The 57,671-nt window shown below is 67.2% G+C and carries 45 protein-coding genes and 1 other RNA gene (1 of these 46 running past the window's edge); 22 read left to right on the forward strand and 24 right to left on the reverse strand.

Going from position 1 to position 57,671, the window contains the following annotated elements; genetic code table 11:
• The first annotated feature begins 339 nt into the window (after nt 1-339).
• From SOM26_RS13170 to SOM26_RS13180, 3 genes are all read left to right on the forward strand, one after another.
• The gene (locus SOM26_RS13170) at nt 340-1,416 is read left to right on the forward strand and encodes a glycosyltransferase family 87 protein (RefSeq protein WP_320453191.1); all 1,077 of its coding nucleotides are present in this window, start codon (nt 340-342) and stop codon (nt 1,414-1,416) included.
• Between the two features lie 92 nt (nt 1,417-1,508).
• On the forward strand, nt 1,509-2,264 hold the full coding sequence (locus SOM26_RS13175; protein WP_320453192.1) for an ABC transporter ATP-binding protein: 756 nt from the start codon (nt 1,509-1,511) through the stop codon (nt 2,262-2,264).
• Nucleotides 2,261-4,801, forward strand: coding sequence for a CPBP family intramembrane glutamic endopeptidase (locus SOM26_RS13180; protein ID WP_320453193.1), 2,541 nt, complete (start codon nt 2,261-2,263; stop codon nt 4,799-4,801). Before SOM26_RS13175 ends, SOM26_RS13180 begins: the two co-directional genes overlap by 4 nt.
• Nucleotides 4,802-4,822: 21 nt before the next feature.
• Here SOM26_RS13180 and SOM26_RS13185 read toward each other — a convergent pair whose 3' ends face one another.
• The 3 genes from SOM26_RS13185 to SOM26_RS13195 form a co-directional block, all read right to left on the reverse strand.
• A complete protein-coding gene (locus SOM26_RS13185; RefSeq protein ID WP_320453194.1) occupies nt 4,823-7,294 on the reverse strand; it encodes an alpha/beta hydrolase family protein in 2,472 nt (823 codons plus the stop codon).
• Between the two features lie 109 nt (nt 7,295-7,403).
• Nucleotides 7,404-9,461: a M13 family metallopeptidase gene (locus tag SOM26_RS13190; RefSeq protein WP_320453195.1), complete on the reverse strand. Its 2,058-nt coding sequence runs from the start codon at nt 9,459-9,461 to the stop codon at nt 7,404-7,406.
• A gap of 83 nt (nt 9,462-9,544) precedes the next feature.
• On the reverse strand, nt 9,545-10,756 hold the full coding sequence (locus SOM26_RS13195) for a multidrug effflux MFS transporter (protein ID WP_320453500.1): 1,212 nt from the start codon (nt 10,754-10,756) through the stop codon (nt 9,545-9,547).
• A gap of 61 nt (nt 10,757-10,817) precedes the next feature.
• On the opposite strand from SOM26_RS13195, the gene SOM26_RS13200 reads away from it, so the two are divergent.
• Entirely contained in the window at nt 10,818-12,260 is a 1,443-nt protein-coding gene (locus SOM26_RS13200) for an MFS transporter (RefSeq protein ID WP_320453196.1), read from the forward strand.
• Between the two features lie 88 nt (nt 12,261-12,348).
• On the opposite strand, the gene SOM26_RS13205 is transcribed toward SOM26_RS13200, so the two are convergent.
• Nucleotides 12,349-14,625: a glycoside hydrolase family 3 N-terminal domain-containing protein gene (locus tag SOM26_RS13205; protein WP_320453197.1), complete on the reverse strand. Its 2,277-nt coding sequence runs from the start codon at nt 14,623-14,625 to the stop codon at nt 12,349-12,351.
• 164 nt (nt 14,626-14,789) lie between these two features.
• On the opposite strand from SOM26_RS13205, the gene SOM26_RS13210 reads away from it, so the two are divergent.
• The 7 genes from SOM26_RS13210 to SOM26_RS13240 all read left to right on the forward strand — a co-directional run bounded on the left by SOM26_RS13210 (nt 14,790) and on the right by SOM26_RS13240 (nt 25,287).
• The gene (locus tag SOM26_RS13210; RefSeq protein ID WP_320453198.1) at nt 14,790-15,791 is read left to right on the forward strand and encodes a LacI family DNA-binding transcriptional regulator; all 1,002 of its coding nucleotides are present in this window, start codon (nt 14,790-14,792) and stop codon (nt 15,789-15,791) included.
• Nucleotides 15,788-17,323, forward strand: coding sequence for a tryptophan halogenase family protein (locus SOM26_RS13215; protein WP_320453199.1), 1,536 nt, complete (start codon nt 15,788-15,790; stop codon nt 17,321-17,323). The genes SOM26_RS13210 and SOM26_RS13215 overlap by 4 nt, the downstream gene beginning before the upstream one ends.
• A 200-nt stretch (nt 17,324-17,523) precedes the next feature.
• Entirely contained in the window at nt 17,524-20,538 is a 3,015-nt protein-coding gene (locus SOM26_RS13220; protein WP_320453200.1) for a TonB-dependent receptor domain-containing protein, read from the forward strand.
• A 194-nt stretch (nt 20,539-20,732) separates the two neighbouring features.
• Nucleotides 20,733-21,413: a DUF6445 family protein gene (locus tag SOM26_RS13225; RefSeq protein ID WP_320453201.1), complete on the forward strand. Its 681-nt coding sequence runs from the start codon at nt 20,733-20,735 to the stop codon at nt 21,411-21,413.
• On the forward strand, nt 21,410-23,200 hold the full coding sequence (locus SOM26_RS13230) for a family 43 glycosylhydrolase (RefSeq protein ID WP_320453202.1): 1,791 nt from the start codon (nt 21,410-21,412) through the stop codon (nt 23,198-23,200). The genes SOM26_RS13225 and SOM26_RS13230 overlap by 4 nt, the downstream gene beginning before the upstream one ends.
• A 167-nt stretch (nt 23,201-23,367) precedes the next feature.
• A complete protein-coding gene (locus SOM26_RS13235; RefSeq protein ID WP_320453203.1) occupies nt 23,368-24,927 on the forward strand; it encodes a L,D-transpeptidase family protein in 1,560 nt (519 codons plus the stop codon).
• A gap of 12 nt (nt 24,928-24,939) precedes the next feature.
• Complete coding sequence (locus SOM26_RS13240; protein ID WP_320453204.1) at nt 24,940-25,287, forward strand: hypothetical protein; 348 nt, start codon at nt 24,940-24,942, stop codon at nt 25,285-25,287.
• Nucleotides 25,288-25,423: 136 nt separating this feature from the next.
• On the opposite strand, the gene SOM26_RS13245 is transcribed toward SOM26_RS13240, so the two are convergent.
• The 3 genes from SOM26_RS13245 to uxuA are packed head-to-tail and all read right to left on the reverse strand — an operon-like array spanning nt 25,424 to nt 29,408.
• Nucleotides 25,424-26,800 (reverse strand): mannitol dehydrogenase family protein, encoded by a 1,377-nt coding sequence (locus SOM26_RS13245; RefSeq protein ID WP_320453205.1) that lies wholly within the window; start codon nt 26,798-26,800, stop codon nt 25,424-25,426.
• Nucleotides 26,797-28,209 (reverse strand): glucuronate isomerase, encoded by a 1,413-nt coding sequence (gene uxaC / locus SOM26_RS13250; RefSeq protein WP_320453206.1) that lies wholly within the window; start codon nt 28,207-28,209, stop codon nt 26,797-26,799. Before uxaC ends, SOM26_RS13245 begins: the two co-directional genes overlap by 4 nt.
• On the reverse strand, nt 28,206-29,408 hold the full coding sequence (gene uxuA / locus SOM26_RS13255; RefSeq protein WP_320453207.1) for a mannonate dehydratase: 1,203 nt from the start codon (nt 29,406-29,408) through the stop codon (nt 28,206-28,208). The genes uxaC and uxuA overlap by 4 nt, the downstream gene beginning before the upstream one ends.
• A gap of 144 nt (nt 29,409-29,552) precedes the next feature.
• On the opposite strand from uxuA, the gene SOM26_RS13260 reads away from it, so the two are divergent.
• Together SOM26_RS13260 and SOM26_RS13265 are read left to right on the forward strand one after the other, a co-directional pair.
• Entirely contained in the window at nt 29,553-30,452 is a 900-nt protein-coding gene (locus SOM26_RS13260; protein WP_320453208.1) for a sugar kinase, read from the forward strand.
• 146 nt (nt 30,453-30,598) lie between these two features.
• Nucleotides 30,599-32,317, forward strand: coding sequence for an alpha-L-fucosidase (locus SOM26_RS13265; RefSeq protein WP_320453209.1), 1,719 nt, complete (start codon nt 30,599-30,601; stop codon nt 32,315-32,317).
• Nucleotides 32,318-32,688: 371 nt separating this feature from the next.
• Here SOM26_RS13265 and rplA read toward each other — a convergent pair whose 3' ends face one another.
• The 6 genes from rplA to SOM26_RS13295 all read right to left on the reverse strand — a co-directional run bounded on the left by rplA (nt 32,689) and on the right by SOM26_RS13295 (nt 37,460).
• Nucleotides 32,689-33,381 (reverse strand): 50S ribosomal protein L1, encoded by a 693-nt coding sequence (gene rplA / locus SOM26_RS13270; protein ID WP_320453210.1) that lies wholly within the window; start codon nt 33,379-33,381, stop codon nt 32,689-32,691.
• 4 nt (nt 33,382-33,385) lie between these two features.
• A complete protein-coding gene (gene rplK, locus SOM26_RS13275; RefSeq protein ID WP_007407063.1) occupies nt 33,386-33,817 on the reverse strand; it encodes a 50S ribosomal protein L11 in 432 nt (143 codons plus the stop codon).
• A 298-nt stretch (nt 33,818-34,115) separates the two neighbouring features.
• On the reverse strand, nt 34,116-34,652 hold the full coding sequence (nusG, locus tag SOM26_RS13280; protein WP_058715475.1) for a transcription termination/antitermination protein NusG: 537 nt from the start codon (nt 34,650-34,652) through the stop codon (nt 34,116-34,118).
• A gap of 10 nt (nt 34,653-34,662) precedes the next feature.
• Complete coding sequence (secE, locus tag SOM26_RS13285; protein WP_007407051.1) at nt 34,663-34,860, reverse strand: preprotein translocase subunit SecE; 198 nt, start codon at nt 34,858-34,860, stop codon at nt 34,663-34,665.
• 375 nt (nt 34,861-35,235) lie between these two features.
• A complete protein-coding gene (locus SOM26_RS13290) occupies nt 35,236-35,418 on the reverse strand; it encodes a YbdD/YjiX family protein (RefSeq protein WP_320453211.1) in 183 nt (60 codons plus the stop codon).
• Nucleotides 35,415-37,460: a carbon starvation CstA family protein gene (locus SOM26_RS13295; protein ID WP_320453212.1), complete on the reverse strand. Its 2,046-nt coding sequence runs from the start codon at nt 37,458-37,460 to the stop codon at nt 35,415-35,417. The genes SOM26_RS13290 and SOM26_RS13295 overlap by 4 nt, the downstream gene beginning before the upstream one ends.
• 157 nt (nt 37,461-37,617) lie before the next feature.
• Here SOM26_RS13295 and SOM26_RS13300 point away from each other — a divergent pair, with 157 nt between their 5' ends.
• Entirely contained in the window at nt 37,618-38,559 is a 942-nt protein-coding gene (locus SOM26_RS13300) for a hypothetical protein (RefSeq protein WP_320453213.1), read from the forward strand.
• Here SOM26_RS13300 and SOM26_RS13305 read toward each other — a convergent pair.
• Nucleotides 38,535-39,395, reverse strand: coding sequence for a MipA/OmpV family protein (locus SOM26_RS13305; RefSeq protein ID WP_320453214.1), 861 nt, complete (start codon nt 39,393-39,395; stop codon nt 38,535-38,537). The two genes, SOM26_RS13300 and SOM26_RS13305, sit on opposite strands and share 25 nt — an antisense overlap.
• A gap of 112 nt (nt 39,396-39,507) precedes the next feature.
• On the opposite strand from SOM26_RS13305, the gene SOM26_RS13310 reads away from it, so the two are divergent.
• On the forward strand, nt 39,508-40,098 hold the full coding sequence (locus tag SOM26_RS13310) for an NADPH-dependent FMN reductase (RefSeq protein ID WP_320453215.1): 591 nt from the start codon (nt 39,508-39,510) through the stop codon (nt 40,096-40,098).
• Between the two features lie 365 nt (nt 40,099-40,463).
• Here the strand turns inward: SOM26_RS13310 and SOM26_RS13315 are convergent, their stop codons facing one another.
• Both SOM26_RS13315 and SOM26_RS13320 read right to left on the reverse strand, forming a co-directional pair.
• Nucleotides 40,464-41,135 (reverse strand): nucleoside/nucleotide kinase family protein, encoded by a 672-nt coding sequence (locus SOM26_RS13315; protein ID WP_320453216.1) that lies wholly within the window; start codon nt 41,133-41,135, stop codon nt 40,464-40,466.
• Nucleotides 41,135-41,413, reverse strand: coding sequence for a chorismate mutase (locus SOM26_RS13320; protein ID WP_320453217.1), 279 nt, complete (start codon nt 41,411-41,413; stop codon nt 41,135-41,137). Before SOM26_RS13320 ends, SOM26_RS13315 begins: the two co-directional genes overlap by 1 nt.
• A gap of 110 nt (nt 41,414-41,523) precedes the next feature.
• Here SOM26_RS13320 and SOM26_RS13325 point away from each other — a divergent pair, with 110 nt between their 5' ends.
• The 3 genes from SOM26_RS13325 (at nt 41,524) to SOM26_RS13335 (ending at nt 45,616) form a co-directional block, all read left to right on the forward strand.
• On the forward strand, nt 41,524-42,534 hold the full coding sequence (locus SOM26_RS13325; RefSeq protein ID WP_320453218.1) for a polyprenyl synthetase family protein: 1,011 nt from the start codon (nt 41,524-41,526) through the stop codon (nt 42,532-42,534).
• 338 nt (nt 42,535-42,872) lie between these two features.
• The gene (gene hrpB / locus SOM26_RS13330; RefSeq protein WP_320453219.1) at nt 42,873-45,323 is read left to right on the forward strand and encodes an ATP-dependent helicase HrpB; all 2,451 of its coding nucleotides are present in this window, start codon (nt 42,873-42,875) and stop codon (nt 45,321-45,323) included.
• 11 nt (nt 45,324-45,334) lie between these two features.
• Nucleotides 45,335-45,616: an ETC complex I subunit gene (locus SOM26_RS13335; RefSeq protein ID WP_320453220.1), complete on the forward strand. Its 282-nt coding sequence runs from the start codon at nt 45,335-45,337 to the stop codon at nt 45,614-45,616.
• 346 nt (nt 45,617-45,962) lie between these two features.
• Here SOM26_RS13335 and SOM26_RS13340 read toward each other — a convergent pair whose 3' ends face one another.
• Genes SOM26_RS13340 through SOM26_RS13355 form a run of 4 tightly spaced genes read right to left on the reverse strand, consistent with a single transcriptional unit; the run spans nt 45,963 to nt 48,651 of the window.
• The gene (locus tag SOM26_RS13340) at nt 45,963-46,496 is read right to left on the reverse strand and encodes an NUDIX hydrolase (protein WP_320453221.1); all 534 of its coding nucleotides are present in this window, start codon (nt 46,494-46,496) and stop codon (nt 45,963-45,965) included.
• Nucleotides 46,493-47,158: a TPM domain-containing protein gene (locus SOM26_RS13345; RefSeq protein WP_320453222.1), complete on the reverse strand. Its 666-nt coding sequence runs from the start codon at nt 47,156-47,158 to the stop codon at nt 46,493-46,495. Before SOM26_RS13345 ends, SOM26_RS13340 begins: the two co-directional genes overlap by 4 nt.
• Nucleotide 47,159: 1 nt before the next feature.
• On the reverse strand, nt 47,160-48,047 hold the full coding sequence (locus SOM26_RS13350; RefSeq protein ID WP_320453223.1) for a TPM domain-containing protein: 888 nt from the start codon (nt 48,045-48,047) through the stop codon (nt 47,160-47,162).
• Nucleotides 48,048-48,057: 10 nt separating this feature from the next.
• Nucleotides 48,058-48,651, reverse strand: coding sequence for a LemA family protein (locus SOM26_RS13355; RefSeq protein WP_320453224.1), 594 nt, complete (start codon nt 48,649-48,651; stop codon nt 48,058-48,060).
• A 108-nt stretch (nt 48,652-48,759) separates the two neighbouring features.
• Between SOM26_RS13355 and mscL the strand changes: the two genes are divergently transcribed.
• A complete protein-coding gene (mscL, locus tag SOM26_RS13360; protein ID WP_320453225.1) occupies nt 48,760-49,212 on the forward strand; it encodes a large conductance mechanosensitive channel protein MscL in 453 nt (150 codons plus the stop codon).
• Nucleotides 49,213-49,256: 44 nt separating this feature from the next.
• Here the strand turns inward: mscL and SOM26_RS13365 are convergent, their stop codons facing one another.
• The gene (locus SOM26_RS13365; RefSeq protein WP_320453226.1) at nt 49,257-49,688 is read right to left on the reverse strand and encodes an RrF2 family transcriptional regulator; all 432 of its coding nucleotides are present in this window, start codon (nt 49,686-49,688) and stop codon (nt 49,257-49,259) included.
• A gap of 37 nt (nt 49,689-49,725) precedes the next feature.
• Between SOM26_RS13365 and ssrA the strand changes: the two genes are divergently transcribed.
• Nucleotides 49,726-50,075: a transfer-messenger RNA gene (ssrA, locus tag SOM26_RS13370) on the forward strand.
• 255 nt (nt 50,076-50,330) lie between these two features.
• Here ssrA and mutS read toward each other — a convergent pair.
• Genes mutS through SOM26_RS13385 form a run of 3 tightly spaced genes read right to left on the reverse strand, consistent with a single transcriptional unit; the run spans nt 50,331 to nt 53,371 of the window.
• Nucleotides 50,331-52,901, reverse strand: coding sequence for a DNA mismatch repair protein MutS (mutS, locus tag SOM26_RS13375; protein ID WP_320453501.1), 2,571 nt, complete (start codon nt 52,899-52,901; stop codon nt 50,331-50,333).
• 27 nt (nt 52,902-52,928) lie between these two features.
• Nucleotides 52,929-53,252 (reverse strand): type II toxin-antitoxin system RelE/ParE family toxin, encoded by a 324-nt coding sequence (locus tag SOM26_RS13380; protein ID WP_320453227.1) that lies wholly within the window; start codon nt 53,250-53,252, stop codon nt 52,929-52,931.
• On the reverse strand, nt 53,192-53,371 hold the full coding sequence (locus tag SOM26_RS13385; RefSeq protein ID WP_320453228.1) for an antitoxin: 180 nt from the start codon (nt 53,369-53,371) through the stop codon (nt 53,192-53,194). The genes SOM26_RS13380 and SOM26_RS13385 overlap by 61 nt, the downstream gene beginning before the upstream one ends.
• A gap of 132 nt (nt 53,372-53,503) precedes the next feature.
• On the opposite strand from SOM26_RS13385, the gene SOM26_RS13390 reads away from it, so the two are divergent.
• Together SOM26_RS13390 and SOM26_RS13395 are read left to right on the forward strand one after the other, a co-directional pair.
• Nucleotides 53,504-55,762, forward strand: a complete 2,259-nt coding sequence (locus SOM26_RS13390; protein WP_320453229.1) for an NADP-dependent malic enzyme — start codon at nt 53,504-53,506, stop codon at nt 55,760-55,762.
• A gap of 215 nt (nt 55,763-55,977) precedes the next feature.
• Nucleotides 55,978-57,671, forward strand: partial view of a TonB-dependent receptor gene (locus SOM26_RS13395; RefSeq protein WP_320453230.1) — the 5' portion only. It continues 694 nt past the right edge of the window; only the first 1,694 of its 2,388 coding nucleotides appear in the window; the start codon lies at nt 55,978-55,980; its stop codon lies beyond the right edge, outside the window.

Raw genomic sequence — 57,671 nt, forward strand, 5'->3', positions numbered from 1 at the left:
CGAATTCGATGACGGGACCGTCGGTTGAAACCGGCTGATCGAACAGTGCTCCGATCAGCGTCAGGCTTTCAACCGGATGGTCCAGGCGGAAACGGCCGTGTCACCTCTCTATCGTGGCACGGAGATAAGCCGCTGACTGGCGATGCGCCGCGCCCATTAACGGGAAAGCAAGCGCGCATCGCACAGGCAGGGTGCATGCTCGCTCGCCTGCTTCATGCCTTTAGGGACGCACCCTGGCTCGGTGCCGAAAGGGCGCGGGGGTATCGGTTGCTTTTCGTATCGACGGCATCGATTTGCGGTCTGGGGTGGATCCTGCTCGGTCGCGATGGCGTCGATCCGATGGGCAAGCCTTTCGGGACGGATTTTCTCGCCTTCTGGTCCGCTGCTCGGCTGGCGCTTGCCGGGGTGCCCGAAGCGGCGTGGGACCTTGCGAGGATCGGTGCGATGGAACGGGCCTCGGTGGTCGTCGATCCGGGGCTGTCCTCCTTTCTTTATCCTCCGCCGTTCCTGCTGGTCTGCCTTCCTTTCGGAATGCTCCCCTATTGTGGTGGGTTGGCGGCGTGGCTGGCTTTGACGGGCGGGTTGTATCTGGCGGCCATAAGGCGGTGGCTCGTGCCCCATCATGGCGTGTTGATGACCGTGACCGCCTTTCCCGCGGTGATCGTCAATATCGGTCATGGCCAGAATGGGTTTCTCACCGGTGCGCTGCTTGCGAGTGGGCTGGGGTTGGCTGGGCGGAGACCCTGGCTGGCGGGAATGCTGCTCGGCACGATGATCGTCAAACCCCAACTGGCGCTCGCCTTGCCGATCTTCGTGATCGCCGGGGGGCATTGGCGTGTGATGGGCGGTGCGCTGGCGAGCATGGGCCTGTGGTGCCTGGCGTCGATGGTCGTCCTTGGGCAGGAGAGTTGGGTCGCTTTCTTCCACGCCGCGCCGGTGGGGCAGGCCATTCTGGACCAGGGCCTTGTCGACCCCGCCAAGATGGTCAGCCTGTATGCGGCCATGCGGGTGCTTCATTCGCCCGGCTGGCTGGCTTTTGTGGTGCAACTGACGGGCGCGACCGGCGCGGCGCTGATGCTGGTCTTCGTCACGCGCGCACCCGGTGTTTCGCGCGAGGCCGCCGGTGCCTTGACCGCCGCCGTCACGCTGCTCATGAGCCCCTTCCTGCTCGACTATGACCTGACGCTCGCGGCCATTCCGATCGCGTGGCTGTTCTCGCAAGGCGTGCGGCGGGGGTTCCGGCCGTGGGACAAGCTGGTTCTGGCGGCGTGCTTTGCCCTGCCGTTGGTGGGGCGGTCGATCGCCATGGCAACGGGCGTGCCCGTCGCGCCGGTTATCCTGTGGGCGCTGGCGATCCAGGTCGCACGCGCCGCCCTGCGGACACATGGTGATGCTGGTCGCCCGAATTGTGGATGAACATCGCCTATCCCGTTTCCAATAACGGTCGGGCTCGCCTAAGATGTCGCGATACCCAGCCATGGGTAGGGGGCGGCAGGGGGGCAGTTCGCATGATGGACGACGACAATCGTGAAGCTATTGTCACGATCGAGCATGTCGGCAAGACGTTCGGCAACAAGGTCGCATTGAGCGATATCAGCTTTTCCATTCCGCAGGGACAGATTTGCGGACTGCTCGGCCCCAATGGTGCGGGCAAGACCACGCTGTTCCGGTTGTTGATGGGCATACTGAAGGCGAGTTCGGGGCAGTTGCATGTTGCCGGCCTCGATGCTTTCGAGGACCGGGTGGCGGTGAAGCGGGTGATCGGTTTTCTGCCGGACGAGCCGGTCTTCTATTCCTATCTGTCGGCACGCGAACTGCTTGAGCTGTGTGCGGGCATGCATGGTCTGGATGTCCCGGCCACGATGGCGCGCATCATGCCGCTGGTCGAGCGGATGCGGCTGGCGGACGAGCTCGATCATTATGCCGAGGATTTTTCCCGCGGGATGAAGAAGAAACTGGGCCTGCTGCTCGCCATGCTGCACGGCCCGCGCCTGCTGGTGCTGGACGAGCCGACCAACGGGCTGGACGTCGAATCGACCCATCTCTTCTACGACCTGATCGCCGAGGCTGCGGCGAACGGCACGACCATCCTGTTCTCGACCCATTTGATGGACCATGTTGCGCGGTTGTGCAGCCATGCGGTCGTCATGGCGCAGGGGACGTTGATCGCGCATGGCTCGCTCGACGCGCTGAAGGCGCGCTATGGGCAGGATGATCTGGAGGCACTGTTCCTGACGCTCACCGCGCGGCCGCACGCGCTGTGAGCGAGGCGAGCGTGCCGGGTTTCTGGCGGACGGTCTGGCTGTTGCTGCGTTCGTCGCGCAAGCGATCACGCGGGCGTCAGCGACGCCAGCAGCAACTGCTCAAGGGGCGTCGCGCCGACTGGATGGTGAAATGGACGTCGATCGGGACGATCCTGTCGCTCCTGCTGGCCTGTCTGGTTCATGGGCTGGCGGCGGTGACGGTGGTGACCGCGGTCGAGGCGGCGCAGAGCGCCCAGGCCCAGCGGCATGGGCAGATGGTGGTCGGGCCATGGTTCTACGACACGGTGGGCCGGAGCGTGCAGGGCGGTACGCCCCCCGATGCCAGCGGTTTCCGTGACGAAGCCGAACAGATTGCCGAGCATAGTGGCGCCGATCGGGACATGGTCGAGGCGCAGTTGCGCGAGACGGTCGCGACATCGGGCAATCGTCATCTGGTGCGGCAGGACGACACCGAGTCCGGACTGGCGGACCTCCCCCGGAGCGGCCCGGCCGCCGCGCTTATCGGTTCGATCATCCTGCTCTGGTGGTTCGCGATGGTCGTGTGCCAGGGCGAAGGGTCGGAACTCGACATCCAGCGCAGGCGGCATCCGATGTGGGAATGGCTGTTGAGCCACCCCGTCACGGCAGGGGCGGTGTTCTTTGCCGAGATGCTGGCGCCGCTGGCCGCCAATCCGGTCTATTGGGCGGCACCGCTGTTTCCCGGCTTGCTCTATGGCATTGCGCATGGGCCGGTGATCGGGGTGGTGGCGGCGATCCTGATCGGCATTCCGCTGACGGTGGCGGCGGCCTGTGTCGGCAAGATGCTGGAGATCGCGGCGATGCTGCGGCTGCCGCTGCGTCGTCGCGGGGCGGCGATCGGGATCATCGGCTGGTTCGGCTTTGCCTCGATGATCCTGATGTTCGTCGTCAATCGCGTCATGCCGGGCATCGCGCACATGGTGTCGGGGTGGATCGACGAGACGGGGCCGTCATGGCCAGTGCTGCGGTTGTTCCTGGGCATGGATGGGGCAGGTGACTTTGCCCTGTGGCGCGGCGTGGCGGTGTCGGGGGCGTTCAGCATGGTCGCGATCGCCGCATCGGTCGCGTTCAGCGCGCGATCGGTACGCCAGGGCCTGAGCGGCGCCTTCGCTTCTGACGGCGTCGGCGTCCGGCGGGGCAAGGCGGGGCGGTTCGGCCGCGAACCGCTGTTCCGCAAGGAGTATCTGTGGTTCGTGCGCGATCGCAGCGCGCTGGTCCAGACGATCCTGATCCCGGTCACGATCGCGGGTATACAGCTCGTCAATTTCCACAGCGTCATGATCCATGCGGCGGATATGTGGAATTACCTGTGTGCCGCCGCGATCTTCTTCGGCACCTATTTCCTGTGGATACTGGGCCCCAAGTCGCTGACATCCGAGGGCTCCGCGCTCTGGATCGCGATGACGTGGCCACGCGGGCTGGAGGCGATGCTGAAGGCCAAGGCATGGCTATGGTCGGTGATCGCGAGCGTGCTGGTCGGCATCGCGCTGCTGGTCGCATGCTGGATGTTCCCGCACGACGCATGGAAGATCGCGCTGGTCGGTGTCGCCTGGTGCCTCTTCGCGCGCAGCATGGCGGAAAAGGCGGTGACTCTGGTCACGATCGTCTCGGAATCGGGCGAGGCGCAGAAGGTGCCGCGCGGGCGGCTCTGGGCGGCGCAGCTTGGCATGTTCACCTTCGCGGTGGGGGTGGTGACCCAGCAATGGCATCTGGTGATCGTCGGCATCGTCTATTCCTGGATCACGGCCGCCGCGATGTGGGAAAATCTGCGCGCACGGCTGCCCTATCTCTACGACCCGTGGTCCGAACGACTGCCGCCGCCGCCCACGCTGATGCATGCGATGATCGCGATCAGCATCCTGGTCGAGTGCAACGCGATCATCAGCGCCTTCACCTTCACCCTGGGCGGCAAGGCGATCATGGCGACGGTCCAGGCGCTGAGCTATGCCCTGTGTGCGATAGCCGTGTCGATCGGCATGGCACTGTTCCTGGCCAGGCGGGGGGTGGCGGCCGCGACCCTGTGGCGCTGGCGGGACGAGGGCGATGCCGATCGGACCTGGTTCGCGCGCTGCATCGCGGGCAACCGGCGTGACGCGGCGTGGCTGTTGGGCGGAATCGGGGGTGGACTGGCGCTGGCGCTCATCGCGCATGGCTATGGCGAGGTCTTGTCACAGATCCCCTGGACGGCCGAGCTCATGCGTGCGGCGCGCGGCCGGATGGATGCGATCCCCGGCATGGCGGTCAGCTACGGCGTGATCGCCATATTCATGGCACCCTTTGCCGAGGAATTCCTGTTCCGGGGGCTACTCTATCGCACGCTCGACCGGCAATGGGGCGGTGGCTGGACGGCGGTGGCGGGGGCTGCGGCGTTCTTTGCCATCTACCACCCGCTCCTGTCCTGGTTGCCCGTCGCCCTGGTGGGTGCCGCGAACTGCGTCCTGTTCAAGCGGTCGGGGCGGCTGGCCCAGGCGATCCTGCTCCACATGACCTATAATGCGGTGGTCGTGCTGTGGAGCTGAGGGGCCGGGGCCACGTGTCCGTCAGCGGGCGCTGGTCGCGGGGGCGGCGGGCGCCTTGGGCTTGACGTAGCGGTCGAGCCAGTCGGTCATCTGCCACAGCGTCTCCTCGGTGGATTCCAGCGCGCGATAGCCATGCGGCTCATTGGGCAGGACGACATAGCGCACCGTCGCGCCATTGCCCTTCAGCGCGGCATACATCCGTTCCGACTGGATGGGGAAGGTGCCGCTATTGTCGTCCGCGCCGCCATGGATCAGCAGGATCGGTGCCTTGATCCGGTTGGCGAAGGTGAACGGGCTCATCGTCGTGTAGGTGTCGGTCGCCTGCCAATAGGTGCGCTGTTCCGCCTGGAAGCCGAACGGGGTGAGCGTGCGGTTGTACGCGCCCGAGCGTGCGATCCCGGCGCGGAACAGATCGGTATGGGCGAGCAGGTTGGCGGTCATGAACGCGCCATAGCTGTGCCCGCCCACCGCCATGCGGCTGCGGTCCGCGACGCCCAGCTTCACGACCGCATCGACTGCCGCCTGGGCATCGGCCTGAAGCTGCTGGATATAGGTGTCGTTGGCCTCCGCCCCGCCTTCGCCAATGATCGGCATGGCGGGGTTGTCGAGGATGGCATAGCCCTGGGTCAGCAGGAACAGGTGGCTGATCCCGCGCGGCCGCACGAAGCGGTTGCCCTGGTCGACCGTCTGCCCGGCGACCTTCGCATCGGTAAATTCGGCCGGATAGGCCCAGAGCAACGTCGGCAGCGGCCCGTCGCGCTTGGCGTCATATCCGGCGGGCAGATAGAGCGAACCCGACAGCGGCAGGCCGTCGGCGCGGTTATAGGTGATCGTCCGCTGCGTCACGCCCGCAAAGACGGGGGCGGGGTCGGTGAAGCGGGTGACGGCCTTGGCCTGACCGCCCTTGACGGTGCGGATCACGTAATTGGGCACCTGGGTCGCGCTTTCGCGTCGGGTCAGGATACGCTGGCCCTTGTCGTCGAGCATCGCGACGACCGTCTCGTAATAAGGCGGCTTGGCGGTCCACAGCCGGGTCTGTGCGCCATCCGCCAGCGTCATCGTCGCCAGGAAGGGGAAGGCGCCCGCCTTCGTCGCGCCCTCGCCGGTGACATAGACCGCGTCATGGCCGGGCGTGAAGCGCATCACCGGCTTGCCCGCCGCATTTTCCTCCATCACCGGGCGGCCGGGATCGCCATACTGGTCCTGGTAATTGCGGGTCAGCAGCATCCGGCCCTCGCCGGGGCGGCCGGGGGCGACGGCCTGGCGATGCTCGGTCCGGCTGCGCCATTCGCGGTCGACGACCATCGCGAACCCGTCATCACCCCACATCGTGGCGGCATAGCGGGCAGGCGTCTTGACCAGTTCGACCGCAGGCTGGTCGAAAGGCGCGACCTGCATCATGACCTTGTCGTGGAAGGCGATCTTCGCCTTCGGATTGCCGCCGTCCAGCGCCTCGGCCCAGACCAGCGTCGCGGGCGCGTCGGCGCGCCATTCGGCCTCGCGCGGGCCCTTCACGGTCGCATCGAAGTCGACCGGGAGGTCGTCGGCCAGCGGCCGGTCGACCAAGGTGCGCACGGGCTGTCCGTCGATCGTGGCGACCGCGATCTCGGTCGGGAAGAAGCGCGCGGGCAACAGATAGGAATAGGGACGCTTGAGCCGTTCGGTCAGCAGATAGCGGCCATCGGGCGACACGCTGAAGTCGGTGATCAGCCCCGGCGTGCCGATCGGTTGCACTGCACCCGACAGGTCGATCCGCGCCAGCTGGCCTGTGAAATAATAGTCGAACAGCGCCTCGTCATGCGCATCGCCCAACAAATCCTCATAGGTGCGCGCGGCGGAGGTCCGACCGCTGCTTTCCTGGACGACGGGGCCCGAGGGGGTGGAATCGGCGACGGGTGCGGCACCCCGGTTGGCGACCACGGTATAGGCGATCAGCGCGCGGCTGTCGGGCGTCCAGGCAAAGGGCGTGCCGAAGGTGCCGTTCAGCCCCTTGGCCACCGGACGCGCGGTCCCGTCACGGTCGGCCACCCAGAGCGCCAGCCCGTCCTTTTCCTGCACATAAAAGGCCAGATGCGCGCCGTCCGGCGACCAGTCGGGCGCGGCGAAGCGGGTGCCCTGGGGCAGGCGGACCGCGACCGTCCGGCCGCTGGCGACATCCTGGAAGCTGAGCGCGTTCAGCCACTGGACGCGCACCTCGGCCTGGCCGTTGGTCGCCGGATCTATGCGATATCCGCCCAGTCGCAGGATCGGCTTCGACAGATTGGCGATGGAGGGCAGGTTCTCGCGCCCCAGGATCGCCATGGTGCGATGATCGGGGCTGAGCGCGACCGCCGGGGTGGGCGGGGTTTCCAGCGCCCTGGCAATGGCATCGGGCGCGCGGTGATAGCCGGTCGCAGGGGGCTGGGCTGCGGTCTGCGCACCCGATGGCGTGGCGGCGAGGAGCGGGGCCGTGGTGGCCAGAAGGACAGTAACCAGACGCGTTCCGACGAGCATTCCCAACCCCTTGTTACAACCTGACAAGGGGGTGTGGCACGCCCGCCGTGCCCGCACCAGACCCTCTCCGGCCCGCCCGCCCATGAGGCAGATGGGCCGGAGCGTGGAGTTACCAGACGTGGACGCGCTTTTGGGGTGACAGGTACAGCGCCTGACCCGGCTGGACGTCGAACGGCGCATACCAGGCATCCAGGTTGCGCACGGTCAGCACGCGCCACGGTGCGGGTGCGTGCACGTCGCTGGTGATGCGCGCGCGCAGCGCCTTGTCGCGCATCTTGGTCCGCCACCCTTGGGCAAAGGCCAGGAAGAAACGCTGGTCGCCGGTCAGCCCGTCGATGACGGGGGCGGGCTTGCCCTTCAGCGAGGCGTGATAGGCCTCGTATGCGGCGGTCAGCCCGGCCACGTCGGCGATATTCTCGCCCAGTTCCTGCTCGCCGTTCAGGTAGAGGCCGGGCAGCGCCTCATAGCCGTTATACTGCGCGACCAGCGCCTGTCCGGCCTGTTCGAACCGCTTCAGGTCGGCGGGTGTCCACCAGTTGTGCAGCCGCCCGGTCGAATCGAAATCGGCGCCCAGATTGTCGAAGCTGTGGCTGATCTCGTGCCCGATGACCGATCCGATCGCGCCATAATTGGCGGCCGCGTCGAACTTGGGATCGAAATAGGGGCTCTCCAGGATCGCGGCGGGGAAGTTCAGCGCGTTCTGCAGCGGCAGGTTGACCGCGTTCACCGTCTGCGGCGTCATCCACCATTCGCTGCGATCGACCGGCTTGCCGAGCTTGCCGAGATGATAATGGTACATGGCCAGCCGGGCGCGCTGCGCATTGCCGACCGGGTCGTCGGCGCGCACGTCGAATTTCGGGTAGTTCCACCAATGGTCGGGATAGCCGACCCCGACCTTCAGCACGGCGAGCTTGGCGCGCGCCTCCTTCTTGGTCGCGGGCGCCATCCAGTCGAGCGCGGCGACCCGCCGGTCGAAGGCACCGACGATGTTGGTCACCATCGTCTGGATCTCGGCCTTGGACGAGGCGGGGAAATAACGCTGGGCATAGATCTTGCCGACCGCCTCGCCCAGAGCGCCGTTGACGGCCGACAGGGCCCGCTTTTCGCGCGGCTGCTGCGCGGGGGTGCCGGTCAGGGTGCGGCCGTAAAAGCCGAACGACGCATCGTCGATCGCCTTGGGCAGCGAGCCGGTGACCTGGTTGATCGTATGAAAGGCCAGCCAGTCCTGCCAGCTTTGCAACGGCTCGCTGGCGACCAGCGCCGACAGCTTGGTGGTCGCCTCCGGCTGCCACACGATGAAGTCGCGTTGTCCGGCGGGCATCCCGGCGGCGGTCCAGAAGGCGGTCCAGTCCATCCCCGGCGCGCGGGTGGCGAAATCGGCACGGGTCCAGGGATTGTCGCCCTTGTGTGCGTCCTGGCTGGTGATGATGTCGGCCTGCGCGGCGGCGATCTTGGTCTCCAGCGCGAAGACGCGCTCGGCGCGGGCCTGCGGGTCGGACAGCCCGGCCAGCTGCATCAACTGGGCCAGATAGGCGCGGTAGGCGGTGCGGATCTCCGCCATGTCGGGCTTGTCCGACAGGTAATAGTCACGCTCGGGCAGGCCCAGGCCACCCTGCATCAGATAGGGGACGTTGCGCGTCGGCTGGTTCAGGTCCTGGCTGACGAACAGGCCGAACAGGTTGTTCGTGCTGGCGTAATTGTTGTTGTTGAACGGATCGGTGTCCGATCGCATCGCCGCGCCGATGGCGCGCGACAGATCGCGCTTGTCCCTGATCGCGGCGATGGCAGCCAGGTCGCCCTGGATCGGCTTCAACCCGCGTGCCTCGATCCCGGCGGTGTCGACATAGGCGGCGTAATAATCGGCGATCCGCTGCTGGTCGCTACCGGGTGCACCCTTCGTGGCGGCCGCCCCCTTGATGATCGCGGCGGTGCGCGCCTCGGCGCGCAGCGACACGTCGAGCCCGACGCCGATCGTCGAGCGGTCGGCGGGGATTTCTGCGGTCTTGCGCCAGCCGCCATTGGCATAGGCGTCGAAATTGTCGCCCGGCTTGACGCTGGGGTCCATATAGCCCTTGTCGACGCCGGGCAGCGTGCCGGGCACCGACGATGTCTGCGCCATGGCGGCGGTGGTGACGAGGAGGGCGGCGGCGAACGCGTAGCGCTTCATGGGTTTCCTGCGATCCTGTGATGTTGGCGGGGATGGAGAACCCCTCGCCTGATCAAGTCAAGTGAACGGCCTGTCATGTTGGCTCAGGATTTGGGTGCCTCGCTGGCATGGCGGGCGCGGAACAGCCGGCGGTCCTCGATGAAATAGACGAGCACGAGTACGCCCAGCCCGATCGCCAGATAGCCGATGGCCAGCGGATAGGTGGAGCCATCATAGGCCTGGCCGATCGCGGAGCCGACGATCACCGCGCCGACGCTGGTGATGAAACCCTGGATCGACGAGGCGGTGCCCGCGATATGGCCGACCGGCTCCATCGCCATCGCGCCGAAGTTCGATCCGCACAGGCCGATACAGGTCATGCTGAGCGCCTGGAACAGGATGTAAGTGACCAAGGTCTCCTGCCCGGCCATGATGACGCCCAGGTGCAGCACCGACAGCATGATCAGCCCGATGACGGCGGTCTGCGAGATCAGCCGGGTGCCCAGCCGCTCGACCAGGCGGCTGTTGGCGAAGGATGCGCAGCCCATCGAGAAAGCACATAGCGCAAACAGCAGGGTGAACCGGTCGCCTGCGCCGAATTCGTCGACGAAAATCTGCTGCGCCGACGAGACGAAGGCGATCACCCCGCCAAAGGTCATCGACGCGCACACTGCATAGCCCGCCGAAAAACGGTTGGTCAGCGTCAGCCGATACGCACTCTTGAGCGAGGCGAGCGACAGCGGCGTGCGGCGCGCGACCGGCAGGCTCTCGACCAGGCGCAGTGCCGACCAGGCCAGGACGAAGGCGGCGAAACCGGCCAGCGCATAGAAGATGAACCGCCACGGCCCGAACGCCAGCAGCACCTGCCCCAGGCTGGGCGCCATGATCGGCACCAGGAAGAAGATCATCTGCGCGACCGACAAGGTGCGCGCCATCTGGCGGCCGGAAAACCGGTCGCGCACGATCGCCACCGCCAGCACGCGGGTGGAGGCGGACATCAGCCCTTGCAACACCCGCGCGCCGAGCAGCGCGGGGAAGGTCTGCGACCCCGCGGCAAAGACGCTGGCCCCGACGAACCCCGCCAGCGTGACGAGCAGGATCGGCCGCCGTCCGTATCGATCGGCCAGCGGTCCATAGACCAGCTGGCCCGCGCCGAAGCCCAGCATATAGACGGTGATGATCCATTGCCGGTGGTTGGCGGTCGCGATGCCGAGTTGGTGGCCCATATCGGCCAGCGCGGGCAGCATCAGGTCGACACCCAGGGCGTTGACCGCCATCAGGGCGGCGATGAAGGCGATGAACTCGCCCCCACGCATGGGCGTACGCTCGGTCTTGTCAGTCATGGCGTCCGTCTAGGTTGGCTGGGCGGGGGTGGCCATGGGTAAATCGCCCAGGGCGTTAAGGTATCCCGGCATCCCGCAGCCCCTCGACTTTGCATCCGACGCGCCCGACAAGACCGTCATGATGAACGAGCATGGCGAGGGGCGACGGGTCGGCCGCTGGCGTCTGGTGACGCTGGCCGGGGGTGATTTCGCGTTCAACCTCTATTGGCAGAGCGTGATGCTTTACCTGCTGTTCTACTACACCGACGCGATCGGAATCGCGGTCGAGACGGCGGCGGCGATCTATCTGGCGGCGTCGGTCTGGGACGGGCTGGTCAGCTTTGCGGTCGGCGCGCTGGTCGATCGGCAGGGTGGGGCGCGCCATTATCGCTGGGCCTTGATCGGCGGCGCGGTGCCGCTGGGGATGGCCTTCGCCATGGCCTATGCGCCGCCGCCGGTCGCCGGGCAGGCCGGGCTCGCCTTCGTGCTGGGTGGGCATTTGCTGTTCCGCACCGCCTATGCGCTGGTCAACATCCCCTATCTGGCGATGTCGGCGCGGGTCAGCATGGACAGCCGCGACCGGTCGTTCGTCGCGGGGCTGCGGATGCTGGCGGGCACGGCGGCGGCGGTGCTGGTGGCGATTGGGACGGTGCCGATCGGCGGCATGGTGATGGGCGTAGAGGGCGGCCCGCGCGCCTTCATGGGGGCCGCGCTGCTGTTTGCGGGCCTGGGCAGCGTCATCCTGATCGGGGTCGGCTGGACCTTTCGTGACGGCATGGCCGAGGTCGCCAAGCCGCCGCCGCCCTCGATCCGCATCTCGCTCGCGGCGGTCGCGCGCAACCGTGCCTTCCTGACGCTGGCGGTGGCGATGATCGCGATGATCGTGGCGACCACGGTGCTGGGCAAGTCGGTCCTCTATTACTTCAAGTACCGGCTGCACGATGTCGGGGCCGGGCAGCTCGCACTGGCGTCGATGATGGCGGTCAGCGTGGTGGCGGTGCCGGTCTGGATGGCGCTGGCGCGGATGATCGGCGCGGTGCGGCTGTGGTTCGTCGCGGTGGGATGCTGCGGCACCGGGCTGTTGCTGTTCGCGACGGTCGACCTGCCGCAGGTCGGCGCGATGCAGGCCTTTCTGATCGGGATGCAGGCGGTGACGGTCGGCTTGCACTTTGCCTTCTGGGCGCTGTTGCCCGACACGATCGATCATGGCGAGCGGGCGACCGGCATTCGTGCCGAGGGCATCGTGTTCGGCCTGGCCGCGTTGTTGCAGCGGGTGGCGATCGGGCTGGCCACCGTGATGATCGGGCTGGTGCTGGGGCAGGCGGGCTATGTCGCCAATGTCGACCAGACGCCCGAGACGCTCGCCGCACTGCGCCGCCTGGTGGTGGTGGTGCCGCTGGTCTGTTTCGTGCTGTCGGGGCTGGCGATGGCGTTCAGCCCGTTGCGGCGGACCGGCAGATTCTCCCTGGCACGGGGAGGTGGCAGGGTGAAGCCCTGACGGAGGGGGCTTGCCGCCGGATAAGTCCCTCGCGGCGATCCCCCTCCACCATCCTTTGGATGGTCCCTCTCCCCGTGTCGGGGACGATTTACCGGACCAGATCGAACGTCCCGTGCGCGCCGTCGTCCTGCGCCGAGGGGGCGATCCACACGTCGAAGGTGCCCGGCTCGACCGTGGGGCGCAGGTCGGTGCCCAGGAACTCCAGTTGCGCACGGGTCAGGGTGAAGCTTACCCGCTCGCTCTTGCCCGGGGCCAGCGCGACCTTGCGGAACGCCTTCATCTCGCGCACCGGCCGGGTGATGCTGGCGACGCGGTCGTGGATGTAGAGCTGGACCACTTCCTCGCACGCGCGCGTGCCGGTGTTGGTGACGGTCGCCGAGACGGTGATCCGCCCGTCCCATGCCAGGTTGGCGGGCACGTCGGCCGCGTCATAGGTCACCTTGCCATAGGTCAGGCCGTGCCCGAACGGATAGAGCGCGGCATTGGGCGCGGTCCGCCACTGCGTCTTGTAGGGGACGCGCGCGCCCGCTGGCGCGGGACGACCGGTTTCCTTGTGCGCGTAATAATAGGGTTCCTGCCCGCTCTCATAGGGAAAGCTCAGCGGCAGGCGACCCGATGGCCCGACCTTGCCGAACAGCATGTCGGCGATGGCATGGCCGGTTTCCGAACCCAGGAACCAGGTGACGAGGATGGCGGGCGCATCCCTGACCGCGCCCTCCAGCGCCAGCCCGCGCCCGTTCTTCAGGAGGACGACGATCGGCTTGCCGGTCTTCGCCACCGCCTCGGCCACCGCCATTTGCGGTGCGGGGATGGTGATCGAGGTGCGCGACTGCGCCTCGCCCGACATGGTTTCGCTCTCGCCGATCGCCAGCACGACCACGTCCGCCGTTTGCGCCGCCGCGACCGCCGCCTCGATCCCGCCGGGCAAGGCCTCCTCGACGCCCGAGCCGAGCGCGACCGTGACATTCTTCGCCCCCGCCGCGCGCAGGCCGGTCAGCAGGTCGATCGCCTGGTTGTTGTCGCCGTACACGACCCAGGGGCCGTTCAGGTCGTGCTGGCCGCTGGCGAAGGGGCCGATCAGCGCGATCTTGCGGGTCGGGTCGAGCGGTAGCAGGTCGCCGTCGTTCTTCAGCAGCACCATCGATTTCTGCGCCGCCTCACGCGACAGGGCGATGGCGGCCTTGGTCCGCGACCGCGCCGTCTCGCGCTTGCGATCGATCCGGCGGAAGGGGTCGTCGAACAGGCCGAGCATCTGCTTGACCGCCAGCACGCGGCGGACCGAGCGGTCGAGCACCTCTTGCGGCACCGCGCCCTCGCGCACCAGGCTCGGCAGGTGGAGCGCGTAGAGGTTGGACTGCATGCTCATGTCGACGCCCGCCAGGAAGGCGATACGCGCCGCGTCCTTGCCGTCCTTGGCGAAGCCCGCCGCGATCATCTCCTCGTCGCCGGTATAGTCGGAGACGATGATGCCGGGGAATTTCCACTCGTCGCGCAGCACCTGCTTCATCAGCCAGGGATTGCCGGTCGAGGGGATGCCGTTGATCTCGTTGAACGAGGCCATGCCGCTCATCGCGCCCGCGTCGAACCCGGCCTTGTAGGGCGGCAGATAGACTTCGCGCAGCGTCCGTTCGGACATGTCGACGATGTTATAGTCGAGGCCGCTTTCGGCCGCGCCGTAGGCGGCGAAATGCTTGATGCAGGCCATCACCGCATCGTCGGCGGCCAGGTTCCTGCCCTGGAAACCCTTGACGCGAGCGATGGCGAACAACTGGCCCAGCATCGGGTCTTCGCCCGCGCCCTCCATCGTCCGGCCCCAGCGCTGGTCGCGCGCGATGTCGACCATCGGGAAGAAGGTCCAGTCGATGCCCGCGCCCGCCGCCTCGAACGCCGCCATGTGCGCGGTGCGCATCGCCAGGTCGGGATCGAAGCTGGCGGCCTCGGCGACCGGCACCGGGAAGATCGTGCGGTGGCCATGGATCACGTCGGCGGCGAAGATCAGCGGGATCTTCAACCGCGAGTCGCGCATCACCGCGCCCTGCATCCGCCGCGCCATCTCCGCGCCATTGCCGTTGAACACGCCGGTCAGCTTGCCCGCGACCGCATCGGCGAGCTGCCCCTCGAAGCTGGGGCCGTTGGATGGCGGGTTGAGCGCGGTGGCGACCCCGCCACCCCAGGCGGCGGCGTTCAGCTGAAGCTGCCCGGCCTTTTCCTCCAGCGTCATCTTCGCCAGGATCGCCTCGACCGACGCGGAAAGCGCGGTGCCGTCTCCTTGCGCCAGCAGCGCGCGGGCGGGGCTGGTCGCCCAGGCGGCGATGGTCCCTGCGCCCAGCAGCGCGGCGCGCCGCGAAATGGTGATCTCCGACATCGGCCTCATTCTCCCCTAAGCTACGGCGAACATTCGGACGTTTCGCGCGGCCGCATTGATGTTGACGCTTTTGTGTAACCGGTTACACAGACGGGAGGCATCGCACAAGATGCGGCGCACGCTATAGAGAGGCCTCGGGCGATGGGCCCGCGAAGGGGAGGGGTGTGAGGCAGTCATCGGCCACGATCCGCGACGTGGCGCGGCAGGCGGCGGTATCCGTCGCATCGGTGTCGCGCGCCATGAACGGGCATAGCAGCGTCCATCCGGACACGCGCGCGCGGGTGATGGCCGCCGCGCAGGCGCTGGGATACGTCCCCCATGCGGGGGCGCGCAGCCTGTCGCTGTCGCGCAGCCATGCGATCGGCGTCGTCCTGCCCGATCTGCACGGCGAGTTCTTTTCCGAGATCGTGCGCGGCATGGACCGCGAGGTGACGGCACGCGGATACCATCTGCTGCTGTCGAACATGCACGCCGATGCCGAACTGGCGGCGCAGGCGGTGCGGTCGATGCGGGGCCGCGTCGACGGGCTGATCGTGATGGCGCCGCAACTGGTCGCGGGCGGGCTGGACGATGCCCTGCCGCTGGGCGTGCCCGCCGTGCTGGTCAATTCGCAACACGCCTCGGGCCGGGCGGCGTTCCGCATCGACAATGCCGTCGGCATCGAGGCGGTCGTCGCGCATCTGGTCGCGCAGGGGCGGCGGCGTCTGATCCATGTCTCCGGTCCGTTCGACAACATCGACGCGGACGAGCGGCGCCAGGGTTTCCTGGCCGCGATGGCGCGGCTGGCGCCGGAGGTCGAGCCGATCGTGATCGAAGGCGATTTCCGCGAGGAATCGGGCGCTGCGGCGATGCTGGCCGTTGCGGAGCGGGGGCTGGCCCATGACGGGATCGTCGCGGCCAACGACATGATGGCGCTGGGCGTGCTCAGCGTGCTGCGCGAGCGGCAGGTCGTGGTGCCCGGCGCGGTGGCCGTGACCGGCTTCGACGATATTCCGCTGGCCCGCTATCTGGGGCTGACCACGGTGCGCGCGCCGACGGCCGAGCTGGGCGCGCGGGCCGTCGCGCGGCTGGTCGACGCGCTGGAGGGCGGCACGCTGGTGCTGGAGACGCAGACCATCGCGACCGAGCTGGTGATCCGCGCGACCAGCCCGGCGGTGTCGGCATGACGGCGGCGGCGCATCCCAATCCGCCGCTCAAGACCGTCACCATCGTCGGCGGCGGCACCGCCGGATGGATGGCCGCCGCCCTGCTCTCGCGGCTGTTGCTGGGGGCCTATACGATCCGGCTGATCGAATCGGAGGAGATTGGCACGATCGGCGTGGGCGAGGCGACAATCCCCGCCATCCGCACCTTCAACGGGCTGGCCGGGATCGACGAGTTTGAGATGGTCCGCGCCACCCAGGCGACGTTCAAGCTGGGTATCGAATTCCGCAACTGGCGGGCGCCGGGGCACAGCTATATCCATGGTTTCGGCAAGATCGGGCAGGACCTGTACTGGCTGCACTGCCACCAATTCTGGCTGAAGGAAGCCGCGCACGGGCGGGCGAAGCATTTCGACCATTATGCGCTGAACACGATGGCGGCGCGGATGAACCGCTTTGCCATGCCCGATCCGGCGCATCCCAACTCGCCGATCGCCGATATCGACTATGCCTATCATTTCGATGCCTCGCTCTATGCGCGCTATCTGCGGGTGCGCGCGGAAAAGGCGGGGGTCGAGCGGATCGAGGGGCGGATCGTCGCGGCCAACGCCCGCGCGAGCGACGGCCATCTCGACCATGTCGTGCTGGCCGATGGGCGCACGGTGGACGGCGACCTGTTCCTCGACTGCTCGGGGATGCGTGGCCTGCTGATCGGCGAGGCGATGGGGGTGGGGTATGAGGATTGGAGCCAGTGGCTGCTCTGCGACCGGGCGCTGGCGGTGCCGAGCGCGCGGGGAACCGGACCACTGACCCCCTATACGCGGTCGACCGCGCATGGCGCGGGGTGGCAGTGGCGCATTCCGCTTCAGCACCGGACGGGCAACGGCCATGTCTATGCCAGCCGCTTCGTGTCGGACGACACGGCGGCGGCGGCGCTGCTCGCGCATCTCGATACGCCAGCCCTGGGCGATCCCCGCCCCGTGCGGTTCCGGCCGGGCAAGCGGGTGCGGGCGTGGGAGAAGAACGTCGTCGCGCTCGGGCTGGCGGGCGGGTTTCTCGAGCCGCTCGAGTCGACCAGCATCCACCTGATCCAGACCGGGCTGCTGCGGCTGCTGGCGCTGTTTCCGGGGCGTGGCTTCCACGCCGCCGATATCGCCGAATATAATCGCCAGACCGATTTCGAATATCGCGACGTACGCGACTTCATCATCGCGCATTACAAGGTGACGCAGCGGGAAGACACGCCGTTCTGGCAGTATCTGCGCCACATGGACGTGCCCGACAGCCTGGCCGAGCGGATCGAACTGTTCCGCTCTTCGGGCCGCTTTTTCCTGCACGGCAAGGCTGAGCTGTTCCGCGAGGAAAGCTGGGTCCAGGTGCTGTTGGGGCAGGGACTGGCCGCGCAATATGACCCGATGGTCGACATGGTGCCCGATGCGCAGGCGACCGCGTTCCTTCGCGATGTCGAGGAGGTGATCGCCGAGGTCGCGAGCGGCCTGCCCACCCATGAGGCATTCATCGCCCGCCACGGCCAGGCACCACCGCTCCCCGCCTGACCGGCCTGCTCGGCCCGGTGATCTGTGACGTTTGCGCAACAGCCGTCACGATAGTGACATAAGCCGTGTCACAACGGTTGTAACCGGTTACGCGGGCAAGTAACCGGTTTCATAAGCCTCTCCGTTTTCGGGTGAGCGACGTCCGTCGTCGCGGCATCCGGGGCAAGGAAGGGGTGCAAGGGATGATGGAGGGGACTGGAATGGCATCCACCAATGATCGCGCGCAGATGCGTCGTGGGATTTCCGCGCTGGCCCTGGCGGTCGCGCTCGTCGTCAGCGCACCCGCTCATGCCCAGGCCAGCGGCACGCTGCGCGGCCGGGTCGAGGGCGCGTCGGCGGGCACCACGGTCAAGATCACCGACCTGACCACCGGCCAGGTCATCACCGCGCGCACCAACGCGGCGGGTGACTATACCATCCCCGGCATCCGCCCCAGCACCTACCGGGTCGAGGTTCAGGGCCAGCAGCCCGAACAGGTCGTCGTCCCGATCGGCCAGATCATCACCGCCGATATCGGCGAGCCCGCCGCTGCGCCCGGCGGCGGCGGTGAGGAGATTGCAGGCGGCGCTGCGGCGTCTGGCGATGTCGTCGTGACCGGCCGCCGCACCCAGGAGGTGCGCACCGCGGAGGTTTCCACCAACGTGTCGCAGCAGCAGATCGAAAGCCTGCCGCAAAGCGACCGCAACTTCCTGAACTTCGCCGCGCTCGCGCCGGGCGTGGCGGTGACGCCGGGTCGCAGCAACCGCCAGGTCCAGGCGGGTGGCGTCAGTGCGGACAACGTCAACGTCTTCATCGACGGCCTGTCCCTGAAGAACCAGGTCAATCACGGCGGCGTGGCGGGCCAGAATTTCAGCCAGGGCAATCCCTTCCCGCAGCTGGCGGTGCAGGAATTCAAGGTCGATACCCAGAATTACAAGGCCGAATACGAACAGTCCGGGTCGGCGATCATCACCGCCGTCACCAAGACCGGCGGCGACAGCTATCACGGTACGCTGTTTGGCGAGTGGCAGCCCAAATCCTTCTACGGCACCAAATATTTCGACCGGCCGGGCCAGCGCAACAATCTGGACGGCACGCGCCAACAGGGCGATTACGACCGCAAGCAATATGGCGCCGACCTGGGCGGTCCGATCATCAAGGACGTGCTGCACATCTATGGCGCGTTCGAGGCGACCGACCAGAAGGCCCCTTCGACCGCGGTGCAGCTGGGCAATACCAGCACCGCCGACCCGACCCAGGTCGTGCCCCAGGCGATCGTCAGCCAGTTCAACGGCAGCTATCCGCAGGATTTCAGCCAGCGGCTCTATTTCGGCAAGCTGACCGGCTATGTCAGCAACGCCGACACGGTCAATCTCAGCGGCTTCTTCCGCCGGGAAAGCAACCTGGCCGATTTCGGCGGCATCGCGGTGCCCTCGCACGGCCACCTGCTCCAGTCGAAGATCGACCTCTATCAGCTCGAATGGAACCATCGCGGCGACCATTGGCTGAACGAGATGACGCTGGCCTATAATAGCGTCTTCAACGGCACGCCGCGCACCAGCAGCGGGCCCGAGATCGTGCTGGGCCGCCCGGGCGCCGCCGTCGCGCAGCTGGGCACCAACGGCTTCGAGCAGTTCGACAACCAGAAGACCTGGACGTTCAAGAACAACGTCACCTTCTTTGGCGATCGCCATGTCGTGAAGGCGGGCGTGAAGGTCTCGCTGAACGACCTGTCACGCGCCGAGGACAATCTGGGCAACGGTGCCTATTATTTCACGCCGTCGACCTACACCACCTTCGACGCCTCGACCCCGCAACAGGCGGCGGTCTCGGTCGTGCCGGTGCGCCCGGCGACCGCGAAGAACACGCAAATCGGCCTGTTCCTGCAGGACGACTGGACGGTCAATGACCATATCACCGTCAATGCCGGTCTGCGCTGGGACTATGAAACCAACGCGAAGAACGAGAATTTCGTCACGCCCACGGCCATCGCCAATGCGTTGCGCAATTATCAGCCGTGGCAGGCGGCGGGCATCAACCCGAACGACTATATATCGACCGGCAACAACCGGAAGCCGTATTGGAAGGCGTTCCAGCCGCGCCTGGGCATTTCCTACGACCTGAACGGCGACCGCGACACGATCTTCTTTGCGGGTGCGGGCCGCTATTACGACCGGCCGCTGTTCATCGCGGCGGGGATCGAGACGGTGAAGCAACTCTATCAGCAGACCGTTACGCTCAGCTTCTGCGACGGCCCCGGCCAGCCGACCTGCGCGAGCATCCGTGCGACCAACAATGGCGGGCTGCCGCCCGCGACGCTTGCGTGGAACAGCAGCTACAAGAATGTCGACGCGCTGCGCGCGGCGGCGACCGCGACGGGCGTGGGCGGCGAGGTCTGGCTGCTCAACAACAACACCAGGCTGCCCTATTCGGACCAGTTCAACATCGGTTTCCGCAAGCGGCTGGGCGTCGTGCAGACCTCGGTCACGTTCAGCCACATCCGCAGCCACAACATCTTCAAGTATGTGCGCGGCAATCGCCTGCCCAGCGGGCAATATACCAGCCAGGGCGACCAGTGGATCGAGGACAACTTCCCCGCCCAGGGCATCCTGCCCGGCTATAGCGGCAAGTTGAACATCGGGTCGAACGACGGCAAGGCGGAGTATAACGCGCTCTACTTCACCGCCGAAAAGCCGTTCGTCACCGGTTCGACCTGGGGCTTCACCGCCACGCTGACGGTGCAGCAGGCCAAGAGCAACGTCGCGCAGGAGTTGCAGGGCGACGAGTTCTTCAACGGCCCGCGCGTCGATGCTTATGGCTGGAATTATGTCGCGAGCGTCGAGAAGTGGCGCTTCGTCGGCACCGGCATCGCCAAGGGGCCGTGGGATACCAAGATCTCGGTGACCGGCACCTTCAGTTCGGGCCCGTCCTTCGGCCAGGTCATCTTCCCGGCCGTGAAGCCTGAGAATGCCAGCGCCTATGGCAATTTCGGCGGCGTGTTCTGGCCCGACCAGATCGTCGGCTATGCCGCGGTCGACCTGCGCGTCTCGAAGAACTTCAAGATGCCATGGGGCCATGACCTGGAGGTCAATCTGGCCGCGTTCAACATCTTCGATTCGGTCAACCGGACCTATTCGGCCTGGGGTGCGGGATCGGGCGTGAACCCGACCAAGCGCGAGTTCGACACCACCGGCGTGCCGCGCTCGTTCCAGGTCGGTGCGCGGTACAAGTTCTGAGGATTGGGGGCTGTGTTGGCGGCCCACCTTTTCCTCCCCTGCAAGGGGAGGGGGACCATGCGCAGCATAGTGGAGGGGTGTCCCGCTCTCGATAGGGCGACACCCCTCCGTCAGGCCTTCGGCCTGCCACCTCCCCTTGCAGGGGAGGAATGGAGGAGCCCATTCATGGGGAATGCCGGAATGTCAGTAATGCCATGACCCCGCGCCTCCTTCGTGTCGGGCAATCGCAAAGCCCGGTCGTGGTCGTCGACGACGTGAGCGGCGATGTCGCGGGCATCGTCGCGATGGCGGCGGCGCTTGCCCCGTTCCCGCAGATACCGGGCAGCCATTATCCCGGTGTCCGCCATGTCCTGAGCCCCGGTGACGGCCCGGCCCACGCCTATGCCACCGCCCTGCTCCAGGCGGTCGCGCCCTTTATCGGCGGTGCGTTCGAGGTCGACGGTTTCGACTGGATCGAGGGCAGCTTCTCGATGGTCACCGCCGCGCCCGCCACCTTGTCCCCGGTTCAGCGGATGCCGCATTTCGATGCGGTCGACCCCGATTATCTGGCGGTCCTCCATTACCTGTCCGAAACGCGGGGCAGCGGCACCGCCTTCTATCGCCAGCGCGCGACGCGGATCGAGCGGGTGACGCCTGCCAATCGCGACGCCTTCATCGCCGCCGCCCGCCGCGACGGCGCGGGGCTGTCCGGCTACACCAATGGCAGCAACGCCGCGTTCGAGCAGATCGGGATGGTCGAGGCAAAGACCGACCGGCTGGTCATTTATCAGGGATGCCTGCTCCATTCGGGCATCATTCCGCCCGACATGGCCTTCAGCGACGATCCGCGTATCGGCCGCCTGACCACCAACCTGTTCGTCCAGGCCCGGCGATGATCCTGGCCCTTGCACTTGCCGCTGCGGCCCAGGACAAGACCTACGCCAACCCGGTCGATATCAATTACCGCTATAACTTCGAGCAGGTGAACGGAGGCATATCCTACCGCACCGGCGCGGACCCGGTGATCGTGTGGTTCAAGGGGGCCTATTATCTCTTCCTGACGCTGGCCGACGGCTATTGGCGCTCGACCGATCTTGTCGACTGGCGCTTCGTCACGCCCAGCCGCTGGCCCGCGCGAGGCATCGTCGCGCCCGCCGTCACCTCGGACGGCGAACGGCTGCTCATCATGCCCTCGATGACCGACCAAGGCACCATCTATGCGACCAGCGATCCGGCGAGCGGCAAGCTCGACTATTTCGTCCGCAGGATGCCGGTGCTCCCCGGCGCGGTGCGATCGGGGTTCGAGGACGCGATCAAGCCGGGGCAGGTGCCGCCCGGCCCGTGGGACCCGGCGTTGTTCCAGGACGACGACAAGCGTTGGTATCTCTATTGGAACTCGTCCAACGTCTTCCCCGTCTACGGCGCGCCCGTCCGTTTCGCGGACGGCCGGATGACCTATGGCGAGCCGCGCCGGTCCTTCATCCTGCTTGATCCCGCGCATCATGGCTGGGAACGCTTCGGCCAGGATCATAGCGGAACACTGCCCGACGGGACGCCGATCACCCCCTTCATGGAGGGGGCGTGGATGACGAAGGTCGGCGGCCGTTACTATCTGCAATATGGCGCGCCGGGCACCGAGTATAACGCCTATGCCACCGGCACTTATGTGGGGACGTCGCCGATGGGGCCGTTCACCTATGCGCCGTACAATCCGGTCGGCTACAAGCCCGGCGGCTTCGTGCAGGGGGCCGGGCACGGCAATAGCTTCCGGGACGCGCACGGCAACTGGTGGAACACCGGCACGCCCTGGATCGGCTATAACTGGACGTTCGAGCGGCGCATCGGCCTGTGGCCCGCCGCGTTCGAGGCGGATGGCCAGATGCGCGTATCGACCCGCTTCGGCGATTTTCCGCACCGGATGCCGACGACCCGCGTGACCGACCCGGAATCGCTGTTCACCGGCTGGATGCTGCTCTCCTACCGCAAGCATGCGGTCGCCAGCGGGGAGGTGGCGGGGCACCCGGCGGCGGACGCGACGGACGAGAACCCCCGCAGCTTCTGGCTGTCGCCGTCAAATGCGCCGGGGGCGACGCTGACGCTGGACCTGGGGGCGGTAAAGACGGTGCGTGCGGTTCAGGTGAACTTCGCGGACTATCAGGCCGGGCGGTTCGGCGACGCGCCCGACATCTATACCGAGTTCCGGCTGGAGCATTCGGCGAACGGCCGGACTTGGCATCCGCTGGCCCGGACCGAGGGGCCGCGGCGCGACCGGCCCAATGCCTATCTCGCGCTGCCCGTCCCGGTGCGCACCCGTTATGTCCGCTACGTCCATGGCCATGTCGGGGCGGCGCATCTGGCGATCAGCGACCTGCGCGTGTTCGGCAACGCCGATGGCGTCGATCCCGCCGCCCCCGAGCAGGTCACCGCGACGCGCGAGGCGGACAGCCGCAACGCCGTCATCCGCTGGCGCCGGGTGCCGGGCGCGGTCGGTTACAATGTCCGCTGGGGCATCCGGCCGGATCGACTGGCCCTGACCTATCAGCTGTTCGCCGACCGGGTGGCCGAGGGCGATCAGGCCGCGCTCCCCTTGCGCGCGCTCACCGTCGGACAGCGTTATCATGTCGCGGTCGAGGCCTTTGACGAACATGGTGTCTCCCGCCTCAGCCGCATTCTGGCGATGTGATTCAAGGGGCCCGGCTGTACCTCACCCCGGAAAGCGCGAAAGTCGATCGGTCCGGGGGAGCTTATTTCCCGGCGGATCGTCGTTCGGTTCAGCTTGGCGTAGGATTGGGTACGATAAGCGCGCCCACCTGCGACGACATTTGGACGAATAGGGGCTATCATACCGTCATGACTGCATTGCCTTTTTCTGTGAATCGCCCCTTTGCCGCCCGTCTGCTCGGCACGCTGACGGCCGGATCGCTGGTCGCCACCCCGCTGATGGCGCAGGTCGCGCCGCCGCCGGTGATGATGCCCGCTCCCGCCGCACCGTCGACGCCGCTGGCCCGCCCGCAGGCCCAGACCACGCCCGCCATCACCACCACGCCGGTCGCGCCGTCGATCGCCAATCCGGCAACGGTCGCGATGCCGACGCTCAGCGCGGCGCAGATGCGCCAGCTCGCCACGCTGATCGCGGAAGGAGAGGTCACGCAGGGCCTTCGCCAGGGGCCGCCGCGCGACCTGTCGACCCTGTCCGCCACCGCGCTGACCCGCGTCGCGCTGGACTATGCGCATGCGGTGCATGTCGGGCGGCTCGATCCGGGCGATTTCACGAAGGACTGGGGCATCCGGCCGCAGCCCTTCGACGCGGCGCCCGGCTTTGCCGATGCGGTGCGGGGCGACCGGCTGGCCGCCTGGGTCGCCTCGCTGCCGCCGCCCTATGCGGGGTATGACGCGCTGGTGAAGGGGCTGGCGCGTTACCGCGCGATGGCGGCGGCGGGCGGCTGGTCGTCGCTGCCGTCGACCACGATCAACTTCGGCGCCAGCGGCCCGCAGGTGCTGGCGTTGCGCAAGCGCCTCGCGATGGAGGACCCCGCCGTCAGCACGACGGGCGATCGGTTCGACGAGGATCTGCTCGCCGCCGTTCGCCGGGCGCAGCGCCGCTATGGCCTGAACCCGGTCGGCACGGTGGGTGGCCAGACCGTCGCCATGCTGAACGTGCCGGTCGCGCAGCGCATCCGCCAGATCATGGCGAACATGGAACGCTGGCGCTGGCTGCCGCAGCAGCTGGAGGCCAAGCGGGTCCAGGTGAACATCGCCGCCGCCGTGCTGACCGTGTTCGACGGCGACAATCCGGTGATGTCGATGAAGGCGGTGACGGGACGACCCGGCAACGAGACGCCGATGCTGGTGTCCACGATCCGCAGCATCGTGCTGAATCCGCCCTGGAACGTGCCCAGCTCGATCGCCAACAAGGAATTGTGGCCCAAGGAAAAGGCCAATCCCGGCTATCTGAAGCGCGCCGGTTTCCGGGTGATCGACAATGGCGACGGCTCGAAGCGGTTGCAGCAATCGTCGGAGAAGAGCGCGCTGGGGCGGTACAAGTTCGACTTCCCCAACGACTTCGCGGTCTATCTGCACGACACGCCCGCCCAGTCCGGTTTCTCCAAGTTCGACCGGCTGGCCAGCCATGGCTGCGTCCGGCTGGAAAAGCCCGCCGAGCTGGCCTCGCTGATGCTGAAGTCGACGCCGGAGTGGCAGCAGCCGCAGATCGACGCGACCATCGCCTCGGGCAAGACGGTGCGCGCGACCATGGCGGAGCCGGTGGCGGTCTATCTGCTCTATTGGACCGCCTTTGCGAATGCCGATGGCCAAGTGGGCTTCCGCGAGGATCCCTATGGCTGGGACGCGCAGCTGGCCACCAAGATCGAGGCCCGCTCGGCCGAGCGGGCGCAATCCACACGCGACTAAAGGGGTAAGGACATGATGAAGATCGCCACCAAGAGCGCCATGGCGCTGCTTGCGGCCGGGCTGCTGCTGGCGGGCTGCTCGCGCTCGTCGGAAGACCCGCCCGTGCCGGTCGAGAACGACACGCCGGTCGCGGAGGAGAATATGGCCGTGCCGGAGGAAACGCCGGTCATGACCAACGATGCCGATGCCGTCGCACCGGTCAACATGGCGGCCGACACGGTGCCGCCGCCGCCGCCCGAGCGGACGGTCGACCAGCAGATGCTGGACGATGCCTCGGCCACCGGTATGACCGCGCGCGTGCAGCGTACGCCGAGCGGCGATGCGCCTGCCGAGGGTGTCGAGCCCAAGGACGGGCAGTAAGACGCAAGCTCCTCCCCGGCACGGGGAGGGGGACCATGCGCAGCATGGTGGAGGGGGCGTTCCGCTGGGGACGACCTGTGTGGAAGCCCCCCTCCGTCAGGCCTTCGACCTGCCACCTCCCCTTGCAGGGGAGGATTTACTGTTCGATCTTGCGAACCAGCGCCGCGCGCTGAGCCTCGGTCGGCTGCCACTGGCCCACCATCGAACCCCCGGCCCCGAACAGCGCGTCGACCACCGACGCCGCATCACCCTCCGCCCACAGCCCGGCCAGTTCCGCCCGGCGCGGATCAGGCGAGGCGTCATTCCCCGTCCGGATAAACCGCAACCAGGCCGCCAGCGCGGTCAGGGTCGCGGGCGCGTCGCCGCCATGCGCCGCCAGCGAGGACAGCCAGCGCGGGCCGACCTTTTGCGATCCATCGCTGGCGATCTGCGACAGGCGATGCTCCAGCGTGACATTGGCGAAGCGGGCGAGCAGTGCATCGGCATAGGGCTCCAGCGCCTGGCCCGGTGCGGCGGTAAAGCTGGTGGCCGCCTCGGCCCGCATCAGCCGTTCGACCACAGGGCGGATCATAGGGTCGGCGACCGCCTGGTGGACGAACTCATGCCCCCGCTCTAGCCCTAGGTAGGCGAGTGCGGAATGCGCGCCGTTGAGCATACGCAGTTTGGCGGTTTCATAGGGCGCGACATCGGCGACGAACTGCGCACCGCCGATTTCCCAGCGGGGGCGGTCACCGGCGAAATCGTCCTCGATCACCCATTGGCGATAGGGCTCGGTGATGACGGCGGCCTCGTCGCGCATCCCCAGGACCGCTTCGACACGGGCGCGATCGGCGTCGGTGACGGCAGGGACGATCCGGTCGACCATGGTGTTGGGACAGCGCCAGTCCCGCTCGAACCAGTCGCGCGCGGCCGCTTCGCCCTGATGGTCGAGGAACGCCGCGACGCCGCCGCGCAGCACCCGGCCATTGTCGGGCAAATTGTCGCAGCTCACCAGCGTCAGCGGGTCCAGGCCAGCGGCGTGCCGCGCGACGACCGCCGCACCCAGATAATGGTAGATGCTGTTCCCGTCCGCGACGATCCCGGCCATGTCGGTCGCGCCATCGGGCCGCCGCCAATAGCCCTTTTCGGTGACGGTCAGCGTGACGATCCGCGTCTCCGGCGCGGCGAGGCGTCGGGCCAGCCGTTCGGGCGTCCTGGCGGCGACGATCACGTCGCGGATCGCACCGATCAGCCGGACGGCCTCACCCTCGCTCGACCGTTCGGTGACGGTGTAGAGCCCGTCCTGCGGTGCCATCTGGTCGTGCACCCCGCCCGAGCGCAGCGATGCCGCCGCGATTCCCCAGTCGCGATCGCCCGCCGCCATGGCATCGTCGGTATAGACTGCCTGATGCGCGCGGTGGAACGCGCCCAGCCCCAGATGGACGATCCCGATACGCTGCGCCGCGCGGTCGTAACCGGGCCGCGATACGGTGTCGGGCAGGGCGGCGGCGGTTGCCTCGCCAAGGCGGGTCACAGCTTGTACGCCGAGCGGACCAGCCCGTTGGTCAGCGCATGGGCCAGTTCGACGGCCTCGTCTTCCTCCAGCCGATGCTCGGCGACCAGACGGGCCAGGAAACCGCAATCGACCCGCCGCGCGACATCGTGCCGCGCCGGGATCGACAGGAAGGCGCGGGTGTCGTCGTTGAACCCGACGGTGTTGTAGAAGCCCGCCGTCTCGGTCGTCATCTCGCGGAACCGGCGCATCCCCTCCGGGCTGTCATGGAACCACCAGGCGGGGCCCAGCTTCAGGCAGGGATAATGTCCGGCCAGCGGGGCCAGCTCGCGCGCATAGACGCTTTCGTCCAGCGTGAAGAGGATGATGGTCAGGTCGCGCTCGTTGCCGACCACGTCGAGCATGGGCTTCAATGCATGGACGTAATCGGTGCGCATCGGCATGTCCGCACCCTTGTCGCGGCCATGGCTGGCGAAAAGCCCTGCATTGTGGTTGCGATACGATCCGGGATGAATCTGCATCGTCATGCCGTCGGCGACGCTCATCTTCGCCATCTCGGTCAGCATCTGCGCACGGAAGAGTTCCGCATCGGCGGGTGTCCAGCCGCCGCCGACGATCTTCGCGAACAGCGCCTCGCATTCGGCCGTCGACAGGTTCGCGGTCGCCGCCGTCGGGTGGCCATGATCGGTGGCGGTCGCGCCCAGCGCGCGGAAGGCGGCGCGGCGCTTGGCATGGGCGGCGAGATAGCCGGACCAGTCATGCACGTCCTCGCCGGTCAGCTCGGCGAAGCGCTCCATCGCGCCCGCGAACTGCTCATGCTCGACATCGATCACGCTGTCGGGGCGATAGGTGGTGATGACGCGGCCAGCCCAACCGGAGTCCCGGATCGCCTGGTGATGGACCAGCGGATCGTCGGCGCCCTCGGTCGTGGCCAGGCATTCGATCCGGAACCGCTCGAACAGCGCGCGGGGGCGGAAGGCGGGGGTGGCCAGCGCCTCGCCGATGGCGTCGAAATAGCGGTCGGCGGTCGCTTCCTCCAACGCTTCGTCGAAACCGAACACCGCGGCGAACACATGGTCGAGCCACATGCGCGACGGCGTGCCGCGGAACAGGTGATAGTTGGCGGCGAACAGCTTCCACGCCGCGCGCGGATCGGTCGCCGGGCGGCCGCCACGATGCGGGATGCCCAGATCGTCCAGTGCGATGCCCTGGCTGTAGAGCATACGAAAGACATAATGGTCGGGCGCGAGCAGCAGGTCGCTGGCGTCGGCCCAGGGCTCGTCGGTGGCGAACCAGCGCGGATCGGTGTGGCCATGCGGGCTGATGATCGGCAGGTCGGCGACCTCGGCATAGAGCGTCCGCGCGATGCTCCGCGTCGTCGGATCGGCGGGCAACAGCCGGTCAGGGTGCAGTTCCAGCTTGCGGGTCATGCGGTCAGCTCCAGTTCGGCCGGAGCCGCGTTCGCGTTCAGGCTCCGCATATGCATGATTCCCCGCTCCAGCCCGCGCAACTCGGCCAGGCCGCGCATCCGCCCCAGCAGCGAATAGCCGGGGTTGGAGGTGCGATGAAGGTCGTCCATCATCCGGTGGCCATGGTCGGGACGCATCACGATCGCGCGGTTCTGCGCATGCGAAATCTCGACCACCGCCTGCATCACGTCCGTCATGCGGGCATGGCCGCCCAGATGCTCGGCCTCATGGAAATTCCGCTCGCCCTCTTCCCAGCCGACCGAGCGAAGGTGGAGGAAATCGATCCGATCGGCAAAGCGGCGGACCATCGCGGGCAGATCGTTGTCCGGCCGCGCGCCGAACGAGCCGGTGCAGAAGCACAGCCCGTTCGCCATCGACGGCACGGCGGCGTAGAGATGCTCCAAGTCGTCCGCCGTGCTGACCACGCGCGGCAGGCCGAAAATGGGGAAGGGCGGATCGTCGGGATGGACGACCAGCCTGATGCCGACTTCCTCCGCGATCGGGCAGACCGCGCGCAGGAAGGCGATATGATTGGCGCGCAGCCGCTCGGCATCGATCCCGGCATAGGTGTCGATCGCGCGCTGGAAGGCGGGCGAGTCGAAGCTCTCCTCGCTGCCCGGCAGCCCGGCGATGATCGTGCGCTCCAAACGGTGGCGCTCCTCGGGCGTCATCGCCGCGAAGCGTGTCGCGGCGGCGGCGCGGACGCTTTCCGAATAATCGGCCTCTGCGCCGGGGCGCTTCAGGATATGGATGTCATAGGCCGCCACCGCCGCCCATTCGAAACGCAGCGCCGTCACACCGTCGGGCAGCCGCCAGTCCAGGTCGGTGCGCGTCCAGTCCAGCAGCGGCATGAAATTATAGGTGACGGTCTGCACGCCTTCCGCGGCCAGGTTGCGCAGGCTGTCGCCATAGGCCTGGACCAGCTCGTCGGTCAGTTGTCCGCGCTTGATCGCGTCATGGACCGGCAGGCTCTCGACCGTCGACCAGCCGAGTCCGGCCGCCTCGATCATCGCGCGCCGCTCGGCGATCGCCGCGCGCGGCCAGACCATGCCGTTGGGGATTTCGTGGAGCGCGGTGACGACCTCGGTCGCGCCCGCCTGGCGGATATGGGACAGGGGAATGGGGTCGGCGGGTCCGAACCACCGCATGGATTGGATCATCAACACGTCCGCTAACCCTCGTCCCGTCTCGTATTTTCAGGCAGGTAGCGGTAGCATTGCGGTTTCGGATTGACCAGTTACAAACTTTGGCCTTGCCACTGTCGCGTGGCGTATGGACCATGGCAGCATCAGGAGAGAAGGCCCATGCAGATCGTCGTCGTCGGGGAAGGGATGATCGAATTGACGCAGGCGGATGGCGGCCTGTGGTGGCTGGGGCATGGCGGCGACACGCTGAACACCGCGATCCATCTGGCGCGCATGGGGCGCGACGTGCGCTACGTCACCGCGCTGGGCGACGATCCGTTCAGCGATACGCTGCTGGCCGACTGGTCGGCGGAGGGTGTCGCCACCGACCTGATCCTGCGTGATCCGACGCGGATGCCGGGGCTATATGCCATCACCACCGATGCGACGGGCGAGCGCAGCTTTGCCTATTGGCGTGGCGAAAGCGCGGCGCGGCGGACCCTGTCGCTGCCCGGCGCCGACCGGGTGATGGCACAGGCCGAACAGGCGGACCTGCTGCTCTTTTCGCTGATCACCCTGGCGATCCTCGATGCCGAGGGCCGCGAGCATCTGTTCGCGCTGGCCGGGCGGGTGCGGGCGCGGGGTGGCCGCGTGGCGTTCGACGGCAATTATCGCCCGCGCCTGTTCGCCGATCAGCAGGTCGCCCGCGATCTGTGCGCCCGTGCGATCGCGGTGTGCGACATCGGCCTGCCGACGCTGGAGGACGAGACGATGCTGACCGGCGCGACCTCGGCCGAACAGGTTCAGGCCCGCTGGCAGGACGGCGGCGCGGGGGAGGTCGTGGTCAAGCTGGGGGCCGATGGGTGCCTGTTGTCGGGCATCGGCATGGTGCCCCCGCCCGAACGGCTGAAACCCCGCGATACGAGCGGTGCGGGCGATGCGTTCAACGCGGGTTATCTGGGCGCGCGTCTGGACGGCGCTTCGCCAAGCGAGGCCGCACTGGCCGGGCATCGCCTGGCGGCGTGGACGGTGATGCGCGCGGGCGCGATTCCGGCCAGGGACGATGCCCTGCCACACTGAATAGGCTGTTTTTGGACTGACCAATATCGGCGGTCGATCGCGTTTACATTCTTTTCTAGCCTTGCCCCTCTATCGCCTGCGATTTTGAAATCTCATTCATGAGAATTCTTGCCCCATCTCCTTCTGGATGACAGATTATGTCGGACATGAAGGCCATGAAAACATGGCGCGGGAGGATGGCGATGAAGGTCAATCGACGGGATCTGCTGGGAGCGGTCGGGGTGGCAAGTGCCTCGTCCGCGTTCGGCACGGCAGCGATGGCGACGGGGCAGGCCGGGGGCAGCGCGCAGGAGCGACCCTTCACGCCGGACTGGCCCTCGCTCGCGGCGGGCTATCGCGCACCGGATTGGTATCGTGACGCCAAGTTCGGTATGTGGGCGCATTGGGGTCCGCAATGCGTGCCGGAGGAAGGCGACTGGTACGCCCGCGACATGTATCTGCAAGGATCGCGCGCCTATAACGCGCATGTCCGCAAATACGGGCATCCCAGCAAGGTCGGCTTCCTCGACATCATCGGCCAGTGGAAGGCCGAGCACTGGGACCCCGAGCGACAGCTCGATCTCTACACCCGGGCGGGTGCGAAATACTTCGTCGCGCTGGCCAATCACCACGACAATCTGGATACCTTCGCTTCGTCGCATCCCTGGAACACTACCCGGGTCGGGCCGAAACGCGACATCGTCGGCACTTGGGCAAGGCTCGCCAAGGCGCGCGGCCTGCGCTTCGGCGTGTCGAACCATGGGGCGCATAGCTGGCACTGGTATCAGCCCGCTTATGGCTATGATCCGGAGGGCGCGATGCAGGGCAGGCGCTATGATGCGGCCTGGCGGACCAAGGCGGACGGGCGCGGCACCTGGTGGGACGGGCTCGACCCCCAGCAACTGTATAACGGCCCGATCATGCCGATGCCCGGTGGCATCACGAACCGGACCGAGGCGGATGCCTTTCACGAGCGCACCGATCGGCTGTGGAGCGAAGGCGTACCGCCGGGCCGCCCCGATCTGGTGGCCGGCTGGGCGCGGCGCTGTCGCGAGTTGATCGACAATTATCAGCCCGATCTCGTCTATTTCGACAATTTCGACCTGCCGTTCGAACAGGCGGGGCTGGATATCGCGGCCTATTACTACAATGCCAATCGCCGCTGGCATGGTGGTCGGTTGGAAGGTGTGTTGACCGTCAAGACCACCCCGCCGCAACGCCGCATGGCGCTGGTCGACGATGTCGAACGCGGCGGCAAGACCTATATCGAAAGCTATGCGTGGCAGACCGATACCTGCCTGGGCAACTGGCACTATGATCGCGCGCTGTACGAGCGCGACGGCTATAAGAGCGCGGCGACCGTCGTGCATACGCTGTGCGACGTGGTGTCGAAGAACGGCAACCTGCTGCTGAACGTGCCGATGCGCGGTGACGGCACCATCGATGAAAAGGCGGAGCGGATCGTCGAGGGGATCGCCGCCTGGATGGGCCGTTATGGCGAGGCGATCTACGGATCCCGACCGTGGCGCGTGCATGGCGAGGGGCCCGGTGCAGCCAGCGGCGGCATGTTCAGCGAGACGCAAGAGTCGAAATATACCGCCAGGGACATTCGCTATGTCCGCAAGGGCGAGGCGCTCCACGCCCTGGTCCTCGGGTGGCCCGAGGACGGGGTGGTGTGGCTGACCCTGCTGGCGAACGGCAACACGATCGGGCGCGGAGAGGTGGCGCGGGTCACCCTGTTCGGCGACACGACGCCGCTGGTCTTTCGGCGGACCGACACGGCGCTGGAGGTCACGCTTCCCGCCCGCGCGCGCAATGCGATCGGCGTGCCGCTGGTCCTGTCGGGGGCGGGGCTCGTCGCAGGGAGCTTGGCAGACCCGGTGTGACCGTCTTCCGTCGCTCCCCCGCTAGAAGGCGATGACATGAGGTTGATCCGAAGAAAGCCCCTCTCCTTCAGGGGAGAGGTTGGGGTGGGGCATCACCCCAAGGTTTGTCGTTTGTGGAAGCGCCCCACCCCCGGCCCCTCCCCTGAAGGGAGGAGGGTGGGTCAAGCTGACGTCATCGTGTTCTAAATGAAGTCGAAATGCATGGGATTCGCTTGCGGCGGGGCGTGGGGCGTGGCCTTCGACTTCGTTCAGACTGAACGGAGCGGGGGAGGGTGATACCCCCAACACCCCATCCGACACCGCACAACGAAAAGGGGGCCGGAACCTCGGTTCCGACCCCCTGATCTGTCAGCCTGAGCTGGCGGCAAAGATTACGCGCCCGGGATTTCCGAGACGTTCACCTTGATGCCGCGGCCCATCGTCGACGAGACGGCGACCTTGCGGACATACTTGCCCTTCGCGCCCGACGGCTTGGCCTTGATCAGCGCATCGACCAGCGCGTCGAAGTTCGCGCGCAGGTCTTCCGCCGGGAACGACGCCTTGCCGATGCCCGAATGGATGATGCCGGCCTTTTCGACGCGGTACTCGACCTGACCGCCCTTGGCCGCCTTGACGGCTTCGGCGACGTTCATGGTCACGGTGCCCAGCTTCGGGTTCGGCATCAGGCCCTTGGGGCCCAGCACCTTGCCGAGGCGACCGACGACGCCCATCATGTCCGGGGTCGCGATGCAGCGATCGAAATCAATGGTGCCGCCCTGGATGGTTTCCATCAGGTCCTCGGCGCCCACGACGTCGGCGCCAGCGGCGCGTGCCTCGTCGGCCTTCGCGCCCTTGGCGAACACGCCGACGCGAACGGTCTTGCCGGTGCCCTTGGGCAGGGTGACGACGCCACGGACCATCTGGTCGGCGTGACGCGGGTCAACGCCCAGGTTGACGGCGACTTCGATCGTCTCGTCGAACTTCGAGGTCGCGTGGGTACGCGCCAGCGAGATCGCTTCGTCGATGCCGTGCAGCTTCTCGGCGTCGATCTGGACGGCCTTCTGCTTCTTGCTCAGCTTCGCCATGATCTTAGCCCTCCACCACTTCGAGGCCCATCGCGCGGGCGGAGCCTTCGATGATCTTGGTCGCAGCCTCGATATCGTTGGCGTTCAGGTCCTTCATCTTGACCTGGGCGATTTCCGCGAGCTTCGAGCGCGCGATCTTGCCCGCCGACACCTTGCCCGGCTCCTTCGAGCCCGACTTCAGGTTGGCCGCCTTCTTGATGAGGTAGGTCGCAGGGGCGGTCTTCGTCTCGAACGAGAACGAACGGTCGGCATAGACGGTGATGACGGTCGGCAGGGGCGTGCCCTTTTCGACTTCACCGGTCTGCGCGTTGAACGCCTTGCAGAATTCCATGATGTTCACACCGCGCTGACCCAGCGCCGGGCCGATCGGCGGCGAGGGGTTGGCGGCGCCTGCAGGGACCTGCAGCTTGATATAGCCGGTAATCTTCTTTGCCATGTCACTCTCTTTTCGAGTCTAGCGGTCGTGACGGGCACGCGTGGCGTAGGCCAGCGCACCCTCCCGCAAGGTTTCCGTCGCATAATGCCAGGGAAGCGCGGGCCGATAGCGGAAAATAGGGGAGAAGGCAAGGTCGGGAGTCATGCCTTGTAACCTGCCCTCCGTTCGCGCCGGGCGAAGTCGACGTGCACGGGATCCGCGCGCGGGGAGGGCGGGGCGCAGGTGGATTAGAATGCCGGACACGAAAAGGGCCGGTGGCGTCGCCGCCCCGGCCCCTGTTTCGTCGGATGGTCCGAACTTACTTCGAGCGTTCGACCTGCTCGAAATCCAGTTCCACCGGGGTCGCGCGACCGAAGATCGACACCGACACCTTGACCTTGGACTTGTCGAAATCCAGTTCCTCGACCACGCCGTTGAAGCTGGCGAAGGGGCCTTCCAGCACCTTGACCGCGTCGCCGATCTCGTAGTCGACCTTGACCTTGTGCTTCGGGGCGGCGGCGGCTTCTTCCTTGGAATTCAGCATCCGCGTCGCTTCGGTTTCGCTGATCGCCTGGGGCTTGCCCATCGCGCCCAGGAAGCCGGTCACCTTCGGCGTGTTCTTGACGAGGTGATAGACCTGGTCGGTCATGTCGAGCTTGGCCAGGACGTAGCCGGGCATGAACTTGCGCTCGACCGCGATCTTCTTGCCGCGGCGGGCCTCGGTCACGGTTTCGGTCGGGACCTCGATCTGGTCGACCAGATGGTCGAGGCCCAGACGGGTCGCCTCGGCCATGATCGAGTCGCGGACCTTGCCCTCGAAACCGGAATAAGCGTGGATGATGTACCAGCGCGCCATGAGAACCCTTTTACTTCGCGAGCGACAGCAGGGTGCGGACCAGCGTCTCGAAGAACGAGTCGACCGCCAGGAAGAAGATGGCCAGGATCGTGGTCATCACGACCACCATCACGCCGGTCATCACCGTCTCGCGCCGCGTCGGCCAGACGACCTTCTTGGTCTCGGTCTTGACCTGGTTGAAGAATTCGATGGGGGTCGTCTTCGCCACTCGTGCCGTTCCCGCCCTGCGTGGAAATTACTGTCAGCGAGGCATGGGTCCGCCGTCGCCTGCCCCAGGGGGCCTGCGACGAAAGGTCCGTCCGCGCTGTTCGGATGGGCACGCGATGTAGCTGTCGCTCGGGTAAAAGGCAAGGGCGGGGGCGGCGCGACGGTTTTGGTTCGCGCGGAGACGCGAAGACGCGGAGGTTCTCGGGTTCGCGCAGAGGCGCGGAGGGCGCAGAGGAGCTTGGTCTGCCTTCGCGATCGGGAAACGATCCGACAGGCAGCGGGAATGGTTGGCCTGTCGGCCGGGCTCAACACCTCCGCGCCTTCGCGTGAACCAAACTTCTTTCTTCTTCGCGCCGTCGCGCCTTCGCGGGAACTTTCAGCAGCAGCGCCCGCCATTCTTCCCCCCGTACCGCGCCTGTTGCCGCTCGCGGAAGAAGGTCACCTCGTCCATCGGTTCGCGGTCGGGATGCCTGATCGCCATGTGCGCCACATAGGCGTCATAGCTGGGCATCCCGACCATCGCGTTGCCGATCTGGCGCAGGCGGGCGAGCCAGCTCATTCGGCCGCGACCAGTTCGGGCGGGACCTCGGTGACGCTTGGCCGGTCGATACGACGCGCGATCAGGCAGGTACGCACCGCATAGACCAGGATCGCCAGCACGACGCCTAGGAAGATTACGCACAGCCCGGCATCGATCCGGTCGTTGAACACGATCCGCCCCATCTCCGCCATCGTCTTGGCCGGGGGCAGGACCTTGCCCTCGGCGGCCGCGCCGGCGAACTTGTCGGCGTGCGCCAGGAAGCCGACGCGCGGATCGGCGGAAAAGATCTTCAACCACCCGGCGGTCAGCGTGCAAGCGAGCAGCCACACGGTCGGGATCACGGTGATCCAGGCGAAGCGGTCCTTCTTCATGCGGAACAGCACCACCGTCGCCAGCATCAATGCGACGGCGGCCAGCATCTGGTTGGAGATGCCGAACAGCGGCCACAGCGTGTTCACGCCGCCCAGCGGATCGGTGACGCCCTGATAGAGGAAGAAGCCCCACGCCGCGACGCACAAACCCGTCGCAATCAGGCCCGGCGCGACCTTGCTCGATCCCCGGAAACTGGGGGCGACCAGGCCGATCAGGTCCTGGAGCATGAAGCGGCCCGCGCGGGTGCCTGCATCGACGGCGGTCAGGATGAACAACGCCTCGAACAGGATGGCGAAGTGATACCAGAAGGCCTTCATCGCCTGTCCGCCGAACAGGTGGCTGAAGATCTCCGCCATCGCCACCGCCAGCGTCGGCGCGCCGCCTGCACGGCTGATGATCGTGTGCTCGCCCACGTCACGCGCGACCTGCGCCAGCGTGTCGGCGGAGATGGGGAAGCCCATGGCGGTGACGGCGGCGGCGGCGCTGGCCGGGTCGGTGCCCAGCACGGCGGCAGGTGCGTTCATCGCGAAATAGACGCCCGGATCGAGGATCGAGGCGGCGACCAGCGCCATGATCGCGACCGCGCTTTCCATCAGCATCGCGCCGTATCCGATGAAGGGCGCGTCCTTCTCGCTGGCGATCAGCTTGGGCGTGGTGCCGCTGGCGATGAGGGCGTGGAAGCCCGACACCGCACCGCAGGCGATGGTGATGAACAGGAAGGGAAAGAGCGGCCCGGCCCAGACCGGCCCGCTGCCGTCGATGAACTTGGTGAGCGCTGGCATCCGCAGCGGCGGCGCCATGATGATTATGCCGATGGCCAGCGCCACGATCGCGCCGATCTTCAGGAAGGTCGACAGATAGTCGCGCGGCGCGAGCAACAGCCATACCGGCAGGACCGAGGCGACCGCGCCATAGCCGATCAGCAGGAAGCAGAGCTGCACCGGCGTGAAGGTGAACAGCGGCGCGAGCACCGCCGATTGCGCGATCGACTGGCCATAGACGATGGCCAGGATCAGGCCGATGAAGCCGATGATCGACACCTCGCCGATCTTCCCCGGCCGGACCCAGCGGGTATAGCCGCCCATCAGCATCGCCAGCGGCACCGTCGCCGCCACGGTGAACAGGCCCCACGGGCTTTCCGCCAGCGCCCGCACGACGATCAGCGCGAGGACGGCCAGGATGATGACCATGATCATGAAGGCGCCGAACAGCGCGATGGTGCCCGCCACGGGGCCCATCTCCATGCGGATCAACTCACCCAGCGAGCGTCCGTCGCGGCGCATCGACAGGAACAGGATCAGGAAATCCTGCACCGCCCCGGCCAGCACGACGCCCGCCAGAATCCACAAGGTTCCGGGCAGATAGCCCATCTGCGCCGCCAGCACCGGGCCGACCAAAGGCCCCGCGCCCGCGATCGCGGCGAAGTGATGGCCGAACAGCACGGTGCGGTCGGTCGCGACATAATCCAGCCCGTCGGCGCGGCGGATGGCCGGGGTCGGGCGGCTGGGGTCGATGCCGATCACCTTGGCGATGAACAGCGCATAATAACGATAGGCGATCAGATAGACCGAGACGGCGGCCGCGATGATCCACAGCGCGTTGATCGGCTCGCCCCGCACCGTGGCGACGACGCCAAGCGCGCCCGCTCCGACGATCGCCAAGGCAATCCAGGGAAGGTGTTTGGTCATGCCCCGTTCGGTCCTCCGTTTATGCTCTTGCCGCCCCTTCTAACCCGGTGAGCGGGGTGTGCCAGCCCTGAAAAACATGGAGGTCCGCCAAGGTGGATTCTAGCTTGTACCGCGGCGCCGTCGTGGCACAGTTGTTCCGGATCGACCGGGGGAGGGGATGATGCGCAAGACCGTCGTGATGCTGGGGCTGGGGATCGCGTTGACGGCGTGGAGTCCGGGACATGCCGCGCAGGCATCACCCTCGCTGGTCGCCACCCCATGCCAAGTGCCGCCGGGCTGGGATCAGGTCGATGCGAAGGTCGTGGTGTTTGGCGAGATGCATGGCACGCGCGAAGCACCGGCCTTTGTCGGCAATCTGGCCTGCGCGCTGGCTGCCAGGGGCGAGCGGGTTCTGGTCGCGGTCGAACATGACGTGATCAACGACGACGATTTTCAAAAGGCCTGGGCGATGCCGGAGGGTTCCTTCGTGGCTGCGCTGGCCAAAACAGGCTGGGCGGAGCGCAACGACGGCGTCGGGAGTGAAGCGATGCTGGCGATGCTCGTCGGGCTGCACCGCTGGGCCCAGATGGGGCGCAAGATCGACATCGCCGCCTTCAACGGCAGCAAGGACGAGGCGCAAGCGCGACGATTCGCGCAACTGCCCGGCCAGGGGCCGCACGATGCGGCGCAGGCCGAGAATATTCGTGTGGCGGCGGCGCGCCAGCCTTACGACCATATACTGGTGCTGACGGGCAATACCCATGCCCGCAAGCGGCCGGTGACCTATACCCGCATAGCGTTCGAGCCGATGGCGATGCGCTTGGCGCGATCGGTTCCCGTGATCGCGTTGAACATGAAGTCGTCCGGCGGCACGTCATGGACCTGCGAGCTGAAGCCGGGGGTGGTGCCAAAGCCCAATGTGCCGATCACCGACGCGGACGTCGAATGCGCGGCGCATCCGCTGGGCAAGGACGCCGATCTGGACCGCGCGCCGTTCATCGCGCTGGGCAGTTTGCCGGGGCAGCAGCCCGATCCGGACTATGACGGCATCTTCTGGCTCGGCCCCGTCACCGCCTCGCCGCCCGCCGTTCCGGCTCAGAGCCCGAAGCGGAATCCGTAACCCAGGCCCAATGTCGCCTGCATCCGCTGGCCCCGTTCGCGGATCAGCGGCGAGTCGGCGGCGGGGCCGCCCAGCCGCTCCAGGCTGGTGAACAGGGTGATCGCGCTGCGCCGGTTCAGTGGGCGGGCAATATTGCCGCCCAGGCCATAGGACAGCACGCCGCCGTCTGCATGATATCGTGCCAGCCCGGTGCGCGCCGACTGGACGGGCGAGATGCCGAAATAGGTCCGCATGACATTCCCGCTGGCCAGCGTCATGCGCGGCCCGGCGCTGACGATCGCGCGGCCGATGCGGGTGCGATAGGCGGCCGACAGGTCCGCGACCACGCCGTCATGCCCGCCAAAGCCCTGGCGCACCTCCGCCCGTGTCCGCCAAGCCCGGCGCGGGCCGAAGGATTTCTCGACGAAACCGCCGACCTCGCCCGCCGCTCGGATATTGCCCATGCCCGCCAGTGCATCGCTGCCGCCCGCGATCAGGAATGGTGAGCCGCCATTGCGCTCGTCGCGACCGAAGCGGATCTTCGCGAGCGGCCCTGCGCGCCAGCCATCGCGGTTGACCGCGTTCCACCCGATCCCGTCCGGCACCGAGGCGAAGAGCGTATCGCCATAATTCACGCGCAGGTCGGGAAACAGCGACAGCGCCATCTGTCGCGACCCTTGCCATGCGGGGCCGAGCACCGGCGCGGCGCCGATGGTGATGCTCCATCCGGTCGCGGCGGGTGGCACGCCGGTGGTCATGCCGTGGGGAGGGCCGGGCGGCGGGCTGCTCTGGCGCACTTCCTGTGCCTCGGCCGGACAGGCGAGCAGCGTGACGATCCCCAGGCCCAAGACGCGCATCGTTCATCTCCCTGTCATGCTGGATAGGGCGACAGCCGGATGGTCGCAACCGGCGGCCCTGCGGCAAACTTAGCGCTTGCTCCGCCATGCCGTCCGGGGTGAAAGGCGGGGCATGGCCCATTCCTCCTCCCCGCTCGTCGTCGGTATCGGCGGCACGATCGGCAGCGTTTCTTCGACCGAGCGTGCGCTGCGTACCGCGATGACGGCGGCGGCGGACGAGGGGTTTCGCACCCATGTCTTCGGCGGCGAGGATCTGGCGCAGCTGCCGCTCTACAATCCGCGCGCCGAAACCCGGACCGAGGCGGAGCGGGTCTTCGTCGATACGGTGCGCCAGGCCTCGGCGATCATCATCGCGAGCCCCGGCTATCATGGCAGCATCTCGGGGCTGGTGAAGAACGCGCTCGACCTGCTGGAAGAGACGGCGAAGGACGAGCGGCCCTATTTGGCCGACCTGCCGGTGGGGCTGATCGCGACCGCCTATGGCTGGCAGGCGACGGGCTCGACCATCGCCGCGCTGCGTTCGATCGTCCACGCCCTGCGCGGCTGGCCGACGCCCTTCGCGGCGGCGGTGAACACGCAGCAGACGCGCTTCGATGCGGAAGGGCGAATCAGCGACCCGGTGGTCGAGGGGCAATTACGGCTGGTCGGCCAGCAGGTCGCCCGCTTCGCGCCGCTGGCGGGGACGATCCGCGCCTCGCACTGAGGAGCGGAGGACGCAGGGAGGGATCGCGCGCGGCGGCGCGCCGTTCCCTTTTCCTAGATCGCTTTGAGGGGACGGGCTGCGAGGGCGGCAGATACGACAGCTCTGCGTCCTCTGCGCCTCTGCGCGAACGCAATCTTTTCTCTTCGCGGCATCGCGGCTTCGCGTGAGATCAATGATTTTATCCACCGTCCGATCGAGGGGCAAAGTTCGCGAATTGAATGAATCCGTTCCCCGGCGAAGCCCGGGGCCCAGTTCCTTCCAAGCCGGTGGTGTGTCGAAACGTTGAGTGGGGGGGCAAATGCCTTGCGCCCATCGATAGTGCACAGAAACTGGGCCCCGGCCTTTGCCGAGGAACAATGGGCAGATTAGCGCAGGCGCTCTATCGCCAGCGCGGTGATTTCATCCGCGATCTCGGCCGGATCGCGCAATTCACCATGCGCCACGGTCGACACCGTCGCCCACTCGCCCAGCATCGCGCCGTCGGCCATCGCGGCATAATTGGCCCGCACCCGCGCCTGAAGCCCCAGATCGGCCTCGTACGCATCATAGGTGTCGTCGGTGTAGCTCCGCTTGCGCTTGCGGGCGATCAGGTCGCGCGCCACGTCCAGCGGGGTGTCGAGATAGACCGACAGATGTGGCGCGGGCAGGCGGAACTGGATCGTCTCCAGCTGCTCGATCCATTGCAGCAGCGCGGGCGCCTGATCGGGCTCCACCTGTGCCGCCTGATAGGCCATGTTCGATGCGATATAGCGGTCGAACACGATGACCTCATGGGCTTGCGCCAGTTCGATCAGATGCGGGCGCGATTCGAATCGGTCGAGCGCATAGAGGGTCGCCGCCGTCTCGGGCGCCGCCGTATGGGGCAGGCGGCCCGCCAGATACTCGCCCAGCGCCCAGCCGCCGATCGTCTCGGCATAGCGCGGGAAGGACAGGGCCGCCGCCGACAGTCCGGCGGCATTCAGCCGCTCGGTCACCGCCGCCGTCGCGGTCGCTTTCCCGGCGCCGTCCGCGCCCTCGATCGCAAGTAGAAACGCCATCAGACGCGCAGGCGTTCGTGGTGGCGGATCACTTCGTCGATGATGAAGCGCAGGAATTTCTCGGAAAATTCTGGGTCGAGCTGCGCATCGCTCGCCAGTTGGCGAAGCCGGGCGATCTGCGCCTCCTCGCGACCGGGATCGGCCGGGGGCAGCGCGTTCTCGGCCTTGTAGCGTCCGACCGCCTGGGTAACCTTGAACCGCTCGGCCAGCATGAAGACCAGTGCGGCGTCGATATTGTCGATCGACTGGCGATAGCCGGTCAGCACGGTGTCGGACATGATCGGTACGTCTCCCTCTGGCGCGCCCGTCGCGCGGCGATTTCGCGTGCGCCCTTTCGCGCTTAGGCTTGCGTTCGGCAAGCGTTGTCGCCAGAGGCTCTTACCTGCCCATGACCGTAACCGCCACCCGCCTCGCCAAGCCCGCGCCCTCGCTGGACCCGATGATCCGGCTGGTGGCCGACGACATGAACGCCGTGAACCAGGTCATCATCGACCGGATGCGGTCGGAGATCCCGTTGATCCCGCAACTCGCGGGGCACCTGATCGCCGGCGGCGGCAAGCGGATGCGCCCGATGCTGACGCTCGCGAGCGCGCAGCTGCTGGGCTATCAGGGAACCAGCCATCATGTTCTGGCGGCGGCGGTCGAGTTCATCCATACCGCCACGCTGCTGCACGACGATGTCGTCGACGGCTCGGACCTGCGGCGCGGGCGGCGTACCGCCAACATCATCTGGGGCAATCCCGCCAGCGTGCTGGTCGGCGATTTCCTGTTCAGCCGCTCGTTCCAGCTGATGGTCGATGCCGGCAGCCTGAAGGTGTTGGGCATCCTGTCGGGCGCATCGGCGGTGATCGCCGAGGGCGAGGTGAACCAGCTGACCGCGGTGCGGCAGGTGGGCCTGCCCGAAGAGCGTTACCTGTCGATCATCGACGCCAAGACCGCCGCGCTGTTCGCCGCTGCCTGCCGTATCGCCGCCGTGGTGGCCGAGCGGCCCGAGGCGGAGGAACTGGCGCTGGAGGCTTATGGCCGGAACCTGGGCATCGCGTTCCAGCTGATCGACGACGCGATCGACTATGTGTCGGACGCGGGCACCATGGGCAAGGATGCGGGCGACGATTTCCGCGAGGGCAAGATGACCCTGCCGGTGATCCTGGCCTATGCCCGTGGCAATGACGAGGAACGCCAGTTCTGGAAGGACGCGGTCGAAGGACGGCGCACCTCGGACGAGGATTTCGCCCACGCCATCGCGCTGGTCCGCAAGAGCCGCGCGGTGGACGACACCATGGCGCGCGCACGCCATTATGGCGGGCTGGCGATCGAGGCGCTGCGCGGATTCGCGGATGGCCCGGCGAAGACGGCGATGATCGAAGCGGTCGAGTTCGCGGTCGCGCGGGCATATTAAGAACAAGGCCCTTCTTCTTTCTTTGACCCCGGCGGAGGCCGGGGCCCAGTAGCGGGGGATGGGCGATGGCCTTGGACGGTCAGCCCCCCCCCCGCTTCGTGCAGCGCGCCACAGGCTTGGTCGAACCTGGGCCCCGGCCTCCGCCGGGGTCGTGCGGGGGAATTTGGCCGCAATCCACTGCCCCCGTTCAGCCTGAGCGTAGTCGAAGGCCAAGGGACGCCCTGTCCGCTGGGCGAACGTCCAGGCATGGGCTTCGACTTCGCTCAGCCTGAACGGCGGTTGGGCCGGACCGGGCGCAGGTCCTTCACCCCGCCCCACAAACCCCCTATCGCAGCCCCATGACCCTGCCCGTCACCGCCGTCCTGCCCGACCTGCTGACCGCGCTTGCGAACGCACCCAATGCCGTGCTCGTCGCGCCCCCCGGCGCGGGCAAGACCACCGCGGTCGCGCCAGCCCTGCTCGACCAGCCCTGGTGCACCGGCGAGGTCTTGCTCCTCTCCCCCCGTCGCCTGGCCGCGCGCGCCGCCGCCGAGCGCATGGCCGCATTGGCCGACGAGCCGGTCGGCCGCACCTTCGGCTATGCCACCCGCATGGACACGAAGGTCGGTGCCGCCACTCGCGTGACCGTCGTCACCGAAGGTATCTTCGTCGCCCGCATCCAGGCCGATCCCGAATTGGCGGGCATCTCGGCGGTGCTGTTCGACGAAGTGCACGAACGCAGCCTGGACGGCGATTTCGGCCTGGCATTGGCGCTGGATGCACAGGCAGGGTTGCGCCCCGACCTGCGGCTGGTCGCCATGTCGGCGACGCTCGACGGAAGTCGCTTTTCCAGCCTGATGGGCGACGCCCCCGTCATCGAGAGCGAGGGGCGCAGCCATCCGCTGACCCTGCGCCATCTCGGCCGCGCCACAGAAGCACGAATCGAGGATTCGGTTGCCGCCGCCATCCGCCGCGCGCTGACGGAGGAACCGGAGGGAGACATCCTCGCCTTCCTGCCTGGCACCGCCGAGATCGCGCGCACCGCCGAGCGGCTGGCGAACCTGCCCGAAACGATCGCGATCCACGAACTCCATGGTTCGCTGGACCCGGCGGCGCAGCGCGCGGCGATCCGGCGTGATCCCGATGGGCGGCGGCGAATCGTCCTCGCCACGTCGATCGCGGAGACCAGCCTGACGCTCGACGGGGTGCGGATCGTGGTCGATTCGGGGCTCGCCCGTCGTCCGCGCTACGACCGTGCGGCGGGCATGACCCGGCTCGTCACCGAGCGCGCCAGCCAGGCCGCCGTCATCCAGCGGGCGGGCCGCGCCGCGCGCCAATCGCCCGGTGTCGCCTATCGCCTGTGGGAGGAAGCCGCGACGGCGGGCCTGCCGCGCTTCGATCCGCCCGAGATATTGGAGGCGGACCTGTCGGCGCTGTTGCTCGGCACCGCGCTGTGGGGCGTGAGTGATCCGCGCGCGCTCCCCTGGCTCGATCCGCCGCCCGAGGCCGCCGTCAACGAAGCGCGCACGCGCCTCACCGTGCTGGAGGCGCTGGACGATAGCGGCCGCCCGACCGCGCATGGCAAGGCCATCGCCCGGCTGCCGATGCCGCCGCGCCTGGCGCATATGCTGATCCGCAGCGGCGAGCGGGGGCTGGCCTCGACCGCCGCCGAGGTCGCGGTGCTGCTCGGCGAGCGCGGCATCGGCGGCCAGGATGTCGATGTCGAGCAACGCCTGCGCCGCTGGCGGACCGAGCGTGGCCCCAAGGCGGAAGCGGCACGGCAGATGGCGAAACGCTGGACCGGCCTCGCCCCCAAGCCGGTCGAGCAGGAGGCGTGGGATCATCCGGCGGGCGTGTGCCTGGCGCTGGCCTATCCCGACCGGGTGGCACGGCGGCGTGACGGCACGGGCGAGAATTGGGCGAGTGTCGGGGGCAGGGGGTTCCGGCTCGATCCCGCGTCGGCGCTGGCCGGATCGGAATGGCTGGCGGTAGGGGAGACCCAGGGCGCGGCGTCGGGCGCGCGCATCCTGTCCGCCGCGCCGCTCGACCTCGCCACCGTCGAGGCGCTGTTCGCCGAACGGATCGAGACGCGGCGCACCGTTGCCTTCAACCCCGCGACGGGCGGCGTGGAGGCGCTTCGCGAACGGCGGTTGGGCGGGCTTCGCCTGTCGAGCGGCCCCGATTCGGGTGCGTCTCTGGAAGCGATCGCAGAGGCGCTGGTCGAGGGGGTGCGTGCGCACGGCGTCTCGCTACTCCCGTGGAGCGACGGGGCAGGGGCCTACCGTGCGCGGGCGGCCTATGCCGGGGTGGCGCTGGACGATGCGACGCTGATCGAACGGCTGGACGACTGGCTGCCCGCACTGGTGGCGGGCAAGCGGCGGCTGGACGCCATCGCGCCGGGCGCGCTGACCGAGGCGATTCGCAATCTGGTCGACTGGAACGACCAGCGGCGGATCGATTCAATGGCGCCGTCGCACTTCACCAGCCCGGCGGGCAGCACCCATGCGATTGATTATGCGGCCGAAGGTGGCCCGCGTGTCGAACTGCGCGTCCAAGCCTTGTTCGGGCTGGCGACGCATCCGGTGATCGGGACCGAACGGGTGCCGCTGGTGCTCAGCCTGACCTCGCCCGCCGGACGGCCGATCCAGACGACGCGCGATTTGCCCGGTTTCTGGGCGGGCAGCTGGACCGCGGTCGCCAAGGAAATGCGCGGCCGCTATCCCCGCCATCCCTGGCCCGACGCACCCGCAGACGCCTCGGCGACGCTGCGCACGAAAAAGGCGGATGCAAGAGCCGCCGGTTCGCGATAAGGGACGAGATTATGGCCACTGCTCGCATCTTCCAGCGCCCCAAGAACGCGATGCAATCCGGCAAGTACCGGACCGATCGCTGGCAACTCGAATTCGAACCGACCGAGGCAAAACAGCCCGATCCCCTGACCGGCTGGGCCGGTAGCGGCGACACGCAGGAACAGGTCCGCCTGACCTTCGCGACGCTGGAAGAGGCGATCGCCTATTGCCAGCGCGAAGGGCTCGACCATCATGTCGTGCCGACGCCGCAGAAGACGCTGAAGCTGCAAAGCTACGCCGACAATTTCCGCTGAGGAAAGCTTGGCGCTGACCGCAATGTCTTGACCACCCCGGCGAAGGCCGGGGTTCGGTTGCTTCGCTCGTGCGAAGCCGTGAGTGCGCCAAGAATCCAGAATGAATTTCGCGCAGAGGCGCGGAGGACGCGGAGGTGTCGGATCCAGCGGCACCGTCACCCCGTCATCATCGATCGTCGGAGCGCGATGGCGTCAGCTTGATCCACCCCTTCCCAGAAGGGGAGGGGCTTTCCTCGCATTCACCTCATGTCATTGCGCGCCAAAAGAGGAACTCCGCTGCCGCGAGCGAGCCCCTCCGCGTCCTCTGCGCCTCTGCGCGAACCAACCTTCTTCTCTCCGCGCGAACTCAAAGACCCAGGATGCCGCCGCCCAGCAGCAACAGCATCTTGGCGTCGATCGCCACACCGGCCGCGCGACGCTGGGCGATGAAGGCCGATACCTCCGACAGCTCGACCCGGTGAACGACGATCTGCTCGTCCGAATCACCACCACCGTCGCCGACCTTCACCAGCCCGCTCGCGCGGACCAGCGTGAATCGCTCCGACGTCATGCCCGGTGAGGAACAGAACTCGCCCAGTGCCTCGATCCGCGACGGGCGATAGCCGGTTTCCTCCTCCAACTCGCGCGCGGCACCGTCCAGCACCGCCTCGCCCTCGGTCTCGTCGCCGATCAGTCCGGCGGGCATCTCCAGGCACGGCGCGCCCAGCGGGATACGGAACTGCTCGACCAGCAGGATATGCCCATCCTCGATGGCAAGGATGACGGCGGCGCGAATGTCGCGCGGGCGGTCGGCATATTCCCAGGTGCCGCGCTTGCGCAGCGCAAGAAACCGTCCCTCGGCCAGGGTTTCGAGGGGCGCGTCCATACGGGGGTCGGTCATAGCGAGATCGGTCTGTCCGGGAGTTCGTTGGTGTCGGCCGCCGTCTTGGGGAAATGCTCGGCGAGTACAAGCCCGATGCGCTCGACTGCCGCGCTCATCCCCTCGCCGATATTTCCCTTGGCGACATGCGGCAGCATCACCGCCATCGCCCGGCCCCAGGTCTCGGGGCCTGTCTTGCCGGTCAGGCCGGAGTCGGCGACAATCTCGGCCATATGCTCGTCCTCGGAAAGGTAGAGCAGTACGCCGTAGCGGCTGTCGGTCCGCCGTTCGGCCGACACGCGGAACAACAGGACCGCGCGCGCCCGGACGCGGGCATGGCGGATGCTCCTCGGCACCAGCGCGATGCGACGCTTCACCGGGCCCAGCAGCGCCACGACCAGCGCGAAGACCAGGATCTGCGCGATCATCACCGCGCCCAAGATCAGGTCCTCGCCCGGCGCGCTCCAGGCGTCATGGACCAGCGCGAGCAGCTTCAGTCCCAGATCGGGGAACAGCGCTGCGAACAACGGCACCAGCAGCATGGCGGGCGCGGCGAACCACAGCGCAACGTCACGATACTCGTCCGAGCGGGGCGCCACGATGGTGACGATCTCGGCATCGGTCGTCGCCTCGGCCCGCGCGACGGCGGCAGTGACCAGATCGCTGTCGGTGTCGCTCAACATCTCACCAATCCCCCGATGCGCCGCCGCCGCCGAAATCACCGCCGCCCCCGCCGGTAAAGCCGCCGCCGCCCCATGATCCGTCGCTGCCGCCGCCCGACGATCCGCCGCCCGAGCCCCAGCCGCCGCCCGATCCACCGCTGCCCCAGCCGGGACCCCAGAGAATGATCGGCCAGCCGCCACCGCCACGCCGCCCGCCGCCGCCACGGTCGTCGTCATCGTCATCGTGGAAACGCTGGCCCTGCCGGCGACGCAGGATCGACAGCACGATGAAGCCGCCGACGAAGATGACCAGGACGATCAGGATCGGAAAGCCGTTGGAGTCGCTGCCACCGCGCCGATGCTCCCGGTCGAACTGCCTGGTCGCCTCCGCCACCTTGGCCTTGGTTTCCTCGGGCGAGGCGCGAAGCTGCGCGATCACCGCGTCCGCGCCCGCATTCAGCGCACCCGATATGTCGCTTGATTCGCGCAGGCGTGGGATCATCAGGGTGCGGATCATCTGCGACGACCAGGCGTCGGTCAGGATCGGCTCCAGCCCGCGACCGACCTCCAGCCGGGGGCCGCGCTGGCCCTTGCCCTCATTGGGCGCGACGAACAGGATCGCGCCATTGTCCGCATCCTTCAGGCCGACGCCCCAGGCCCGGCCCAGCCGATAGCCATAATCCTCGATCGGATAGCCTTGCAGGTCCGGGATGGTCGCGACGACCAACTGGCGGCCGGTATCCTTTTGCAGCGCCTCCAGCTTCTGTTCGAGCTGCGCCTTGGTCGCGGGGTCGATCTTGTTCGCCGCATCGACGACCAGTCCGTCGAACTTGGGGAAGGTCTGCGCCATCACGGGGACGGCGCAGAGGATCAGCCAGAGCCCGACCAGCGGGCGGAGCAACCGGGTCATGTGCGCGCGATCAGCTGCCGAAATTCACCTTGGGCGCGTTCTCGGCCCCCGGCGTGGTCGCCTGATAGGGGGTGATCGGCTTGGCGCCGTAGAACACCTTGGCGCCGATCGCGTCGGGGAAGGTGCGGATGCGGGTGTTATAGTCCTGCACCGCCTTGTTATAGTCGCCGATCGCGATGTTGATGCGATTCTCGGTGCCCTCGAGCTGGCTCATGAAGGTCTGGAAATTGTCCTGGCTCTTCAAGTTCGGATACGCCTCGACATTGGCGAGCAACCGGCCGAGCGAACCGCTGAGCTGGCCCTGGGCCGCCGCGAACTGCTGCATCTTGGCGGGGTCGGAGATGTCATCGGCGCTGACCTGCACCGAAGTCGCCTTGGCGCGCGCGTTGATCACCTCGGTCAGGATCGACTTTTCCGAGGCGGCGGCACCCTTCACGGTCGCTTCGAGATTGGGGATCAGGCTGGCGCGGCGCTGATAGGCGGCCTGGACATCGGCCCATTTCGCCTTCGCATTTTCCTCCGCGGTGGGCACGCTGTTCATGCCGCAGCCGGACAGGGCGATGGCCATCACGACCGGGGTCAGGGCAAGAACGGGACGACGCATTCGAATATTCCTCCGTCAACTGTGTCGGCTATATAAGACGCGTGAGGCGCTTGGCGAAGGGCAAAAGCGACGATAGCCTCTATGTTCATCGAATTGAGGGAATTGGCGATGCTGAAGGAATTCCGCGGCTTCATCGCGCGGGGCAACGTACTGGACCTGGCGGTGGCGGTGATCATCGGGGCGGCGTTCAGCAAGATCGTGACCTCGCTGACCGACGACGTGCTGATGCCGGTGATCGGCAAGATTTTCGGCGGGCTGGATTTCTCCAGCTATTTCCTGCGCATGGGGCCGGTGCCAGCCAGTTATACGGGGTCGCTGAGCGACTATGCCGCGCTGAAGAAGGCGGGGGTGCCGCTGCTGGGATATGGCGCGTTCGTGACCCAGGCGGTCAATTTCGTGATCGTCGCCTTCATCATCTTCATGCTCGTCCGCACGGTCAGCCGCGCGACGACGCTGTTCGAGAAGGAAAAGGCCGCCGCCGCTGCCGAGCCGAAGGCCGAACCCGCCGATGTCGCGCTGCTGCGCGAGATTCGCGACGAACTGCGCGCGCGTCGGGGGTGAGGATAGCTTGTATTCCTCCCCTCGCAGGGGAGGAATAGGGGGATTTACGCCGCCGCCAGTTTCTTGGCGGTGGCGTCGGCCAGGCTGGTACCGTCGAGGATCCGGGCCGTTTCGTCACGCACGCGCATCATCGCGTGGCGGATGGCGCAGTCGGCCTCGCTCTTGCAGTCGTTGCACGGGCGATAGGCGGTACGGCTGACGCAGGGAACGAGCGCCAGCGGCCCCTCGATCGTGCGGATGATGTCGCCCAGCGAAATCAGGTGCGCAGGCCGCGCCAGGCGGTATCCGCCCATCTTGCCGCGCTGGCTGTCGAGCAGTTGCGCGCCCTTCAGGTCGGCGAGAATCAGCTCCAGGAACTTGCGCGGGACGTTCGCCTCGGCCGCGATGCGCGTCATCGAGGTCGGCGGACCGGCAGGAGGCATCTCTGCCAGGAACAGCATCGCGCGCAGCGCATAACGGGACCGTTGGGTCAACATGGGGTTTCCCATGAACCCAAAATGGGGCGAGCGAAAGGCATTTGCGTAAAGCCGCAGGGCTACCTATATCCGTCCATGCCGGGTTTCACCCGGCTATGACGATAAACTGCGGCGAGTAATAGACGCAGCGGACCCGGGGGCAGTACCCGGCGGCTCCACCATAAAAGGTGGTGTACTTGGACACCGTTTCTGACGGGGCCGAACCAGGATCGACGTGTGTTGAAAAGCGCTGTTTTCGTTCGGAATGGGACCACCGCAACGGCCCATAACCACAAGTGCCAACGATAACGAAGCACTCGCGATTGCGGCGTAATTGAGGGCCTCACGGCCTGAGATTACACCAAAATAGCGCGGTCGGTCCCCACCGGGCAACAGAAGGGGTATCCAGCGGTACGGGGAGCACCGGGCAACAGAAGCTCCCCACTTTCCATTTTTGTGACCAATGTGGGGCGTTCGCGCTGGTTGAGCAGCGGTGGGGAAATTTGTCTCATCCTCTCTTCTTCGACCCCGGCGAAGGCCGGGGCCTAGTTGCGGTGAGTCATCGAAGGCGGGATACCGATTGCCTCCCCCTCACGATCACAGCGCGCCTTCGGCTGCATGGAATCTGGGCCCCGGCCTTCGCCGGGGTCCACGAGAGCGCAATTACCCCTCCCGCGCCAGTGCCTTCAGCCGGTAGAGTGCATCCAGCGCCTCGCGCGGCGACAGTGCATCGACATCCAGCTTCTCCACCTCCGCGCGGATCGCGTCGCATTGTTCCTCTTCGATCTGCGCGGCGGCGGCGAAGAGGGGCAGGTCGCCCAGACCCGCCGCCAGCCCACCGGTCTTGGCCCGCCCGGCCTCCAGCTTGGCAAGCACCGCCTTGGCCCGCGCCACGGTCACCGGCGGCATCCCCGCGAGCCGCGCCACCGCGAGACCATAGGACCGATCCGCCGGACCCTCCGACACCTCGTGTAGCAGGACCAGTTCGCCCTTCCATTCGCGCGCGCGGACATGGTGGAGCGACAGCGCCTCGCACCGCTCGGCCAGCCGGGTCAGTTCGTGATAGTGAGTCGCGAACAGGCAGCGGCAGCGATTATCCTCATGGATCGCCTCCACCACCGCCCATGCGATGGCCAGGCCGTCATAGGTCGAGGTGCCGCGCCCCACTTCGTCCAAAATGACGAAGCTGCGCGGCGTCGCCTGCGCCAGGATTGCGGCGGTCTCCACCATCTCGACCATGAAGGTCGAGCGGCCCCGTGCGAGATTGTCCGATGCGCCGACCCGGCTGAACAGCCGGTCGACCAGCCCGATTTTCGCATGGGTCGCAGGGACATAGGACCCGGCCTGCGCCAGCACCGCGATCAGCGCGTTCTGGCGCAGGAAGGTGGACTTACCGCCCATGTTCGGACCGGTCACCAGCCATAGCCGCGAGGCCTCCGACAACGAACAGTCATTGGCGACGAACCGCTCGCCCGAGCGGGCCACGGCGGCTTCCACCACCGGATGGCGGCCGCCGGTGACCTCGAAACAGGCATGATCGACCAGTTCGGGCCGGACCCAGCCGCCCTCGACCGCGCGTTCGGCGAGGCCACTCGCCACGTCCAGCCGGGCGAGCGCATCGGCGGTCGCGGCAATGCCCTCACGCGAGGCGAGGGCGGCGGCGGTCAGTTCCTCCAGATGCGCGCTCTCGGCGGCGAGCGCATGGGCACCCGCCTGCGCGACCTTGCTCGCGACCTCGTGCAGCTCGGGCGTGTTGAAGCGGACGACGCCCGCCAGCGTCTGGCGATGGGTGAATCCCGAATCGGGCTTCATCAGTGCATCGGCCGAGCGCGCGGGCACCTCGACATGATAGCCAAGCACGCCGTTGTGGCGGATCTTCAGCGCGGTGATACCGGTCTTGTGCCGGAACTCGGCCTCCAGCGCGGCGATGGCGCGGCGTCCGCCCGCACCCGCATCGCGCAGATCGTCGAGCGCCACGTCATAGCCCGCCGCGATATAGCCGCCCTCGCTCGCCTCGATCGGCGGCGAGGGGACGAGCGCGCGGCGGAGCAGATCGATCAATTCGCCATGCCCGCGCAACCGGGGCGTGGTTTCACGCAGCAGCGGCGGCCCGTCGGACAGTTGCTCCGACAGTGCCCAGGCCCCGTCGAGCCCGTCGCGCAACTGCCCCAGATCGCGCGGGGACCCGCGCCCCGCCGCGATCCGCCCGATCGCGCGGCCAATGTCCGGCAGTGCCCGCAACGCCGCACGCAAGCGTTCGCGCAGCGCGGCGTCGTCATGGAAATGCTGCACGAGGTCGAGCCGCGCCTCGATCGCATCGCGGTCCATCAGCGGCGCGCCGATATCCCCGGCCAGCGCGCGCGCCCCCGCGCCGGTCACGGTCCGGTCCACCGCGTCGAGCAACGAGCCCTTGCGCTGGCCATTGGCGGTCTGGGTCAGCTCCAGGCTCTCGCGCGTCGCCGCGTCGATCGCCATAGCCCCCGCTGCCTGCATCAGGACCGGCGGACGCAGGAAGGGCAGCGCCCCCTTGGCGGTATGGTCGAGATAGGCGACCAGGCCCCCCGCCGCCGACAGCCCGGCGCGGCTGAACTGGCCGAAGCCGTCCAGCGTCGCGACACCATAAAGTCGCTTCAGCCGATCCTCGCCTTGCCCGCTGTCGAAGGTCCCGGAGGGGCGCAGCGTCGTCGCGGCATCGACGTGCCCCGCATTCTCCGCCGCGACCACTTCGGCGGCGGCCAGGCGGGCGAGTTCGGCCCCCAGCGCGTCGGCCTTCACGTCGATCACCACGAAGCGCCCGGTCGAGATATCGGCCGCCGCCAGCGCCACCGCGCCGCCCGCCTCGCCGATCGCGACGCACCAATTGTCGCACTTGGCGTCGAGCAGCGCTTCCTCGGTCAGCGTGCCCGCCGTCACGACGCGCACGATGCCGCGCGCGACCAGCGCCTTGGACCCGCCGCGCGCCTTGGCCTCGGCCGGCGTCTCGGTCTGTTCAGCGATGGCGACGCGGTGCCCAGCCTTGATCAGCCGTTGCAGATAGGCGGTCGCGGCATGGACCGGCACGCCGCACATCGGGATCTTCTCGCCCTCATGCTCCCCGCGCGAGGTCAGGGCGATGTCGAGGACGCCCGACGCGATCCGCGCATCGTCGAAGAACAGCTCGAAGAAATCGCCCATCCGGTAGAATAGCAGGCAATCCTCGGCCTCGGCCTTCAGCGCCAGATACTGCGCCATCATCGGGGTGGGGGTGGTCATGGGGCTTCTTCAATCGTCGGAAAGTTGGGCGGCGTGGCGGATGCCGAGGATCAGGACGGTTTGGCCGTCATGTTCGTAGCGCAGGATATAGGGGCGAACCGTCACCATCTCGCGGCGACCATGGGAGATGGGTCTGCCGCGATCCGGGAAGCGTCGCAGGGATTCGGCGACCTCGATCAGCCTTTCACCCAAGCGCCGGGCGGCGTCGGGGTCGAACTGCTCGATGTAATCGACGATCGCGGCGAGTTGGAGCGAGGCCTGAATCGACCAGCTTATTTCAGCCATTCGGGGGGCAAGGGCTTGCGATCGGGCGTGCCCCAAGTCTTCAGCCATGTGGCCATCTTGTCATGGCTTACGAAACGGCCTGCCTTGAAATCGGCCCGCGCGCGTTCATCGGCGGCCAGTTCGGCCGCCTCGTCGCGCTGCTCGAAAATGCCGGGCTCATGTTCCATAGATCAAGTTATAAGGCTGATGGCCTGGCTTGCCTAGGGCGGCAAAAGGGCTGCGTGACAGGGTTGTCAGCCGTGCCCGAAAGCTTCAAGAGCCGTAGCGTCCTTGTACCAACAGCATCGAAGGCCGCGCGCATGTCCGACGAACCCACCGACCAGTTCTCCGAGCGCGAGGCCCTGCTGTTCCATTCCGAGGGACGGCCCGGCAAGATCGAGATTATCGCTTCCAAGCCGATGGCGACGCAGCGCGACTTGGCGCTGGCCTATTCGCCCGGCGTCGCGGTGCCGGTGCTGGCCATCGCCGAGGATCCGGCCTGCGCCTATGACTATACCGCCAAGGGCAATCTGGTCGCCGTCATCTCGAACGGCACCGCGATCCTGGGCCTGGGCAATCTGGGCGCGCTGGCGTCCAAGCCGGTGATGGAGGGCAAGGCCGTCCTCTTCAAGCGCTTCGCCGACGTCGATTCGATCGACATCGAGCTGAAGACCGAGGATGTCGACCGGATCATCGACGCGATCGAGCTGATGGAGCCGAGCTTCGGCGGCATCAACCTGGAGGACATCAAGGCTCCCGAATGCTTCATCATCGAGCAGACGCTGCGCGAGCGGATGAACATCCCGGTCTTTCATGACGACCAGCATGGCACCGCGATCATCTGCGCGGCCGGTCTGATCAACGCCTGCCTGCTGACCAAGCGGCGGCTGGACGAGATCAAGGTCGTCGTCAACGGCGCGGGCGCGGCGGCGATCGCCTGCACCGAGCTGATGAAGGCGATGGGCGTGCGCCATGACAATGTCATCATGTGCGACCGCACCGGCGTCATCTATCAGGGCCGCGACGACATCAACCAGTGGCAGTCGGCGCATGCCGCCGCTACCGACCGCCGCACCCTGACCGAGGCGCTGTCGGGGGCGGACGTGTTCCTGGGCCTGTCGGCGGCGGGCGCGCTCAAGCCCGAGATGGTCAAGGACATGGCCCCCTCGCCGATCATCTTCGCGATGGCCAACCCGGAACCGGAAATCCGCCCCGAGCTCGCCAAGGCCGCGCGGCCCGACGCGATCGTCGCGACCGGCCGTTCGGACTATCCGAACCAGGTCAACAACGTCATCGGCTTCCCCTTCATCTTCCGCGGCGCGCTCGACGTGCGCGCGACCGGCATCAATGACGAGATGAAGATCGCCGCCGCCAACGCGATCGCCGAACTGGCGCGCCAGCGCGTGCCCGAGGAAGTGGCGCTCGCTTACGGGACGCAGCACAGCTTCGGCCCGGAATATATCATCCCCGCGCCGTTCGATCCGCGCCTGATGGAGCTGGTCCCCTCGGCGGTGGCCAAGGCGGCGATGGATTCGGGCGTGGCGACGCGGCCGATCCTCGACATGGACGCCTATCGCCAGAAGCTGCGCGCGCGTCTGAACCCGACGACCTCGGTCCTGACGCTCGCTTATGAAGGGGCGCGCGCGCATCCCAAGCGCGTGCTGTTCGCCGAGGGCGAAGAGGAAGTCGTGCTGCGCGCCGCCATCGCCTTCAAGGAAGGCGGTTACGGCACCCCGGTGCTGGTCGGTCGCGACGACGTCTATGACCGCCTGAAGTCGCTGGGCGTCACCAACCCGCATGAATATGAAGTCCACAACAGCCGCACCTCCGAGATGGTGCCGCAGATGGTCGACTTCCTCTATGAGCGGCTCCAGCGTCGCGGCTATCTGCGCCGCGATGCCGAGCGGATGATCAACCAGGATCGCAACATCTTCGGTTCGGTCATGCTGCAGCTGGGCCAGGCCGATGCCATGATCACCGGCATCACCCGCACCTATGCGCAAAGCTTCCGCGAGATTCGCCGTGTGATCGACCCGGTCGACGGCAAGGTGCCGTTCGGCATCCACCTGCTCGTCGGGCAGAGCCACACGGTCTTCATCGCCGACACCACGGTCAACGAGCGTCCCTCGGGCGAGGAACTGGCCGATATCGCCGAGCGCACCGCCGCCGTCGCCCGCCGCATGGGGCATGAGCCGCGCGTGGCGTTCCTGTCCTATTCGACCTTCGGCAACCCCGAGGGCCAGTGGATCGACAATGTCCGCGACGGCGTGCTCGCGCTCGACAAGCGGCAGGTCGGTTTCGAATATGAAGGCGACATGGCCCCGGACGTCGCGCTGAACCCGAAGCAGATGGCGAACTTCCCGTTCTCGCGCCTGTCGGGACCGGCCAACGTCCTCATCATGCCGGGGCTCCAGTCGGCGAACATCTCGGCCAAGCTGCTGCGCGAACTGGGCGGCGACAGCATGATCGGCCCGATGCTGATCGGCATGGAAAAGCCGGTGCAGATCGCACCGATGACCTCGACCGCGGGCGACCTGGTGACGCTGGCGGTGCTGGCGGCGGGCGGCATCGCGCGCTGATTTTCGCCTAAAGGGTCAGGAAAGGGGGCTGGGCAGCGCAAGTTGCCCGGCCCCTTTCTCAATCCTCCCCGGCACGGGGAGGATTGAAGCTGTCACCCCCAAAGCACATTTCGCCTCCGTCACAAACCAGTCACGGCCTTGTCGCGGGCGCGTCATGACCCGGCCCCATGCGCCTTGCCCATTAGGGTAACAAAGCCATTGGGGGCGAAATGAACATGCTGAAGTTTCTGGTGACGGCCGCGCCGATCGCGCTGATGGCCCCGAGCGTCGCCGCGCAGACCCTGCCCGCGCAGGCCGCCGTCACCGGCACCGCCGACCCGGTCGCCGCCGACCCGACCACGGTGGCCGACGACCAGGCGGGGGCCTCGGGCGACGTCGTCGTGCTCGGGTTCGGCCAGAGCCGTCAGGTCCAGACCGTGACCGCCGCCGATCTGAGCCGCCTGACCCCGGGCACCTCGCCGCTCAAGGCGATCTCGAAGCTGCCCGGCGTCAATTTCCAGTCGGCCGATCCGTTCGGTGCGTATGAATGGTCGACCAAGATCTCGCTTCGCGGGTTCGACCAGAACCGGCTGGGCTTCACGCTGGACGGCGTGCCGCTGGGCGATATGAGCTATGGCCCGACCAACGGCCTGCATATCAGCCGGGCGATCATCTCGGAGAATATCGCCACGACCAGCGTGGCGCAGGGCGCGGGCGCACTCGGAACCGCCTCGACCAGCAATCTGGGCGGCACGATCGAATTCACCAGCCGCGCGCCGTCCGACACCGCCGCGCTGGCTGCGTCGGGCACCTATGGCAGCAACGACACGATCCGCGCCTTCATCCGTGCCGACAGCGGCGACCTGGGCGGCGGGCTGAAGGGTTATCTGAGCTATGCCTATCTGACCACCGACAAGTGGAAGGGCTATGGCAGCCAGCGTCAGCATCAGGCCAATGCCAAGCTGGTCAAGGACTTTGGCGACCGGGGTTCGATCACCGGCTTCCTGAACTTCTCCGACCGTCGCGAGAACGACTATCAGGACCTGAGCCTCGATATCATCAAGCGTCGCGGTTATTTCAACGACAATATCTCGAACAACTACCCACTGGCGATCCTGTATGCCAAGCAGGCGACGAACGGCGCGGCGGCGGCGGCCTATGCGCGCGCGAACAACGGCTCGCTGACCGGCTTCACCGCGCCTTATGCCGGTGTCGCCAACGGCCTGCCGAACGGCATCACCCTGGACGACGGCTATTATGACGCAGCGGGCCTGCGCCGCGACTATCTGGGCGGCGTGACCTTCGCCGCCAAGCTGACCGAGGCGCTGTCGCTGACCTCGACCAGCTATTACCACCATAACAAGGGCCAGGGGTCGTGGATCACGCCGTACAGCCCGACCGTGGCGGGTGCGCCCAATGCTGACGGCACGCCGATCACCAACCCCGCGCCGCTGTCCTTCCGCACCACCGAATACAGCCTCGACCGGGCCGGCACGATCGCCAAGCTGGCGCTGACGACGGGGGCCAACAAGCTGGAGCTGACCGGCTGGTATGAAAGCAATACGCTGCACCAGGCGCGTCGCCTCTATGGCATGACCGACACCGCGACGCCGAACCGCAACGCGCTGGATTTCCAGAAGAACCCGATGTCGACGACCTGGAACGGGAAGTATGATACCGAGACGCTGCAATATTCGGTCGGCGACACGCTCGATATCGGTCAGCTGACGCTGAACGGCGGCTGGAAGGGCGTGCGGGTGCGCAACCAGGCCAATCTGCTGGCGGGCACGCTGGCGCGCGGCCGTATCAAGAGCGAGGACTGGTTCCTGCCGCAGGTCGGCGCGGTGCTGCACCTGGGCAACCAGGCCGAGGTCTTCGCCAGCTATACCGAGAATATGCGCGCCTTCATCGCCGCCGCGACCGCACCGCC

The organism is Sphingomonas sp. CFBP8993, from assembly GCF_034044895.1.
Lineage (GTDB): Bacteria > Pseudomonadota > Alphaproteobacteria > Sphingomonadales > Sphingomonadaceae > Sphingomonas.

What these genes read in the sequence shown, in the direction of transcription:
- SOM26_RS13385 (WP_320453228.1), bottom strand. Translation starts at nt 53,371, where the DNA reads ATGGAACATGAGCCCGGCATTTTCGAGCAGCGCGACGAGGCGGCCGAA.
- SOM26_RS13170 (WP_320453191.1), top strand. Translation starts at nt 340, where the DNA reads ATGGGCAAGCCTTTCGGGACGGATTTTCTCGCCTTCTGGTCCGCTGCT.
- SOM26_RS13325 (WP_320453218.1), top strand. Translation starts at nt 41,524, where the DNA reads ATGACCGTAACCGCCACCCGCCTCGCCAAGCCCGCGCCCTCGCTGGAC.
- SOM26_RS13185 (WP_320453194.1), bottom strand. Translation starts at nt 7,294, where the DNA reads ATGCTCGTCGGAACGCGTCTGGTTACTGTCCTTCTGGCCACCACGGCC.
- SOM26_RS13240 (WP_320453204.1), top strand. Translation starts at nt 24,940, where the DNA reads ATGATGAAGATCGCCACCAAGAGCGCCATGGCGCTGCTTGCGGCCGGG.
- rplK (WP_007407063.1), bottom strand. Translation starts at nt 33,817, where the DNA reads ATGGCAAAGAAGATTACCGGCTATATCAAGCTGCAGGTCCCTGCAGGC.
- SOM26_RS13315 (WP_320453216.1), bottom strand. Translation starts at nt 41,135, where the DNA reads ATGGCGTTTCTACTTGCGATCGAGGGCGCGGACGGCGCCGGGAAAGCG.
- SOM26_RS13290 (WP_320453211.1), bottom strand. Translation starts at nt 35,418, where the DNA reads ATGAGCTGGCTCGCCCGCCTGCGCCAGATCGGCAACGCGATGGTCGGG.
- SOM26_RS13340 (WP_320453221.1), bottom strand. Translation starts at nt 46,496, where the DNA reads ATGACCGACCCCCGTATGGACGCGCCCCTCGAAACCCTGGCCGAGGGA.
- SOM26_RS13355 (WP_320453224.1), bottom strand. Translation starts at nt 48,651, where the DNA reads ATGCGTCGTCCCGTTCTTGCCCTGACCCCGGTCGTGATGGCCATCGCC.
- SOM26_RS13350 (WP_320453223.1), bottom strand. Translation starts at nt 48,047, where the DNA reads ATGACCCGGTTGCTCCGCCCGCTGGTCGGGCTCTGGCTGATCCTCTGC.
- SOM26_RS13230 (WP_320453202.1), top strand. Translation starts at nt 21,410, where the DNA reads ATGATCCTGGCCCTTGCACTTGCCGCTGCGGCCCAGGACAAGACCTAC.
- SOM26_RS13195 (WP_320453500.1), bottom strand. Translation starts at nt 10,756, where the DNA reads ATGCGTGGGGGCGAGTTCATCGCCTTCATCGCCGCCCTGATGGCGGTC.
- SOM26_RS13310 (WP_320453215.1), top strand. Translation starts at nt 39,508, where the DNA reads ATGGCCCATTCCTCCTCCCCGCTCGTCGTCGGTATCGGCGGCACGATC.
- SOM26_RS13295 (WP_320453212.1), bottom strand. Translation starts at nt 37,460, where the DNA reads ATGACCAAACACCTTCCCTGGATTGCCTTGGCGATCGTCGGAGCGGGC.
- SOM26_RS13305 (WP_320453214.1), bottom strand. Translation starts at nt 39,395, where the DNA reads ATGCGCGTCTTGGGCCTGGGGATCGTCACGCTGCTCGCCTGTCCGGCC.
- SOM26_RS13225 (WP_320453201.1), top strand. Translation starts at nt 20,733, where the DNA reads ATGACCCCGCGCCTCCTTCGTGTCGGGCAATCGCAAAGCCCGGTCGTG.
- rplA (WP_320453210.1), bottom strand. Translation starts at nt 33,381, where the DNA reads ATGGCGAAGCTGAGCAAGAAGCAGAAGGCCGTCCAGATCGACGCCGAG.
- uxaC (WP_320453206.1), bottom strand. Translation starts at nt 28,209, where the DNA reads ATGACCCGCAAGCTGGAACTGCACCCTGACCGGCTGTTGCCCGCCGAT.
- SOM26_RS13215 (WP_320453199.1), top strand. Translation starts at nt 15,788, where the DNA reads ATGACGGCGGCGGCGCATCCCAATCCGCCGCTCAAGACCGTCACCATC.
- hrpB (WP_320453219.1), top strand. Translation starts at nt 42,873, where the DNA reads ATGACCCTGCCCGTCACCGCCGTCCTGCCCGACCTGCTGACCGCGCTT.
- mutS (WP_320453501.1), bottom strand. Translation starts at nt 52,901, where the DNA reads ATGATGGCGCAGTATCTGGCGCTGAAGGCCGAGGCCGAGGATTGCCTG.
- SOM26_RS13235 (WP_320453203.1), top strand. Translation starts at nt 23,368, where the DNA reads ATGACTGCATTGCCTTTTTCTGTGAATCGCCCCTTTGCCGCCCGTCTG.
- SOM26_RS13200 (WP_320453196.1), top strand. Translation starts at nt 10,818, where the DNA reads ATGGGTAAATCGCCCAGGGCGTTAAGGTATCCCGGCATCCCGCAGCCC.
- SOM26_RS13320 (WP_320453217.1), bottom strand. Translation starts at nt 41,413, where the DNA reads ATGTCCGACACCGTGCTGACCGGCTATCGCCAGTCGATCGACAATATC.
- SOM26_RS13390 (WP_320453229.1), top strand. Translation starts at nt 53,504, where the DNA reads ATGTCCGACGAACCCACCGACCAGTTCTCCGAGCGCGAGGCCCTGCTG.
- SOM26_RS13260 (WP_320453208.1), top strand. Translation starts at nt 29,553, where the DNA reads ATGCAGATCGTCGTCGTCGGGGAAGGGATGATCGAATTGACGCAGGCG.
- SOM26_RS13205 (WP_320453197.1), bottom strand. Translation starts at nt 14,625, where the DNA reads ATGTCGGAGATCACCATTTCGCGGCGCGCCGCGCTGCTGGGCGCAGGG.
- SOM26_RS13365 (WP_320453226.1), bottom strand. Translation starts at nt 49,688, where the DNA reads ATGTTGACCCAACGGTCCCGTTATGCGCTGCGCGCGATGCTGTTCCTG.
- SOM26_RS13345 (WP_320453222.1), bottom strand. Translation starts at nt 47,158, where the DNA reads ATGTTGAGCGACACCGACAGCGATCTGGTCACTGCCGCCGTCGCGCGG.
- uxuA (WP_320453207.1), bottom strand. Translation starts at nt 29,408, where the DNA reads ATGATCCAATCCATGCGGTGGTTCGGACCCGCCGACCCCATTCCCCTG.
- nusG (WP_058715475.1), bottom strand. Translation starts at nt 34,652, where the DNA reads ATGGCGCGCTGGTACATCATCCACGCTTATTCCGGTTTCGAGGGCAAG.
- SOM26_RS13335 (WP_320453220.1), top strand. Translation starts at nt 45,335, where the DNA reads ATGGCCACTGCTCGCATCTTCCAGCGCCCCAAGAACGCGATGCAATCC.
- SOM26_RS13220 (WP_320453200.1), top strand. Translation starts at nt 17,524, where the DNA reads ATGGCATCCACCAATGATCGCGCGCAGATGCGTCGTGGGATTTCCGCG.
- SOM26_RS13190 (WP_320453195.1), bottom strand. Translation starts at nt 9,461, where the DNA reads ATGAAGCGCTACGCGTTCGCCGCCGCCCTCCTCGTCACCACCGCCGCC.
- SOM26_RS13380 (WP_320453227.1), bottom strand. Translation starts at nt 53,252, where the DNA reads ATGGCTGAAGACTTGGGGCACGCCCGATCGCAAGCCCTTGCCCCCCGA.
- mscL (WP_320453225.1), top strand. Translation starts at nt 48,760, where the DNA reads ATGCTGAAGGAATTCCGCGGCTTCATCGCGCGGGGCAACGTACTGGAC.
- SOM26_RS13300 (WP_320453213.1), top strand. Translation starts at nt 37,618, where the DNA reads ATGATGCGCAAGACCGTCGTGATGCTGGGGCTGGGGATCGCGTTGACG.
- SOM26_RS13265 (WP_320453209.1), top strand. Translation starts at nt 30,599, where the DNA reads ATGAAGGCCATGAAAACATGGCGCGGGAGGATGGCGATGAAGGTCAAT.
- SOM26_RS13175 (WP_320453192.1), top strand. Translation starts at nt 1,509, where the DNA reads ATGATGGACGACGACAATCGTGAAGCTATTGTCACGATCGAGCATGTC.